We start from the raw sequence: 56,492 nt of genomic DNA, 5'->3' as shown, positions 1-56,492 counted from the left end.
AGTTTCTTTACACATTCGAGAACATCGCTCGGGTGATTGAGCGCTTTACGGAGATAGTCGAATTCGATCGCTTCGCTCTTTATGTTTTCGATTACGGTGCGCCGACCGGCTTTCGAATGGCCGTCCGTCATCCGGAGCGGATCACAGCGATCGTCTCACAGAACGGTAATGCTTACGAAGAGGGTCTCAGTGACGGGTGGACCCCGATCCGAGCGTACTGGGAGAATTCATCGCAAGCGAACCGGAGAGCGCTTCGCGCATTTCTCACACCCGAAACGACGGCCTGGCAGTACGCGCAGGGCGTACCCGATCCCACGATCGCATCGCCGGACGGCCGAAACCTTGACAACTACTACTTGGCTCGTCCCGGAGCAGATGAAATTCAGCTCGACCTTCTGGGCGACTATAAAAGCAATGTCGCGCTGTATCCCTCATTCTAACGATATTTCCGGACACATAAGCCGCCGTTTTTGGCGGTGTGGGGCAAGAACGATCCGTTCTTCCTCCCGTCTGGCGCCGAAGCGTTCAAGCGAGACATTCCGGACGCAAAGGTTCGCTTCTTCGACACCGGCCACTTCGCGCTGGAGACGCACTGCACTGAAATCGCGAAAGTCATCAACGATTTCTTGGGTGACCAAGCGGGACAACATAAAATGTCTCAGGGCCTCGAGCATTAGGAGAAACTCATGGGATTGTCCTGGCAACAAGGCCCGCTGTCACCGGGCGCGGTCGGCCGGTTCCTCCTGCCCGAACCATTGCCGAAGCGATTGCTTTATGTCGAGCGGCTGCGCCGGCGGATGCGGGTGCGTTTCGGCGGCGCCTGGGTCGGCGACAGCGAAAACGTGCTGCTCCTGTTCGAGCCGGCCCGTTACCCGGTCGCCTACTTCCCCGAGGCCGATATCGCGCCCGGCGTCCTCGAGCGCGCCGAGCAAGTCACCCAACACGCCGATCTCGGAGCAACCGCCTGGTACAACGTCCGCGCCGACGCGCAGCACGTTGCGGCGCGCGGGGCATGGCAGCACACCGGCCTGCCGGCCCACGCCAGCGATCTGCAGGGGCGCATCGCCTTCGCCTGGCGGGCGATGGATGCGTTCTACGAGGAAGACGAGCGGATCGTCGGTCACGCCGCCGATCCCTACCACCGCATCGACATTCGCCAGGCCTCGCGCAATCTCGTGGTCCGCCACGGCGACCGCCTCGTCGCTGACACCAAGCGGCCGCTGGTGCTCTACGAGTCCGGCTTTGCGCCGCGCTGGTACGTTCCGCGCGAGGACATCGACGAAGCGGCGCTCGCGCCGGTGAAGCTGCAGACCTTCTGCCCCTACAAGGGGCTGTGCAGCTACTTCTCCATCGGCGACACGCGTCAGGCGGCCTGGTCATATCCCGACCCCTATCCCGAGGTGCGCCGCATCGCCAACCTGGTCTCGTTCGAGCCTGACGTGGTCACGGTCCATCTCGACGGCGTTCAGCTGCGTCTCGAGCCGGGCCAGTCTGTGGTGCCGCACGGCCCCGACCGCAACCTCGATGTCGAAGAGTTCGCCCGCGCGTGAGCAGCCACGCGCAACCCGTGCCGCAAGGCAGACCCATCTCAAGCGGAGCAGAACATGGCGCGACTGCTGTCGGTGAATGTCGGACTGCCGCGCGACATCGCGTGGAAGGGCCGTACGGTGCACACCGGGATCTGGAAGGATCCGGTGCAGGGCCGCTGCAAGGTCGGCCGGCTCAATGTCGCCGGTGACGGCCAGGGCGACCTCGCCGGTCATGGCGGCGAGATGCGCGCCGTGTTCGTCTACCAGATCGAATCCTATCGCCACTGGCAGGATCAGTTACAGCGGACCGACTTCGTCCACGGCCAGTTCGGCGAGAACTTCACGATCGAAGGCCTGCCGGACGACGCCGTATGCATCGGCGACCGCTACCGCATCGGCAGCGCGCAGTTCGAGGTCACGCAGCCACGCGTGACCTGTTATCGCGTAGGCATCCGGGTCGGCGAGCCGCGGATGCCGGCCCTGCTGACCTCGAGTGGACGGCCGGGCTTCTACTTCCGCGTCCTCGCCGAGGGCGAGGTCGGTGCCGGCGACGCGATCGTCAAGGTCGGCGAGGCGGAGGAGCGCATGACCGTCGCCGAGATCAACGCCCTGCTCTATTCGTCGGAGCATCCGCGCGACCGCCTCGAGCGCGCCTTGCGGATCGGAGCGCTTTCGCCGGGATGGCGCTGGTCGTTCGAGGCCTTGCTCAAGGGCCAGGCGACCGGCAGCGCAGGCGGTAATGCGGGGCTCGCGCCTGCGTCGGCCGCACATCCGGTCGCGCCAGGATTTCGCCGGCTCGCAATCGCCGCGATCGATCAGGAGTCCGCCGACGTGCTCTCGTTGTCGTTGCGCGATCCGGACGGCCGGCTGCTGCCGCCAGCACAGCCCGGTCAGTATGTCGTGCTGCGCCTGCGAGCGGCCGGCGATGGCCCGCCCCTGCTCCGCAGCTACTCGCTATCGGGTCCGCCTTCGACGGAGCGGCATCGGATCAGCGTGAAGATCGAGCCGAACGGAGCTGCGGGCGCCTATCTGCGCGACCATGTCCGAACAGGCGATATCATCGACGTTTCGACGCCACGCGGCAGCTTCCTGCTGCAACCCGGCGAGCGGCCCGTGGTGCTGCTCAGCGCGGGGATCGGCGCAACGCCGGTGCTGGCGATGCTGTCCGCGCTGGCGGAGGCGCGCTCGACACGGCGGATCCTGTGGCTGCATGCGGCGCGCGACAAGCAGCACCATCCCTTTGCCGCTGAAGTCCGCCGCCTGATTCGCGCGCTCCCGCAAGGCCGCCTCTATGTCTGCTACAGCCGGCCCGGCCCGCGTGACAGGATGGGCGAGGATTTTGACGCGGCCGGTCACCTGTCGCGATCGGCGTTCGATGCGGTAAGCATGCCGCGAGAGGCCGATGTCTACATCTGCGGGCCCAATCGCTTCATGACGGACATGAAAGTGGAGCTGACCGCCTATGGCGTGGCGCCGGAGCGCCAACGCATCGAAATCTTCAGTGGCGGCGAGTCGCTCAATCCAGGCATCGTCAGCGGAGCGTCCTCCGCGCCGCATCCGCCTGCCGACGATGCCGATACCGGCCCCATGGTCTCGTTCGCGCGCAGCGGCATCGCCGCGCACTGGAACGCTTCGGCCTATCAAAATATTCTGGATCTCGCCGAGGCTTGCGACGTACCGGTGCGCTGGTCGTGCCGGACCGGCGTCTGCCACAACTCGAAAGCGGACTGATATCAGGCACGGTCGCCTATGAACTGCAGCCGCTCGACATGCCGCCGGAAGGCAACCTGCTCATCTGCTGCTCGCGGCCGACGGGCGACATCGTTATCGATCTATGATTTGGAAAGGTCAGGCGATGAGTACAAAAAATACTGAGGTCGTAAAGTACTCAGTTGAGGTCATCACATTACCTGTAAGCGATATTGATCGTGCGCTGCGATTCTACGTCGATCAGGTTGGCTTTGCGCTTGATGTCGATTATGCGCCGAGCGATTCTTTCCGCGTGGTGCAGCTCACACCGCCGGGCTCCGGCTGCTCGATCCAAATCGGTCAGGGACTGACCGATGCACTCCCCGGATCTCTACGCAATATCTACCTCGTGGTGACCGACCTCGAGACAGCGCGGAGGCGCCTGCTAGAACGCGGTGTCGCGGTCAGTGCAATTCGGCACAAGTCTCCCATTGACGCCTGGAACGGAGGTTTTGCGGCGGGGCTCGACCCTGCGCGCAGGGATTACGCAAGTTTCGCTGACTTCTCGGACGCAGATGGCAATCGCTGGGTGCTGCAGGAACGGGGCTACCGAAATTCGTAGGGAATTGTCGAGCCCCGAGCCAATCGCTGATAGCCCCATCAGGACGCGCTGCCGAATGCCGACACGCCCTCATGGCCCTTCTGAGACATCCGGGACCGGCCGAACGACCGGCTTGCGCCGAGAGCTGCCTCCCTTCAACTGAGCCTTGGGCCCCAAGCTCCGACCTTTCTGCACGTTGCAATGCGCCACAGTACGCACCTGGCGAAAGCAAGATGAAAGTCTGACCGCGATCAGGTTAAATGAAAGTCACAACTTTGGAGAGTGCCCGGCTATGAAAGGAAGTGGAGGACTGCCCTCAACAAAACGTACGCCAAACCACGCGGTAGCAGCCGTTACCACTACTCCCACTCAATCGTTTAGCACGCCGGCTCGTCATTGATTTCTAAGAAGAAATTCTCAACTCCGACGGACCAATGCCGCCGGTATACCCGCTGCAAATTTTTGCTCTTGAATTCACAGGAAAAATTCATCGACCCGAAGCGCTGGCAATTCCGCTACCTATTGGGGTCTATCGACAGGATCGCCCCTCGCTTGCGTATCCAAGACTGATACAGGCTCACAGGCACGGAGATTTCAGATACCGTCAAAGACAGAAAGGTGCCCGTCCCGTTGCCGTCCGGCAGCAGTGGAGGAAAGCTCCGCGCCAGAAAACGCCCTCTTCTTGGTTCGGTGCGGGCTCAAGGCTGAATCTGGGGTCGCGGCGAACGCGAGTGTTCATTCAAGGTCTCTGAGCGCGCCCATCATCCGAGTTCACGCCAGGAACCGCGCAACACCTTCGCGGATACAAGCTATGATTTCGTCCTGCCGCTCCTCAAGACGGGAGACCGGCCCGCCGACACCGAGGACCAGATTGCGTCCAAAGTCGCGCTTTGGCAGCAGGACTGCAATCACACCCGCATCCTGGACGATGATGTGCTTTGAAAACATGTAGCCGTCGCGCCGGATGCCGTTAATTATCTTCATCAACGCTTTCAGTTCGAAGTGCTCTTCCGGCGGGCAAACGGCATTGATGCGGCGCAGGAGCCGTTCAATCTCGACGTCGGTATGACCACTGAGCAGCGTGCGTCCGATTCCGCTGATCGCAAGCGGCCGGACATCACCGGGTTTAACTTCGAAGCGCAGGCGCTTGCTGGTTTGCAGGGCGTGAATGTACTGAGCATGCAGATCAGATTGTGTGCTGATGCTTACAAGCTCGTCGAGCTTCCCATGAACGAAATCAACCAAGGCAAGGATGGCGCTGTCGCCGAAGAGCCCGGTGTCCAGCCATCGGCCCATCTGCGCAATGCGCATCGTCGGCATATAGGTGCGATTGTAGCTGTCGTAGAACAGGTATCCGAGCATCGCCATGCTTTTCAGCAAGGCCGCGGCACTGGACGTCGGATAGTCGCACTTCGTCGCGACTTCCTTGAGTGAGATCGGGCGCTTCACATCCTCGAAGTACTCGAGGACTTCGAAGATCCGCTTGGCCGACTTGATGCTGGAATCCATCACTTTCACGTATGTGGAAAACTTTCCCCGCTCTGGGACGGCTCCTCGATAAAGCGGTCCCCGAGCGTTGCGCAGCACTACCAATTCTCCGGCCTCATTCGCAACCACTTTTTCCATATATATGGAAGTAGAACTACATATATGTAATGGATGGACTCTGAGCCGCGCCGCTCCTAGTGTTCGTCCCGGTCGACAAGGCCTCGGCGTCATAGCCGCTCAAAAAACACAACGTCCCACCCACCGGTGGGCGCAGGGAGAACGTCATGGAGTCGGGAATCGAATGCTGCGATCGACTGATGTCGATCGGCCGCTGCGCGGGCGTCCCGTCGCCAAGTTGAACCTCCTCGCGACCATTCTCCTCGATGCCGACCGTTGCATTCACGTCGGTGACGCTGACCGGGCCACGCCGGCAACATTAGGACCGAACAGGGATTTGCTTGCATGGACTACAGATTGCCTGAAGGCAGCTGCGATTGTCATTTTCACATCTACGGCCCCTTCGATCGCTTTCCGCAGGGAGACGAGGGACGATTTACCGCCGCGAAGCCGTTCACCATCGAAGACGCCTTTGCCATTTGGGACAAGCTCGGCATTACGCGTGGTGTCATTGTCCATGCGGTCGGCTCGGGAGACGACAACGCCGTCACTTACGACGCGCTGCGTCGCTACCCCGACAGGCTTCGCGCCGTCGCGATCCTGCGGCCTGACGTCTCGGATCGGCGGCTCGATGAACTCACCGACGCCGGCTTCAAGGCGGTGCGCGTGACCATGATCCGGCAGGACGGCAAGCCAGTCTCGACGCTCGGCACCAGCTACGACGATCTGGTCAAGCTCGCCCCTCGCATCGCGGAGCGCGGCTGGCACGCCCAGCTCTGGATCGAGAGCTCGGATCTGGCCGCCGCCGCGGCCGAACTCGAGAAGCTGCCACTCGACTACGTGATCGACCACATGTCACGGACGATGGCTGACAAGGGCCACGAGCACCCGGATTTCCGGGCCTTCACCGACCGGCTGAAGACCGGGCGTTACTGGACCAAGATATCCGGTGCCGACCGCAACACGCGCATCGGCCGTCCCTATGCGGACACGGCGCCCTACATGCGCGCCATCGTTCAGGCTGGGCCCGACCAGGTCGTGTGGGGCAGCGATTGGCCCCACGTCGGCCACAGCGCCGAGACGATGCCCGACCTCCAGGACCTGCTTCGTCTGTTGCACGGATGCGTACCTGATGAGGCCACCCGCCGAAAGATCCTGATCGCCAATCCGGCGCGGCTCTACAATTTCTGACAGGACCGGGACAAATTGGACAATAACAAAACATTGCCGCTCGACGGCGTGATCGTCATCGACCTCGGCCAGGTGTATCAGGGTCCGTATGCCGGCTTCCTGATGGCGCAGGCCGGGGCGACCGTCATCAAGGTCGAGCCGCCAAACGGCGAGCCGGTGCGTCATCGCGCCCGCATCAGCAAGGGCAACGCCGTCCCCTTCGCGATGCTGAACGCCAACAAGCGCAACATCAGCCTGAACCTGAAGTCGCCTGATGGAGTCAGGATCCTGAAGGAGCTCGCCGCGAAGGCCGATGTGCTGATTGAGAACTACGCGCCCGGCGTGCTCGATCGACTGGGCGTCGGCTACGCCGCGCTCAGCGCCATCAACCCGCGGCTGATCTACGGATCGGCCACCGGCTACGGCCTGTCGGGTCCGAGCCGCGACAATCTGGCGATGGACCTGACGGTGCAGGCCGTGTCGGGAATCATGAGCGTGACGGGCTTTTCCGATGGTCCGCCGGTCAAGGCCGGCCCGGCTATCACCGACTTCATCAGCGGCGTGCATCTTTACGCGGGCATCCTCACCGCGCTCTACGACCGCGAGAAGAGCGGCCGCGGCGGGCTGGTCGAGATCGCGATGGTCGAGACCGTCTACCCGGCAATGGCCTCGAATCTGGCCGATGTCTTCAATCGCAAGGCGGCGGCTCCCCGCACGGGCAACCGTCACGGCGGACTGGCCGAGGCGCCTTATAATGTCTACCCCGCATCCGACGGCTACGTCGCCATCATCAGCGTCAACGAATCCCATTGGACTGGACTGACGCGCGCGATGGGGCGGCCGGAACTGGCCGATGACGTGCGCTTCAAGACGGTGCTTGACCGTTTGAAGCACATCGACCTGACCGACCAGATGGTGTCCGACTGGTCCTCGCAGCTCACGCGCGACGAGATCACCGAGCTCTGCCGCGCCAACCGGGTTCCTTGCGCCGCGGTTCGCGACCTGCGCGAGGTGACCGAAGACAAGCATCTCCACGCCCGCGGCATGCTGCGCGAGATCGCCCATCCCGAATACGGCGACATCCTCGTTCATCGCAGTCCGCTGGTGCTGCATGATACAGCGGCGCCGGACTACATCCCGTCCGCGCGTCTCGGTCAGCACAATGGCGAAGTGCTGTCGCAATATCTCGGCCTGTCCGACGGCGAGATCGATGCGCTCCGCCGCGCCGGCGCCATCGCACAAGCATGACGAACATCGAGGGGCGAATGTCTCGGTCCGCGAATTCAGGGGGAGATCACAATGGTCAAGCTGTTTGAAAGCATCGCATTCCGTGGCGTCGAGCTGAGCAACCGCATCGTCGTCTCGCCGATGGGGATGTATTCGGCCGTGAACGGTTACGTCACGCCGTTCCATCTGGTTCACTACGGCAAGTTCGCCCAAGGCGGCGCCGGTCTCGTCTTCGTAGAGCAGACATCGGTCAGCCGGAAGGGGCGCATCACCAACGGCGATCCCGGATTATGGGAAGACGGCCAGATCGACGGCATGCGCCAGATCGTTCATGTCATCAAATCCGGAGGCTCAAAAGCCGCGATCCAGATCAATCACGGCGGACGCAAATCCAGCCAGCAGCGCGCGTTCCGGGGCAACAGCCATCTGACCGACCGCGATATCGAGATGGGCGAGGAAACCTGGGTGCCCACGGGCCCGTCGGATGTCGCGTTCTCCGATGGTTTTCAGACCCCTATTCCTCTCAGCAAGCAAGGTCTCGAGGGCGTGCGCGATGCCTTCGTCGCGACCGCGCGGCGCGCCGTGCTCGCGGGTTTCGACGTCATCGAACTTCATATGGCGCACGGCTACCTGCTGCAATCGTTCCTGTCGCCGCTCGCCAATTTCCGCAACGATGAATATGGTGGCAAGCTCGAAAATCGGATGCGTTTTCCGCTCGAAGTGACGCGCGCCGTAAGGGCTGCGCTTCCTTCATCCACGCCGTTGTTCGTGCGCATATCCGCGACAGACTGGATCGACGGCGGTTGGGAGATCGAGGACAGCGTTGTCTTCTCCCGCGAATTGAAAAAGCTGGGCGTCGATCTGGTCGACTGTTCGACGGGCGGCAATCTGCGCGCCGGATCGACCAATGCCAATCTCGGCCGCGGTCCCGGCTACCAGGTACCCTTTGCCGAACGCATTCGCCGTGACGCCGACATTGCGACCGGCGCCGTCGGCATGATCCGGACCCCTGACTTCGCCGAGAAAGTCCTGCAGGACGGGCGGGCCGATCTCATCTTCCTCGCCCGCCAGATGCTCTACGATCCGTTCTGGGCTCTCCACGCCGCAGAGCATTTCGGGTTGACCGGCAATTTCGAAAAATGGCCCGAGCAATATGGCTGGTGGCTGGCGAAATGGGGCGGCGCCCTTCGAGCAAATGGCGAAAGCCTGGACGCGGTGGAGCGATACCGCGAGGCGGCCGAATAAGACCTCGCTCGCGCGGATCTCGTCGCGAAATCAATCGAAGTTCAAGAAACAGACATTTCCAAAGGGAGTGAAGAAATGAAAAGTGCGCTGGCAGCATCGATGGTTTTCCTGAGCCTTGCTTCGGCTCACGCGCAGGCGCCTGCATCGAAGCCGGTCAAGCTCGGCGTGCTCAACGATCAATCGGGGCAATATGCGGATGCCGCCGGGCCTGCGGCGGTCGAAGTCGCCAAAATGGCGATCGCCGATTTTGGCGGCAAGCTGCTTGGTCAGCCGATCGAGCTCACCTTCGCCGATCACCAGAACAAGACCGATATCGCCTCGGGAATCGCGCGGCGTTGGATCGATACGGAAAACGTCGACGTAATTCTCGACATCGGCAACTCCGCGGTCGCGCTGGCCCTGGCGGACCTCGTCCGCGACAAGAACAAGATGATGATTGTGTCGTCGGCGGGCGCTTCGACGATCACCAACGAAAAGTGCTCTCCCAACACTTTCCAGTGGACATACAATACCAACACGCTGGCGCGCAGCACAGCGAAGGCTTTGATGAACCAAGGCGGTAACGAATGGTTCTTCCTGACGGCCGATTATGCCTTCGGTCATGCGTTCGAAACGGATGCTTCGGCTGTGGTCAAAGCGAACGGCGGCAAGGTCGTCGGCTCGGTGCGCCACCCCTTCAACACCAGCGACTTCTCCTCCTTCCTGCTGCAGGCCCAGAGCTCCGGCGCCAATGTGCTGGCGCTCGCCAATGCCAGCGGTGATACCTCCAACTCGCTGATGCAGGCTCACGAATTCGGCTTGCTCGGTCTCAAGAGCAAGATGAAAGTTGCGGCGCTGCTGTTTCAGATCACCGACGCCAAGTCGGTCGGCCTGAAGAACATGCAGGGCCTGTACACGTCGGAAGCCTTCTACTGGGATCGCAACGATACCTCGCGCGCGTTCGGGAAGCGGTTCTTCGACAAGGTCGGCCGCATGCCGACCATGGTTCAGGCCGGCATGTACTCGGCGACCATGCACTACCTGAAGGCCGTCCAGGCGGCCGGCACGCTCGACACCGCTGCGGTACTAGCAAAATTCCGCTCAATGCCCGTGAACGACTTCTTCTCGGAGAAGGGCTATGTGCGCGAAGACGGCATGCACATCCACGACTACTATCTGCTGCGGGCAAAGACGGTGGAGCAGTCCAAGACGCCGTGGGATTTCTATGACGTCGTCGCAACCGTCCCGGCCGAAGACGCCAACATTCCGCGCGAACAAAGCAAGTGTTCGCTGATGAAGAAGTCGTGATCGCCAGGTATTGTGAGAAAGCCGGGCGGCGGACGCAGTGCTGCCGCCTGGCGCTGCCGCGGATGTCGTCAACGTGCGTCCCTTTTCACATCCATGGAAATGCTGCGCCGTCAGTGACACGCATTGGCACGCGAACACCGGCCCCCTAATCTTCCCCGCAACAAACAAGGGAGTCCGGGATGAACGAAACGCTGCTGTTCTCGCCGCTACGCATTCGGGACGTCGCATTCAAGAACCGGATCGTGGTCCCGCCGATGCTGCAATACGTTGCGGAGCGCGGCTTTCCGACCGCCTGGCATATCGCCAACGCGGGCAAGTTCGCCGCAGGCGGCGCCGGCATGGTGATCGTGGAGTCGACCAAGGTCGAGCGCCGCGGCTGCGGAACGGTCGGAGACCTCGGCATCTGGGATGACAAGTTCATCGCTCCGCTCCGTGACATCGCGAGCTTCATCAAGTCGAACGGCGCCACAGCCGGCATCCAGCTCGGTCATACCGGCCGGAAAGGAAAGGCCCGGCGGCCCTGGGAGGGAGATGGCACCCTCTCCGCCCGGGACCTTGCTGACGTCGATGACGTTGACGGCTGGGACCTGATCGGTCCGAGCGCGCTTGCGTTCGGCAACGGCTATTTCACGCCCCGCGCGCTGGAGCGCAGCGAAATTCCCGATGCGATCGACGCCTGGGGCAAGGCGGCCGCGCGCGCCGATCGGGCCGGCTTCGACGTCGTCGAGCTGCACGCCGCCCATGGTTATCTGATCCATTCGTTCCTCTCGCCGGAAGCGAACCAGCGCACGGACGATTATGGCGGCAGCGAAGCCAACCGCATGAGGTTTGCCATCGAGGTCGCCGAGTCCGTGCGCGCCAACTGGCCGGCGTCGAAGCCGTTGTTCGTCCGCCTGTCGATAGAGGACGAGGCCGGCTGGGGTCCGGCGGAGAACGCCAGGCTAGTGCGCATCCTCAAGACGAAGGGCGTCGATGTCATCGACTGCAGCACCGGCGGGCTCAACAGCAAGGTCCCCAACTTCTTCCGCCTCAACGAGTACGGCTATCAGGTCCAGTTCGCGGACTATATCCGCCGCGAAGCCGATATCATGACCATGGCAGTCGGTCTCATCATTCACGGCGACCAGGCCGAAGCGATCCTTCAGGACAAGAAGGCCGACCTCGTCGCCGTCGGCCGCGAGTTCATCCACAACCCGAACTGGGCGATGGATGCGGCGCAGAAACTCGGCGTCGACCCGACTTTCAGCGCGGTCCCGCCGCAAATGGGTTACTGGCTCGAAAAGCGGGCCCGCCGCGGCTTTGGCGGAAATCCCTCCACATGGCAGAAAGGCATCGCGGCGGATAGCTGATAACCGCCGGGGGTGGTTGCGCAGCGACATTGCCTGTGCTGATTGTTTGCGGAGCGTGCTGCGGCTCGCCTCGTGAACATCCAGCAATGCGAGCCATCACCAGACATGTCGTACCAAGATTTGATCAAGCAGACCGAGGCCCGACGGCCAGCGGCTTGGGAGTTGCTCGGCGTCGGCGCTGTCGCCTACGATCAGACACGCGATCGCGTCGTGATCGAATGGCATGCCGAGCCGCGGCATTGTCATTCCACTGAAGGCCATCCCAAGGGTGGCATCGTGCAAGGTGGAATCGTCACGGGCTGGCTCGATGCGGCCATGGCGACCGCCAGCTTGCTGCGCGGTGAATACCTGATCACGGTCGCGAGCCTGGAGATCAAGGTCGCATTCCTGCTTCCGGCGCATCCCGGCCTGTACCGCACCCATGGCAAGGTCGTTCGGCAGGGCCGCAGCATCGGCTTCATGGAGGCCGAGCTGCGGGACGCCAACGACGTGCTTATCGCAACTGCGAGTTCGACGGCGGCTCTACGGCCCAGGAATTCCGCCGGGCCCAGCCCGGCGTGATCTTTTTGCAGCTCTCGGCGATCAGAAGCCGTAGAGCCGGGTCGGATTGTCGATCAGGATCTTTTTGCGGACGGCTTCGTCAGGCACGCAACGCCTGAACAGATCCATCAGCACGCACTCCTTCGGGACGGCGTCTTCTGCGTGCCCGACATGCGGCCAGTCGCTGCCCCAGACCAGCCGGTCCGGGTTGGCGGCAACCAGCGCCTTCATGAAGTCCTCGGTGTCCTTGTACGGGCTGCCAATGCGCGTGTTGCGGTCCGCGCCAGACAGCTTGCACCAATAGCGACCGCTCTTGAGGCCGCGGTCGCAGAACCACTGGTAGCCGCTGTAACTGACAGTTTTGTCTGCCATGGTGCGGCCCTGGTGGTCGATGACGAAGTCGAGCGGGAGCTTTTCGATCTCCGGCGCAAGCTGCTGCAGATCGCCGGTCTCGATCCAGAGCTGCGCGTGCCAGCCACGCTCGGCGATGCGCGGCGCCAAGGCCTTCAGGTCGTCCAGATTCATGCCGCCGCCCGACAACACAGGCTTGCCGTCCTGATACAGGAGATTGATGCGCACGCCCTTGAAGCCGGCATCGGTCAACTCGTCCAACCGCTTGTCGGTCACGTCCTGATTGAGGATAGCGACTGCACGCAGCTTGTCCGGAAAACGCTTCAACGCCTCGAACGTCACCTCATTATCCGAGCCGGCATTGCCTGCATGGACGATCACGCCGCGCGAAATGCCGATCGACTTCCAGACTTCGAATAGCATCTCGACCGGGAATTCCTGCTTCGGAGCAAATTTGCCGGAATAGTCGACCGGGAAACGATCGAACGGCCCATAGATGTGGACGTGGCAATCAGCGCTGCCATCCGGAAATTTTTCGAGCAACTCCGTCATTGTGCCCCCTCACTTGCCGGCGAAATTGGCGGTCCGGCGCTCCGCCGTGGATTTGACGCCTTCGCGGAAATCGTCCGTTACGCGCAGACGGTTCTGCTCGGCGAGTTCATGGTCCGTCGCCTTCTTGACGCGGTCCGCCAGTCCGGCACGCATCGTCGCACGGGTGGACAGCAGGCCGAGCGGCGAGCATTCGGCAATCTCCTGCGCGAGCGACATCGCGGCCGCGCGAACCTGGTCCTGAGCGACCAGCACGCTGGCCAATCCCATCGCCAGCGCCTGCTCACCGGTGACGCGCCGGCTGGTGTAGAACATCAGCTCGGCGTTCGACTTGCCGATGGCTTCCGGCAGGGTGACGGTCAGTCCGAAGCCGGGATGGAAGCCGAGGCGCGTGAAGTTCGCGGCAAACCGGGCCTCGGGGCAGGTCACGCGGAAATCCGCCGACATCGCGAGGCCAAAGCCGCCGCCGATCGCAGCGCCCTGCACCGCTGCGACGATCGGCTTCTTATTCCGGAAGATGCGCACGGCCTCGATATAGAGGTGACCGCCGTCTCGCTGGTCGCCACTGGCCGACGCGTCCCGGGCCGGCGTATTGAAATCCGCGCCGGCACAGAACGCCTTGCCCTGCGCGGCAAGAACGACGGACCGGATCTCGCTGTTTGCATCGATTTTGTCGAGCGCATCGGCGATGTCGCGGATGAGCTGAAGATCGAAATAGTTCAGCGGCGGCCGCTGGATCTCGATCATTGCGACGTGGCCTTGCGTGGTGACCGCGATATCAGTGCTCATGTGATGTCAGATTCCCTTTGTCCTGATCAGCGAAGTCCAAGTCCGCGCGCGATGATGCCGCGCAGGACTTCCGTGGTGCCGCCCTGGATCGTCAGCTTCGGTGCGATCTTGAGCTCGAAATCGAGCTTGTTGCGGAAGGTGTCCTCCTCGTCGTCCTCGAGGTCGAGCAACGAGGCGAGCTCGCGGACCCGATGCGGCAGGCCCTGCTCCCAAACCGTGCCGAGGTCCTTGACGATCGCGGCCTCCACAACCGGTTCACGGCCCGCCTCGAGCATCCCAGCCACCGAGACCGACATGCGGCGCAGCGTGTGCAACTGCGCGACCAACCGACCGATGCCGACGGTCACGCGCACGTCCGGTTTCGCGCCCGCGGCGTGAGTGAGAGCAAGCAGCGCGTCGTAGGTTTCGAGAAACCGTTCAGGGCCGGAGCGCTCATAGGCCAGCTCGCTCGTTGCCTGCTTCCAGGCGCCGTCGACCTCGCCGATGACGTGATCGTCCGGGATGAAAGCGTCCTGGAACACGACCTCGTTGAAGTCGCGCTGGCCGCTCATCTGCCCGATCGGCCGGCAGGTGATGCCCGGCGTCTTCATATCGACCAGGAACGACGTCAGGCCGTGCCGCCGGTTCTCCTTGGTCGAACCCGAGGTCCGGAACAGGCCGATCATGTAGTCCGCAATGTGCGCGCTGCTCGTCCACACTTTCGTTCCGTTGATCAGCCAGCCGCCATCCGTCTTGGTCGCCTTCGTGCTTGCCGCGAACAGGTCCGAGCCGGAGTTGGGCTCGCTCATGCCGATACAGAAGAAAAGCTCACCGCGGATGATCCGAGGCAGCACGTTCTGCTTGATCTTTTCGTGGGCGTATCGAATGAGGGTCGGGCCGCTCTGCCGGTCCGCGACGAAGAAGCGCCGCACGGGCGCATTGGCGATGCGCATCTCCTCGGTGACGACATAGCGCTCGAGGAAGCTGCGCTCCTGACCGCCATATTTCTTCGGCCAGGTCATGCCGATCCAGCCATTCGCGCCTACGCGGCGGGAAAACTCATCCGCGTTCTTGTCGCCGACCTCCGGCCTGTCCGGATCGAACGTGCCGGCTGCGACCTCGCTCTCCAGAAACGCACGGACCTCCTTGCGCAGTTCCTGGCAGTGGGGCGGCAGGCGCATGGCATCGAAATGAATGAGGGACATCGCGGCTCCTTTCAGCGAGAGGCCAGCAGGGGCCAGAGTTCCCGGGGACCTCTGGCGGCGATGAACTCGCCGAGTTTGAGGCTCCAGAACGTTTCGTCCCCGAACTCATCGCGCCACGACAGCAGACGGAGCGTGAACCGGTGCAGGATATGCTCGTCAGTGAAGCCGATCGCGCCGTGCACCTGATGGGCAATGCCTGTCCCGACCTCCGCGGCCTCGCTGCAACGGATCTTGGCGGCTGTGATCTCCAGCAATGCGGCGTCGTCATCGAAGCTGGTATTGACAATGGTATCAGCCGCTGACGCCGCAGCGGACGCTGCCGCAGCAACTTCTCCACCGAGCCGCGCGAGGCTGTGCTGGATCGCCTGGAATTTCGCGATCGGCTTCTCGAACGCCACACGCTGCTGCGAGTAAAGAACCGAGAGTTCGAGTATCCTGTCCAGAGCGCCTGCAATCTGCTGCGCTCGGGCCGCTGCGCCCATCAGCAGGAGGACGTCCTTCTCACGTGCTCCCGCATCCCTCAAGCGCGCACTGTGAACCGGCAGAACGTTCGCGAACTCCACGGTGTCGCGCGCGTCCCCTGCGAGGCTCTTGCCATGCTTCAGCTTGCAATCGGCGGTTCGGACCAGAGCGACCAACGGCCCCTCGTCCCCAGTCGCTAGGACGACGAGATGCTCGACATCGCTGGCAAAGGGCACCATGCGGGCCCGGCCGTTGACGCGGCCGGCCTTGTCGAGCGTGAGATGATCCTTCGGCCGCACCGGCGCCACCGTCATCGGGCCGCCCGGCGCGGTCAGACCCGCACGATCCAGCAGCCACCCGGCGAGAAGCGCTTCCGCGAGTGGCACTCCCAATGCCGCGCGGCCGGCCTCGCGAATGATGCCGAAGCCATCGCCAAGCGACGCCCCTGCCCCGCCAGCGGTCTCCGAAGCCCAGGCGAGGTCCAGTCCGATTTCCTGAAGCGACGACCAGAGCGGCGCCTTCCAGGCATCATCGCGCTTCTGCACGATGGTCTGCGGATCGGCGAGATCCGCAAAGACACGCGCGGCTGTCTCGACAACCAGGGTTTCCGAAGCTGACATCGTCTCTTTCTCGTTAAGTGGATGAAGGGCGGGGGCCGATCACGCCCTCGGTTCGCAGCGCGGAGATCTCAGGCTCCGACATCTTGAGCATCGACGACAGTACCTCGTCGGTGTTCGCCCCCAATCTGGCAGAGACCGCAGCAGGCAACCTGTCGGCACCGTGGATGCGGATCGGGCTGTCTGGAATCACGATCCGTCCGAACTGCGGATGCTCGAGCCATTCCAGCATCCCGCGCGCATGCATATGCCGGTCATTGCAGACCTCTTCGAGGTCGCGAACCGGCGCGGAGGGCACTTTGAATTTCGCCAGCGCCGCGCAGGCCTCCTCGCGGGTGATCTTCGAGCTCCAGTCCGCGATCAGCTGGTCGGTTTCGTCCATGTTGCGGACTCGCGCAACCTTGTCCCGGAAACGCGGATCATCAGCGAGCTCGGTCCGCTCGATGGCTTGCAGCAGGGAGGACCAATGCTTGTCGTTGGTCGCGATGATCGCGATGTAGCCGTCGCTCGCCGGATAGACATTATAGGGCGCCGCCGAGAGCCCGCCGTGTCGATTGCCGGTGCGCGGCGGCGCCCGGCCGATGTCGTACATGTAGGCCAGGTTCGAGGCGAGCGCGGGAAACACGGCCTCCTGCATCGCCACTTCCACCAGCCGGCCGACGCCCGTGATCTGCCGCTCGTACAAGGCCGTCATCACGCCGGCATAGAGGTGAATGCCGCTCATGAAATCGACCAGCGCCGGGCCGGCCTTTACGGGCGGACTGTCCGGAAAGCCGGTGACGCTCATCAGCCCCGACACGGCCTGAACGGTCACGTCCATCGCCAGATTGTCCTTGTCCGGACCCGACAGCCCGTAGCCGGATCCCGAGGCGTAGACCAGCCGGGGATTGAGCTCGTGCAGCACCGACCAGCCGATGCCGAGACGATCCATCACGCCGGGCGCGTAGTTTTCGAGCAGAACGTCGGCGTCCTTAACAAGACGCTGGAGGATTTCCTTGCCCTTGGCGGATTTCAGATCGAGCGTGATGCACTGCTTGTGGCCGTTCAGCATCGCAAACGGCGCGCCCGAGCCGCGGCTGACGCTGTCGCGCTGTCGAACCGGCTCGCCGGCGAGCGGCTCGATCTTGATCACCTTAGCCCCGGCCTTGGCCATCAGATAAGTTGCGTACGGCCCTTGATAGACCTGACCAAGATCGATGACTGTAAGGCCATCGAGCGGAAGATTGCGTCGACCCAGCATGTGTCCTTCTCGAATTTCCTTGCAACGAGCTATCCCGGCTAAGCGCCAAGGTAGGCTTCCTGGATGTCGGGCGCGCCGGCGATCTCGCCGGCCGATCCCTCGCGCACGATCGAGCCCACCCTCAGCACATAGGCGCGATCGGCAATCTTAAGCGCCGCACGCATGTTCTGTTCGACCAGAAGCGCCGAGAGGCCCTTGGCCCGCAGCGCGCCAATCGCGCCGAGCACGAATTTTGAGAAGAACGGCGACAGGCCGAGTGACGGCTCGTCGAACAGGATCAGCTGCGGCCGCGCCATCAGGCCGCGACCAATCGCCAGCATCTGCTGCTCACCGCCGCTGAGATTGCCGGCGGCCTGCCCGAAGCGCTCGCGCAGGCGCGGGAACATGTTCAGGACGTCCTCGACCGAGAACACGGGGCCACTGCCGAACGCGTCGACGATCTTCAAGTTCGCCTCGACGGTCATCGACGGGAATATCTCGCGCCCTTCGGGCACGTGGCTGATGCCCGCGCGGCTGAGCGTCCAGGGCTTGCGTCCGTCGATGCGCTTCTCTGCGAATTCGATGCGGCCCGCCGCTATTGGCAGCACGCCGGAGACCGCGTTCAACAGCGTGGTCTTGCCCGCACCGTTGGCGCCGAGGATGGCGACGATCTCGCCGCGATTGACCGAGAGCGAGACGCCGCGTAGCGCGACGACCTTGCCGTAAACCGCCGAGACGTCCTTGACCGTCAGCAGCGTGCCATCACTCGTCATCGTCAGCCCCCAGATAAGCGGTCACGACTTCCGGATGACTGAGAACGTGATGCGGCGCGTCGACCACGACAGGCCTGCCGTCCACGACGACAAGCGCGCGGCCACAGAGTTGCCGGATCACGGCCATGTCGTGCTCCACGATCAGGATCGTCCGCCCAGGCGCGATCGCACGGATCAGCGCGATGAAGTCGGCAGTCTCCCGGCCGTTCATGCCGGCTGCCGGTTCGTCGAGAAACATGATCTTCGGATCGGACATCAACGCTATGCCGACAGCGAGCCGGCGCTGCACGCCATAGGCCAGCACGCCCGCCTTTCGATGCCGCTCTCCGTCAAGGCCGATAAGCGTGAGCACCTCCTCGACGCGCGTCTGGAAGGCCTGCTGATCCCTCGCAAAGGTTTTGCTGCCGAAGATTCGGCCCAAGACGCCGTGGTGAAAGCTTGCATGGCGCCCGAACAGGAGATTTTCGAGCACCGTGCTTTCGGCGAACACCGCTGTCCTTTGAAAGGTCCGGGCGACACCCGAGCGCGCGATGTGGTGCGGCGGCATCCCCGCGATCTCGCTGCCCATGATGCGGATCGATCCGCTAGTCGGGACCGTGATACCGCAGAGGATGTCGAACAACGTCGACTTGCCCGCGCCATTCGGACCGATGATGCCGAAAATCTCGCCGTCCTGAACGTCGAGGCTGACGCCGTTCAGGGCCGTCACGCCGCCATACCGCTTGACGATATCGCGGGCCGAGACGACTGGACGCTTAGCGACTGCGATCGTCATCTGTCTTCCTTCCCAACCGGTCGCGCAGGGCAACGCCCAGTTGATGCAGCCCCCCCGGGGCAAACATCATGATCAGAATGATGATCGACGAAAAGACCAGGATCCTTATGTTCGGATCGAGGTTCATCGCCTGCGGTATCAACGTGAACATTGCAGCACCGATGACGGGGCCGACCACGAGTTGCGCGCCGCCCAGCAGCACCATCAAGAGTCCGTCCACAGTGTTCGCGACGCTGAACACCTCGGGTGTCACGATCTGGGTGTAGGGAACAGCAAGCGCGCCGGCCAGCGCAGCGAACGGCGCGCTCAGCATGAAGGCCTTCAGCCGGACACGCGCGACATTGACGCCCACGGAACGGGCAAGATGAGGATTTTGGCGCACACTGTCCATCGCGGCGCCGAAGGGAGACCGGCGCAGAGCTACGAGGAACAGGATCGCGAGCAGGAGAACGGTGGCGGTGACCGCAAAGTAGGTCTGCGGATCTGATAGCTGAAGCGGCCCGATCTCGATTGGGGGGAAGCCGAACAGGCCGAGCGGACCTCCGGTGATCTCCTCGAGATTCGTCGCCGCGACCATGGCGACCCCGGTGAGGCCCCAGGAAACGATCGAGAAATAGGCGCCGGTCAGACGCAACGTGATGATTCCGATGATAGCGGCCAGTACCACGGACAAGACGAGTGCGATGAGCACCGACACTTCGAAAGGCAGCCCCAGTTTGCCCATTCCGATCGCCGCGCCATAAGCTCCGACACCGAAGAACAAGCATTGGCCGAGCGGGACTTCGCCGACACCGCCGAGGATGATGTTGATGCTCAAGGCAAAAAGGGCGAACGCGCAGGTATAGCCCGCCAGAGTTACCACAAACGGGTCGGTGAAGGTGTAAGCGAACACCGCGATAACGATGAGAGCGCAGGCGACGTAGGAGGCCTCCCGCGCGGTGCGTCCAGACCTGCTCTTGTCCGAGACAGCGACCAGCTTTGTGTCGATCATCGTGCCGAAGTCCTGGGTCGCCATTTTAGTGCCGATGCTGCTGGAGTTGACCGAGCAGTCCCTGTGGACGGAACAGCAGCGTGGCGATGACAAGCGCCCAGCCCAACGCGGGCGTCCAGGAGACGGAGACATAAGTTTCGAACAGCGCGTTGGCGACACCGATCAGAAGCGCTCCCAGCATTGCGCCAGGAATACTGCCCATGCCGCCGAGGATCACGACGGTAAATCCGACGATCAGGGCGCTGTATCCCATGGTCGGATAGATCGTCGAGATCGGCGCCAGCAGTGCACCGGCAAGACCCGCCGCGGCGACCCCGAGCACAAAGGCAAGCGCGCGTATCCAGGGCACGTCAATCCCGGAATAGAGCGCGCCGCGCGCGTTCTGGGCAACCGCGACGACCTGCTGCCCCTTGATGCTCAGGCGAAGCCAGAGTCCGAGGGCACCGAGCACGAGCACTGAGCAGACGAAGATGAAAGCGCGCTGCGAAGTGACGAAGATCCCGAGAAATCGCATCGTGCTCTGCCCAAGAGGCGACGGCACAGGAAGCGGATCCGGCCCGAAGATCAGGATCAATCCGGCCACAGCGGCCTGACCGAGCGCGAAGGTCACGATCAACGAGCCGTGATGCGAATCACCGTAGAGGCTGCGCCGGATGACAATCCATTCGGTCAGCGCTCCAATGAGCACGACGATCAGGACGGATAGCGGAACAGCGGCCAAATAGTTCAGGCCTTGCGACGTCAGCAAATAGCAGGCGTAGCCGCCCATGGCGAAGAACGCGCCATGGGCAAAGTTTGCGATGCCTACGATTCCAAAGATCAGCGTCAGGCCGACGGCGATGACGGCATAGCCGGCGCCCAGCACCAATCCGTTGACGAGGGTTTGAGTCAGAAGTTCCAAAGCCGGCGCACCTTCTACTTAGATCAGCGGTCGATCTTCAGTTCGCGCTGACGCGCTCGAGTTGAACGACAGCCCCGTTCTCGACACGCTGAATGTAGAAGTACGGCGCGCGCGCCCTGCCCTTTTCATCGAACTTCAGCAGGCCACGCGGGCTCTGCCAGGCGCCTTCACGAATGACCTTCGAGATCTTGTCGTAGTCGCTATCGGTGCCGGCCTTGTCCATTGCGGACGCAATGAGGTTGATCGCTTCGAAAATCACCAGCTCGCCTTTGCCCGGGACGCTGTTGAACTTCTTCTGGTAGTTCTCGACGAATTCCTTGCCGTCCGGCCCCGGATCGGACGCCATGAAGATCTCACCCGTGATAACGCCATTCATGGCGCCTTCTGAGGGCTTGATCATGCCCGGCGTCACAACGCCCGGCGACATCACCTCGGTCTTGAAGCCACCGATTTGGCGCACCTGCTTCCAAAGCTGCGCTGCGCGCGCCGGATAGGCGTCGGCAACGTAAATCATGTCCGGATTGCTTGCCTTGATCTTGGTGAGAATCGACGTGAAGTCGTTGGTCTCGGCATCGTAGGTCGATGTGCTGACCAGCTCGATGCCGGCTGACTTGAGGCTTTCCTTGAGCTTCTCCAGAACGGTCTTGTTAAACTCGGAATTCTCGCCCATGTAGGCGACCGTCTTGGGCTTCAAGGTCTTCACGATGTAGGCGTTGAACGCTTCCGAATTCAGCGATACCGTGTTGTTGATCTGAAACAGCCAGGGGCTTCCCTGATCGGTGATGGCATCAGCCTGCGCGCCCGCATTCACCTGCAGTATCCGTTTCTTTGTGACAGAGGACTCCGCAAGCACGACCGAGCTATTCGTTCCGCCGGTGATCGCCTTCACCCGCCCGACGGACATCAGCTTCTGCACGGCTGCAACTCCGCCCTGAGGAGTGCCCTTTTCGTCTTCGAAGACCAGCTCGATCTTCCGGCCGCTGAGAATGCCGCCGCGCTGGTTAACGAGTTCCGCTGCATATTCCGCCCCGCGCTGCAGCTCTTGTCCGTAAGTCGCTGCCGCGCCGCTCAGCGGCAGCGCTAGACCGATCTTTACCGGGTCGGCAGCCATCGCGCTGGGCGTGAAAGCGAGCTGCAAAGTGGTGGCCATGACGGCCCCTACCGAAAACATGACCTTTATACGATCCGCAAGCTTCATCGTTCTTCCCTTATGATTTTCTGCCGGACGCGCTGCGACGCCCCGGCGGGTTCCTTGAATGCAGGTCGGCTCAGACGTTCGAACTCAATTCAGATTGCGCTGAAAGAGATCGAACAGGCGCTCCCAATGTCGCTCGGTGCTGGCCTTGTGGTAGAGGCGCCGGCTTGGAAACGCGAAACCGTGCTCGGCTTCTGGATAGTATTCCAGCCGTCCGTTAATACCGGCCGTTTTGATTGCCTGCGACACCTGCTCCAGCATCTCGGGCGGTGCGTAGTGATCGTGTTCGGCGAGGGCAAAGTAGATCTCGCCCTTGATCTTGTCCGTGACGAGATGTGCGGAATCTGGTTGGTCGGTGACGAGCCGGGCACCATAGACAGACGCGCCTGCGGCCATGCGATCCGGAAACACGCCCATCGCGCGATAGACGTAGCGGCCGCTCATGCAATAGCCAACGCATCCCGTCTTGCCCTGCCGCGCCGCCGGCTCATTGGCGAGGAACTCAAACATCACCTGGGTGTCTTCCATCACCATGGTATTCGTGAGGTGGCGGTTGAGCTTCCACATCAACTCCAGCTTGTCGGCGCAAGCAGGGTCCCACAGCCGATTGGCGTCGAGATCGACGCAGCGTACCATGCGGTAATACATATTCGGCATGATGACGTAGTAGCCGACCGTTGCGAGCCGCCGGCACATGTCTGACAGCTCCTCGCGGACACCGACCGAGTCCATATAGAAGATGACGACAGGGAATGGTCCTGGACGGTCCGGATGGAACACGTACGTGTTCATCATCCCATCCCTGGTTTTCAGATCGACGACCTTCTCCTGCACGACTCCACCCATTTAATTCATGTTGTATCCCGGCGCGTTCAAGGCGCGAGGTGGGCGGGACAATGTGCCGAGCCGAAGCCGAAAGCCAGAGCATTACAGATATGCGTGCGTATTTACAGATATGTGAAAATGCATCTGCTCAATTGCGGACTTTTGTCGCGGGCGCGCTATCCTCTCTCGAGACAAACTTGTCGATGCCTTCGCGAAGTGATCTCACGATTTGCGTTCGCTTGGACACGAGCCGATCGACCGGCCCGCCCACGCCGATGGCCAGGATGCGGCCGTGGCGTCGCTCGGGCAACAACATACCGATGACACCAGCCCCGGCCGTCACCGTATGAAGCGAGATGACGTAGCCATCCTTGCGGATCTTGCGGAGCTTCTGCATCAGTTCCTTGAGATCGACCTTCTTCCTCCGGTCTTCCTCCTCGAAATTGATGCGACGCACGAGCTTCTCGATTGTCTCGTCCGAACGCGCGCTCAGCAACATCCAACCGAGGCCAGAGCGAGCCAGTGGGCGAATAGTCCCGGGTCTGATCGAGAACTGGATCGTGCGCGGTGATGGCTGAACATGGATATATTGCATGTACAGGTCACTCTGCGTTGCGATGCTGACGGTCTCTTCCGTTTCCTTGTTGAGGTGGTTGACCAGCGCCGAAATTCCACGCTCGCCGAAAAGCGCGCCCTGCACCCAGTGTCCGAGCTGAACGATCCGCATCGTCGGCATGTAGGTCCGCGAATAGCGGTCGAAATCGACATAGCCGAGCACCACCATGCTCTTGAGGACCGCGGACGCGCTGGAGACGGGATAGCCGAAGCGCAACGCGACCTCCTTGAGACTCAACGGTCGCTGCACTTCATCGAAATATTCCAGTATTTCGAACAGCCGCTTGGCCGTCTTGATGACCTCTTTGGACATATTTCCTCGCTTTCTTTTTCACATAGATAGAAAAGTTTTCCCGTGGACGAAAGTTATTTCGCGGAATCCTCGTGTTTGCTACAAGGCGCTCGCCAACAGAGGTCGCCAATGGTTTCCGCCGAACACATGAAGTTCGAAGTGTCCGATCGTGTTGCGACGATCACGTTCGACCGGCCGGACAAGATGAACGCCTGGACGTCGGTCATGGAGAGCGAGCTGCGCCGCCTGATGAGGATCGCGTCCGAGGACGTCGGCGTGCGCGCGATCGTGATCACCGGCGCGGGCCGGGGCTTCTGCGCCGGCGCCGACATGGGACGCCTCTCCGACGCATCGTCGGGAAACACGAGCGCCGCCCCCCCGGTGGTCCCCGCGGAAAGTGACGATGATCTGGCGCAGCGATACAGCTACCTGCTCGCCGTCCCCAAGCCGATCATTGCGGGCATCAATGGCGCCATCGCAGGTGTTGGTCTTTGCATCGCGTTGTATTGCGATTTGCGCTTCATGGCCGCGGGTGCAAAGCTGACGACGTCTTTCGCCCGGCGCGGCCTCATCGCAGAACACGGCAGCGCCTGGATGTTACGTCAGCTCATCGGGCCGATGAATGCCGCGGACCTTCTTCTTTCGGGGCGCGTCGTCGAGGCGGCGGAAGCCGAGCGGCTTGGCCTCGTCCGAATGTTGCCCGCAGACACTTTTCGCGAGACGGTTCAGCAGACCGCGTCGGATTTCGCCAATCTCTGCTCGCCCCGATCCATGCGCATCATCAAGCAGCAACTCGCGGCAGCCCCTCGGCAAACGCTCGCCGAAGCAACGCAGCTAGCGAACAGGGAAGTCGCGATCTGCCGGGGAACCGAAGACTTCAAGGAAGGCGTTGCCCATTTCGTCGAAAAGCGCGCGCCGCGCTTCACCGGCAAGTAAACGCGAGCTCGTGGTCATCTTAAATTGGTGTGAGGTCCGTGCTGAGCGCCTGCCCCCGATCATCGAGGCGGCCGGGCTCGGCTCGGCGGGGGCAATATTGTGATCAGCCGTGACCGGCAAGGAGCGCAAGAAAGCTGCTGCCTTACGTGGTGATGCTCCGCTCAACATCGGCCTCGACACCATTCGATGCTAACGCCAATCTCGTGGGCGGGAGTGGAAGTAGCAGCAGGCCCCAAGTCGCATTTCCCGAATGGTCTCGCGAATTACTAGGAAAGCGTCATGGCCTACCTTCCCGTCGGGCCGCAGTTAATAGGTCGGATCAGGTAGCGAGGGTCGGTATCCGCCTGCCAACGAACTCATCTCGATGGCCCGCGTGGATTCCAGCGCGATCTCGTCGAGTTCCTCCTTGGTTACCTCAATGAATTGGTCCTTCTCGAACTGGTATCGCTTTACGATTTCCTCGTTACGATATCCTCGTTGGGCACCCTCATCGCGGTATCACGTCAACTTTCAGGTACTTGATGCGGTGCCCAGTGGCCCGTTGAGCTGGTTCAACGCGAAGTTCTCGCTCTCCGATGTCGCCAAGTATACGTGTAACTCCGCTTCACTTTGCTCCCTGAGATGCTCGCATCGGTTCTGAGGCAACGAAGCGCAGCGGGCTGGTTGGTCAATCACGTGTTTTGCTAGTGCGATGCTAGTATGGACACTGCTGTGTCGTCATACTCGGACAGCAGTCGGCAAGTCTCCGAGTCATTCGCAATGGGCCAACCATCGTCAGGCAGGACACGACGGAAACCCAAGACCAGCGGACACGCTTGAGCCGATCTGGATGGCTATGCGACAGTGACGGCCTTGCCGTCGATGGCCGCCTGGATTTCAGCTTCGCTCAGGCCCGCTTCGCGCAACACCTCGCGCGAATGCTCGCCGAGGCGCGGCGCCATGCGATGGATGCCGGCCGGACTTTCCGAGAACTTCGTGGCCGGGCGCGCCTGCCGGATACGTCCTTCGGTGGGGTGGTCGATATCGGCGAACAGTCCGACGGCCGCGAGATGCGGCTGCTCGCCGATCTCGGTGATGCGGGCAAAGGCGGTGTGCGGCACGTCAAGCCCGATTAGCAATTCCTCCCACTCCGCGGTGGTGCGGGTATAGCCGATCTCGCTCATGCGGTCGTAGATCTTGTCGATGTTCTGGGAGCGCAGCACGGGATCGCGCACGCCGAGCTCGTCACTCAATTCAGGCCGGCCGACGGCTTCGAAGAATGCGCACCAATTGTCCCCGGAGTAGGGCAGCATCGTCAGCCAGCCGTCCTTCGTCCGCACCGGGCGCCGGTTCTTCATCCGCTTGTAGCCGGTCGGCCCGATCGGCGGATCGAAGGCGTGGCCACCCAGCATCTCGATGCTGTTGAAGCCGGCGATGGTCTCCAGCATCGGCACCTCGACCATCTGCCCCTGCCCGCTGCGCTCGCGCCGGAACAAGGCGGCAGAGACGGCGCCAGCCATCGCCATCGCACAGATCTTGTCCCCGATCAGGCTCGGTACGAATTCCGGCTCCTCGTCCGATCCGATCGAGGATGCGAGGCCGGAGGCGGCCTGAATGATCTCGTCGAAGGCGGGACGCGCAGCCCACGGGCCGTCCTGGCCGAAGCCCGTGGCCGCGGCGTAGATCAGCCGTGGATTAAGTTTTGCGCAATCACCATAGCCGAACCCGAGCCGCGCCATCGCGGCTGGCCGCACATTGGTAACGAGCGCATCCACGGTCGGGATCAGCTTCGCCATCGCGGCCTTGCCTTCGGGATGCTTTAGATCGAGCGCGAGGCTACGCTTGTTGCGGTTGACCGCCATGAACTGGCCGCTCATGCCGCGGTTTCGAAACACCCCGGTGTAGCGCCAGGTGTCGCCTCCAGGCGGTTCGACCTTGATGACATCGGCGCCCCAGTCGCCGAGCATCTGCGCAGCATAGGGACCGAACAGCACGCTCGTCAGATCGAGAACGCGGATACCGCTGAGAGGGCCGGTTGGTGCCATCGTCTCTTCACTGTCGTTGGAGGAACGGTTGCGGGGGCAAGTTCGAGCAGGCTAGGCTGCCGCCCTGCCCGCCCATTGCATTGCGTCGATGCTATTCGCCGATTACGTCGCCGAAGAGTTCCCAGGACTTGCCATTGAAGCGCGCCATCTGCAACTGACGGATCGGCGTCACCTGCTCGGCCGAGGTGTTGAGCTTGATGCCGGGCAACAGCATCGGCAGTTCGACGTCCTTGAACGACTGCGTCTGCTTCATCAGATTGGCGCGCGTCAGATCGTTGCCGGCGCGCTGCAGCACCAGCTCCATGATCTGTGCCATGGTGTAGCCGGTGACGTTGAAGATGTCGGCAGGATCCGCTCCGGAATTGTAGGTCTTCATCCATTCGCGCCAGGCCTTCATACCGGCGTCATTCTCCCAGCGCGGATCGCCGGGATCCTTCTGGAAGGCGCCGGTGACGATGCCGACGGAATTTTCGAGCCCGGCCGGCACCAGCACGGACCCGACCGAATTGGACACGGCGGGAAGGATGATCTGCGGCTTCCAGCCGAGTTCGGCGATCTTCTTGATCGCCTGCGCCGCGAATTTCGGCGTGCATTCGTTGAAAACAACGTCGGCGCCGGCGGCCTTGAACTTGACGATCTGGGAATCGACGGTCGGGTCCGTCGTCTCGTACACCGCTTCCGAGACGATCTGGTTGACGTGCTCGCCGAGGCCTTCCTTGAAGCCGGCGAGGTAGTCGCGGCCGGGATCCTCGTTCGGCGTGATGACTGCGATCCTGGCATCGGGCTTGTTGGCCAGAATCCACTTGGCGTAGATTCGGCCCTCGGTCCGGTAGGTCGGCTGCGAGCCGGTGGTCCAGGGGAAATGCTGCGGATCGTTCCAGCGGCTGGCGCCGCTCGATGGGAACAGCTGCGGGATCTTCTTGGCGTTGAGATATTTCTGCGCCGCGATGTTCGGGCCGGTGCCGAGCATCGAGAACATCGCCAGCACCTCGTCGCTCTCGGTAAGGCGCCGAACCTGCTCGACAGTCTTCGACGGCGAATAGCCGTCATCCATGCTGAGCAGCTCGACCTTTCGGCCGTTGATGCCGCCCTTGTCGTTGAGCATCTTGAAATAAGCGATCTCGGCACGACCGATCGCGGAATAGGCCGAGGCCGGGCCTGAATAGGGCATGGTCTGCCCGAGCTTGATTGTCGTGTCCGTCGCACCCGTGTCGTAGTTTCCGGCAATTGCAGCTGAAGCGGCACAGAAACTTGTGAATAGAGCGACGGCGCCAAGCCCGAATTGTCTTCTCTGCATTTCTAGATTTCCTCCTGCCAAGACCATGGCTGCGAGTTCTTGCGCCGCTCGGCCTTGGGTCGTTTGTTCTTGATTGTCCTAAGCCGCAGTAACTCGACATCGGCCAAGGAGCTTATACTCGCGTTTTGCACTTTGAGATGTACCGGAGATGTCAGACGCTTATGCGCAACTTGCAACCACTCCGCTTGTGACGCGCATCGTGACATTTCCCCTTGTGAAGCGTCGCCATTTGTTTCGGACCGTCGCAATGGACAGGTCGCCCGCTAATGACTGGACCGAACCTTCAGGAGGGCATTAATTAAGCCCTGGTATAGCGCCGCGACCGGATTTCGATGGGTTAGACATGCCTAGGACAAGAAAGAAAGCGTTGGCGGATAGCCACATCACGGAAGCTACGAGCTACGGGCCTCCGGCGGCCGGATCGGTCAAGTCGGCGGGACGTGTGCTGCGAATTCTCGAATTTTTCGACGAGATCCAGCGCGACGCGCGCGTTGCAGAAGTAGCCGAGCGGCTGGAATTTCCGCAATCGTCGACCTCGATCCTGCTCAACTGCCTCGTCGAGCTCGGCTACATGGACTATCTGCAGGAAAGCCGCAGCTTCCTGCCCTCGCCGCGCGTCACCTTGCTCGGAACCTGGCTCGACAAGGGGCCTGTCAGAAACGGCAGCCTGATACGGATGCTCGAAGAGCTGTCCCAAAAGACTGGCGATACCGTCATCATCGCCGCCCGGAGCGGGATCTATGCGCAATATATCCACGTTTTGCAGGCGCGAGCGACCATGCGCTTTCACGTTCCGCCCGGGTCCAGGCGCCTCGTGGTCTGGTCGGCCACCGGGTTTGCGCTGCTGAGCGCCAGCAGCGACAAGGAGATCCGCAGCCTCTGCACGCGCACCAACGCGGAGGCTGCGCTCGACATACCGCGTATCGACATCAACCGGGTGCTCGAGAACGTCGAGCGCACGCGCCATGAAGGCTTCTTCTTCTCGGCGGGTCTCGTCACCCCTGGCGCCGGATCGATTGCCGTGCCGCTTCCCGCGAGTATCGATGGCTGGAACCGGGCGCTTGCTGTCGCGGTGTCGGGTCCTCTTCAGGATATCACGCGGCGGCAGACGGAGATCGTGGCGCTGCTCAACGATGTCGTGCAGCGCTATCTCCGCCCTATATCCTCGAGCTAGAGCGCACCGGCAGCTGCCGGCCCGTCGACGAGCAGCGGCCACAGGCCCTCGCCGCCCTGCGCGCAGATCATCCGGCCGATTTTTTCCTGCCACCAGGGTTCAGCCCCCCATTCGTCGCGCCACGACCAGAGACGGCGGGTGGCGTAATGCAGCGGATGCTCCCGGGTGAACCCCATCGCGCCATGGACCTGATGGCAGAGGGCCGCGACCTGCCCGGCGGATTCGCCGCAGCGGGATTTTGCAATCGCCACGGCGAGCGCATTATCGCCCAGCCGTGGCGATTCCGTCAGCGCATCGCCTGCCGCCGAAGCCGCAGCAAAGTGGCCTGCCGCAATCGCCAGCATATGCTGGATCGCCTGGAACTTCGCGATCGGGCGGCCGAACTGCACGCGCTCATTGGCGTAGGACAGCGCGTAGTCCATGCACCGCTCCATCCCGCCAATCATCTGCTGGATGCGGATCGCGGCGCCAAACGGCATCAGGCCACTCGCGCCGAGACAGGAGGGCGCCGGCAGGACATCGCTCGTGGCGAGTTGCACACCGCTGAAGTCGACATCTTCGCGTGGCTCATAGGCGACGTTCCGCCGTATCTTGTTCGAACGCGCTTTATCGGTCAGTACGCGACAGAGGAAGGCCTTGCCATTCGCGTCGCATGCGAGGACGAGCGCAGTCGCTGCCTGTCTGCCCCAGGCGACATGCCGGGCCGTTCCCTGCAATGTTGCGCCCGTTCCGTTCGATGCGAGCGTGATACGATCCTGCGGATTGACCGGCGCAAGTGTCACCGCGCCCGCAATGACCTCGCCGCCGGCGTCGGTCCAGAGCGCGTTGGCTATCATGGTCTCCGCCAGCGGTAGCGGGACGGAATGAAATGCCGATCTGCGGATCAGGTTTGCCGCAACGTCCGCGGCCAGCCCCGCCCCGCCTTTCATTTCGATCACCAGTGCCAGCGGCAGGCCGGCATCTTCCACCGCACGCCATAGCGCATCTGGCCATTCACCGGAGTCGGCCGCCGACAGGACCTTCTTGTCGATGTGTTGTGCGAACAGGCGGTCGGCCTGCTCGAGCACAATTGCGGACATGTCTTCCATGGCGTCCTCCTTGTCAGCGCAGGCCAAGACCGCGGGCAATCATCCCACGCAGGATTTCCGGCGTGCCGCCGCGAATGGTGAACGACGGCGCGTGCAGCAACACATGCGCCATCGCCTGCGAATACTCGTCGTCGTCATCGAGACTTGCCTCGATCGGCAGCAGCTTCCGCACCATTTCCGGAACCTCCCGTTCGAACGCCGTGCCGACGTCCTTGACGAGGGCGGCCTCGGTCACCGGGCTCTCGCCACGCTCCAGGAGCCCGGCGATCGACGACGACATCCGACGCAGCGTGGCGAAGTGCGACGCGAGCCGGCCGATCTCGACCGCCTGCCGCTCATTCGGCTCCCGCCCGACCTTGTCGACGAGTTCGATCAGTAGCCTGATGTCGGACATGAAGCGATCGGGGCCGGCGCGCTCGAACGCCAGTTCGCCCGTCACGCGGGTCCAGCCTTCCCCCGGCTTTCCGATCATCATGTCATCGGGAACGAAGCAGCTCTTGAAGAACACCTCGTTGAACTCATGGCCGCCCGACAGGTTCATGATCGGCCTGATCTCAATGCCTTCCGAGCCCGTATCCACGATGAACTGCGACAGGCCGGCATGACGGTTCTCGCTGGGCGGCTCGGTGCGGGCGAGCACGATCAGGTAATGCACGCGATGCGCGTTGGAGGTCCAGATCTTGGTGCCGTTGATCACCCAGCCGCCTTCGACCTTGTCCGCCTTGGTGCGGGCCGCCGCAAGGTCGGAGCCGGAGTCGGGCTCGCTCATGCCGATGCCGAAATAGCACTCGCCCGCGGCAATCTTCGGCAGGATCAGCTGCCGCGCCCGTTCGCTGCCGTGCTTCAGGATCTGCGGGCCGGACTGCCGATCCGCGATCCAATGCGCGCCGCCCGGTGCGCCGGCCGCCAGCATCTCCTCGGTCACGACGAAGCGCTGCAGATTGGAGTACTCGCCGCCACCATACCGCGTCGGCCAAGTCATGCCGATGAAACCAGCCTTGGCGGCGCGTTTGCTGAATTCCGGATCGAATGTCGACCAGGACGTCCGGTGGGCGGCGTAGCGACCCTTGTCACGCTCCTCCTGCAGGAAGGCGCGGACTTTCCGCCTCATCTCGTCGGCCTCGGGCGGCAACGTCAGGGATTCGAACCGCAATGCGCGCAATCAAGCCTCCATCAATCGAATATTGTCGTTCAGCTGAACTCTAGCCATCAAGCGCCCCGAAACACCGGCTTGCGCTTTTCCAGGAACGCCGTCACCGCCTCGTGCTGGTCCGCCGTATGCTGCACCAGGGCCTGCATGCTCGCCGCCATCTCAAGATGGGTGCCGAGATTGATCGCGCCGGAATCGCGTACAAGCTTCTTGCACATGCGGATCGAGTGTGGCGGGTTCGCCGCGATCTGGCGGGCCATCTTGCGGGCGGCCTCCATCAGCTCTCCCTTAGGCACGACATGCGACGCCAGCCCCCAGGAGAGCGCCTGCTCCGCTTTGACGAAGTTGCCGGTAAAGGTCATCTCATAGGCGCGGGAGAGGCCGACCACGCGCGGCAGGAACCAGGCGCCCCCGTCGCCAGACACCAGACCGACGCGCATGAAGCTCTCGGCAAACTGTGCATCGTCCGCCGCGATGCGGATGTCGCACATCAGCGACAGGTCGCAGCCGGCGCCGATGGCAAAGCCGTTAACGGCAGCTATCGCGGGGACCTCGAGGTCATACATCGCCATCGGGATCTTCTGGATTCCGTGGTGATATCCGCGCCGGATTTCGGCGGGAATGCCGCCGAACAGACCTGTACGATCACGCATTTCCTTGACGTTGCCACCCGACGAGAAGCTTTCCCCCGCCCCCGTGACGATCACGCAGCTGACCGACATGTCCTGATTGATGCGCTGGCAATGGCCGACCAGCGCATCGACGATGGACGGCGACAGCGCGTTGCGCGTCTCCGGCTCGTTGAGCGTGAGTGTGACGACCCCGCCATCCTGCTCGTAAGTTACACTGTCCGACATGTCTTGCCTCACTTGCTCTGGCTGCTGACGAATACCGTGTTCGCGGCGTCCATGCCGAGCTCCGCAAGAATCTCGGCCGTATGCTCGCCCAACCGCGGCGCGTGGCGGCGCAGCCGGAACGGCGCCGAGCTGAACCACACCGGCGCCCGGATGGACTTGTAGGCCCCCTCCGACGGGTGCTCGGCCCGGCTGAACATCCCGACCGCCTTCATGTGCTCGTCTTCAGGCAGATCGGCGAGGCCAAGCACGGGCATGCAGGGAATGCTGACGTGGTCGCAAAACGACACCCATGCGGCCGTGGAATGCCTTGGGGCTTCCTCCTCAATGATCTCGTAGAGTGTCTCGAGATGGGCTGCCCGCTCGACCAGAGGAAAGAAGCGGGCGTCGGATTTCAGTTCAGGGCGACCCACGAAATCGAAGAAGTCGCGCCAGTTGCGGTCCGAGTAAGGCAGGATGCACATGTATCCGTCGCCGGTACGGAACGGCTTCCGGCGTGGACTGACGACGCGGCTATAGCCGGGATTGCCGAGAGACGGCTCGAAGGCGAAGCCCAGCAGATGCTCGATATAGGCGAACTCCGCCGTGGTCTCGAACATCGGTACCTCGATCGCCTGACCGCCGCCACCGCGCTCGCGCTGGAACAGCGCCGCCATCACCGAATAAGCGATCGCCTGCCCGGACAGCTTGTCGCACAGCACCGTCGGCATAAAGGCCGGCTCACCGCGCGCCGCCAAATGCAATGCCGCGAGCCCCGAGCCGGCCTGGATAATATCGTCGTAGGCTGCCTTGTCGCGGTAGGGCCCCTTCTCACTGAATCCATAGGCGCCGCAATAGATGATATCAGGCTGGATGGCGCGGACCGCCTTGTAGCCAAGCCCAAGCTTGTCGATGGCCTTGGGCCGCAGCGAGTGGACGAACACGTCGGCTGTCGCGATCAGCTTGCGCAGGGTATCCATCCCCGACGGCTGCTTCAGGTCGAGCACGACGCTGCGCTTATTGCGGTTGAGATGGAGAAAGCCGCCGGCCATGCCCTCATGGCGATTGGGCCGATAAGTCCGGAAGGAATCACCCTCTTCGCTCTCGATCTTGATCACGTCAGCCCCGAGATCGGCCATGATGTGGGTCGCAAACGGTCCCATGATCACGTTGGTCAGGTCGATGACGCGGATTCCGCCCAACGGGCCGTCTGCAGGGGTCGTGTCCATCCCGAAGCTCTCTTGTTCACTGGCCGCGGCTGGCGCGTGCCGCGCGGGACGTCCAACTTCTACGTGATTGCAATTCGATCAATACGGTTCGGCACGATCGCGCCAATTATCACATATGCGATTGAATACGCTGCATCGCTCTCTTGCTGGGGGGAACGCGATCCAACATAGTTCGCCCAACGACAAAAAGATCGGGAGAGAACGATGACTTCGACGAGCCGTCGCCAGCTTGTAGGCGTGATCTCGGGGGCAATTGCGTTGGCCTGCTTTGCAGCGCCAGCTGCGGCCGCCGAGAAATGGGATCTCTACATCTACAATCCCGTGGCGACGGTGGCGGCGGCCAAGGGCATGACTGCAATCACCGAGCAGATCGAGAAGGACACCGGCGGCGAGCTGTCGGTCCGGCTGCACCTTGGGGGCTCGCTTCCGATCAACACCACCACCATCACTCAGGCTGTTAGCGACGACGTCGTGCAGATGGGCGACGACGGATATTTTCTCGGCAACGTGCCGATCGGCGGCGTCCTGCGGCTGCCGATGCTGATCCGCTCGCTCGATGAATACAAGAAGGCGGCGGCCATCATGGCGCCGTACCTGGAGAAGGCCTTCGAGAAAAAAGGCGTCCTGGTGCTGGGGCAATATCTCTACCCCTACCAGGTTGCCTTCTCGAGCAAGAAGCTGACCTCGCTGGCCGACATCAAGGGCCAGAAGATCCGCGTGACCTCGCCCGAGCAGGGAGAGTTCATCAAGCGGCTCGGCGGTGTGCCGGTCACGCTCGGCGCCCCCGAAGTTCCCTCCGCGCTCGACCGAAACATCGTCGACGGCGTGCTCACCGCGAACACCGGCGGCGGAAACACCTGGAAGGACCTGCTGAAGTTCAACTACCGACTCGGCATCAACTATTTCAATTCCGTCGTCATCGTGAACAAGGAGCGCTTCAACAAGTTGACGCCGGAGATCCAGGCCAAGGTCCGCAAGGCCGTCACCGACAACATGCCGCTGATCACCAAGGCCATGGCGGATGAGGAAGACAGCCTGAGCAAGAAGTTCGCGGAAGGCGGCATGACGGTGACGGAGCAGCAGCCCGGCGATCTCGATGTCGGCACGAAGACGATCTCGGCCTATTGGGATGAATGGGCGAAATCGAAGGGACCGGATGCTGCGGCCGCGCTCAAGCAGGTCCGTGCGGCGCTCGGCCGGTGATCGATCATGGCCAGCGGCATCGAAATCAAGGAGGTGGCGCCTGACGGCGCCGTCCATCTCATCGACAACGTCTCATCGGGCACCGGTCCGATCGAAAACGCCTCGGAAGCCCTCTGCGCGCTCTTCCTGATCGCCATGATCATCCTGATTGGGGCCGAGGCGATCGCGCGCAATGTGTTCGCGACATCGCTCCAGATCACCGACGAAATCGGCGGCTATCTGCTGGTGGCGACGACCTTTCTGAGCATGTCGGTTGCCGAGGCCCACGGCGCGTTTCACCGGGTCGAACTGGTTCAGGCCCGGCTCGGACCATCCGCCCGGCTGGTCTCGCAGATCGTCTTCGACCTGATGTCGCTGGTCGCCTCCGCGCTCATCACCTGGCAGCTCGCGCGCCTGGTCATGAATTCATGGCGTTCGGAGGACGTCGCGGCCACGCCGCTCCAGACGCCACTGTGGATGCCGCAGACCACCATGGCGATCGGCATGTTCCTGCTCTGCCTCGCCCTCGTCCGCACCACCCTGACCAAGGTTCGCCGCCTGCGCGGGAGTGCGCAGCCATGACCCCAGGGGTCGAACTGATCTTTGTCCTGGCGATCTTCGTCGGCCTGCTCTGCGTGGGCATGACGATCCCGTTTGCGATCACGGTGCCATCTATCCTCTATCTGCTGCTGCACGCGGGCCCGCCTGGATTGAAGGGCATCGGACTCGTCAGCTGGGGCAGCATGAACAGCTTTACATTGAGTGCGATCCCGCTGTTCATTCTGATGGCGGAAATCCTGCAGGAGAGTCGGCTGAGCCTACGGGTCTATCATGGCCTATCCAAGCTGGTGTCCTGGATCCCCGGTGGCCTGCTGCAAACCAACATCGCGGGATGCGCGATCTTCGCCGCCATCAGCGGTTCGAGCGTAGTCACGGCCGCCTCGATTGGACGCGTCGCGCTCCCTGAACTGCAGAAACGCAAGTACAGCCCTCGTCTGTCCGCGGGCTCGCTCGCGGCGGGCGGCACGCTCGGCATCCTGATCCCGCCGAGCATCGCGATGATCGTCTATGGCACCTTCACCGAGACCTCCGTCGCAAAGCTGTTCATGGCGGGCGTGATGCCAGGCCTGCTGCTGACCGCGATGTTCATGGCCTATATCGCCATGCACGCCTGGTTCAGCCCGAAATCGCTCCGGCTGAAGTCGGCGACCGGTCAGTCCGAGAACTCCTTGCGGCCCTGCTCGACGTCATCCCGTTCATGGTTCTGATCGGCGGCACCATCGGCAGCATCTATTCTGGGCTGGTCACGCCGACCGAGGCAGCGGCCGTCGGCTGCGTGCTGGCGATCGTCATTGCGGTGTTCTGGGGCGAGTTCAGCGTCGCAATTCTCTGGCGCGCCTTGCAGACCACCGTGCGCGTCTGCGGCAACATCCTGTTCATCGTCTATGCCGCTTTTCTGTTCTCTTATGCGATCAGCTACGCCGGAGTCGGCGAGCAGATCACACAGTTCCTCGTCAATCTGAAGCTTTCGAAGCTGGAATTCTTCATTGCCCTTTTCGTTCTCTACACCGTGCTGGGCTGCCTGGTCGAAAGCCTCGGTATGATCGTCGTGACGGTTCCGCTGCTCTATCCGGTGCTGGTTCGGTACGGCATTGATCCGATCTGGTTCGGCGTCATCCTGGTCCTCTTCATCGAGATGGGCCAGATCTCGCCTCCGATCGGCATCAACCTGTTCGTGATCCAGAGCATCTGGACCGGCAAGCTGAGCGACGTTGTCGCGGGCACGATCCCGTTTCACCTGATCATGTTCGTGCTGCTCGGCCTACTGGTGATCTTCCCTGAAATCGCAATGTGGCTGCCTTCACAAGTCACTGCCGTTCCCTAAACGAGTTGTCGCAATGTACGCACCACCCGAAGAGATCAAGACCGAGGTCTTCGCCCGCCTGCCTGACAAGTTCCGCCGCAAGGACCCCGACAACGCCTGGTCGCTGGTCAACCGCCGCGGGCTTGCGGCGGATTCCTTCCTTGAAGGTCCGTCGTTCGACCGTGGCGGAAATCTCTACGTGGTCGACATTCCCTATGGCCGGATCTTCCGCATCTCGCCGGCCGGAGAGTTCGCGCTGGTCACCGAATATGATGGCGAGCCGAACGGATTGAAGATCGCGCGCGACGGGCGGATCGTTATCACGGATTATCGCCATGGTCTCATGACGCTCGATCCTGCGAGCGGCAAGGTCAGCGCCATGCTGGAGCGACGCTGGTCGGAGCGTTTCAAGGGCGTCAACGACTTGGTCTTTGCCGGCAACGGCGACATCTATTTCACCGACCAGGGCCAGACCGGCATGCACGACCCGACCGGCCGCGTCTATCGCCTCCGCCTGGATGGAACGCTCGACCAGATCGTCAACAACGTTCCTAGCCCGAATGGCCTCGTGCTCAACGGCAGCGAGCACATCCTCTACGTTGCCGCCACGCGCGGCAATTCGATCTGGCGTATCCCCTTAATGCCTGACGGCACCGCATCGAAGGTCGGGATCTTTATCCAGTTGTCCGGGAGCTTGGGCGGACCCGACGGCCTCGCGATGGACGAGCAGGACAACATTGCCATCGCTCACGCCGGCCTCGGCGCTGTCTGGATCTTCAGCCGCCTCGGCGAGCCGCTTTATCGAATCCGCTCCTGCCAAGGCCTTGCCACGACCAATGTCGCCTATGGCGGCCCCGACAACAAGAACCTCTATATCACGGAATCCGAGACCGGCTGCGTGCTGGTCGCGCGTGTTCCCGTTGCTGGTCGCGCCATGACGTCGCATCGATAGTGCGGGACAACCTGAATCTATTCATAGGAAGAATGAAAGGACAGCCTTCATGTTGAGGAAGGTTCAATCAGTCATACTGATGCTTGGCTTGACCGCTTCGGGAGCAGCGATGGCCGCGTGGCCCGACGACAAGCCGGTCGAGGTCGTCGTTGGCTTCGCCGCAGGTGGCGGGACCGACGTCATGGCCCGCAAGCTGCTTCCCTTCGTCGAAAAGAGGCTCGGCGGAAATGCGAGATTTGTCGTCCTCAACAAGCCCGGCGCCGGCGGCGAGATCGCGTTCGCCGCAATCGCGCGCGCAGCTCCCGACGCCTATTCGATGGGCGTGGTCAACGTGCCCGGCTACAACTTCCTGCCGATGACGCGGAAGACCCAGTACACCATGGACGAGATCCGTCTGGTGGCACGCGTGGTCGACGATCCCAGCGTGATCGTCGTTCGCAACGACAGCCCCTTCACGACCCTCGCTAGCGTTCTCGACGCGCTGCGCAAGAAGCCCGGTTCGGTCACGTTCGGACATAACGGCGCCGGCACCAACGGCCATCTGGCCATCCGCATGCTCGCGAAGGCCGCAGGCGTCGAGCCGAACGAGGTCTCCTACCGCGGAACAGCGGCACAGAGGACCGACGTCCTTGGCAGCCATCTCGATATTGGAATGGTCAGCCTGAGCGAAGTGCCCGAACTGCACGGCACCAACAAGGGAGAGCTCCGGGCCATCGCGATTCTGTCGAAGGCTCGTTCCCCCTCCTTGTCGGGCGTACCGACCGGCGAGGAAGCCGGCGTTCCCGTCATCATGACCGCGGAGCGCGGCTTTGCGCTGCCAAAGGGTGCACCCGACGACGTTGCGAAGAAGCTGGAATCTGCAATCGCTGAAAGTCTCAGCGATCCCGACTACGTCAAGAGTTCACCTGGTGATGCTCCGGTGCTCGCCTTCATGCCCGGAGTCGAATGGCAGAAGCGCCTTGACGAGATGACGAAGGCGTTGCAGCCGCTTGCCGTCGAGTTGACCGACCCGAAATAGCCTCGGTCCTCGGAGCGAGCCAGCCACACCGGTCCGTGACGGACTAGAAGGCACGCGCGTGGCTCCCGAGCAATCCTCCGAGAGATACGGGCGATCCACTTACACGCTGAACAGCAGGCTATTGACCAGCCCGTCCGTTTTGCACGCTCAACTGCGCTGACGCACTCTATTGTCGAGCTCGCCATTGCGACCGTTCTCAGAAGGGCTAAACCACTTCGGTCACAGCATCCTCATTACAAAAAGGACTCCCAACACTGCGCAAACTACGCGATAGCAGCCCGCGATCATTCGAACGACGTTTCGTCCTTGATTTTGAAGAACAAATCTCCAGGTCTGACCGACAAGTCCCGCCGGCATGCCCGCCGCATTTTTCGGTCATGAATTCACAGGAAATTTTCAGCGGCCGGCAATGTTGGCGATTCCGCCAACTATTGGAATCCAATGGACTGATAACCGTTGCCTGCGTAGACAAGGCTGCTAAAGCCGCTCCGATGCGATGTCCCTTCAATACCGTCATAGATCAGCAACACGCTGGTACTTCCCCTTCGCTCGCCTGTGCGCGGCTCGGAATGGTCTGCCTCTACGCTACGTCGCATTTTGACCCGGAGCGGACTGACTACCGCATCGCATACTTCGCCTGGATCGTGCTGTGCCAAGACACTCAGCACGATCCCGAAGGGGAACGATAGTCGTTGGAGAGAGCTGAACCCTCCTCCTACTCAGCTCTTACGACCGGACCTGAATGATCGTCTTGCCCTGGCGTCGCTCGGTCGAGTTGAAGGTGCCGACAGCATCGTCGAGGGACGAGACCTTTCCGATGTTCGTCCGCAGCCTGCCGTCCCGCACCCTCTGGACGATCTCGTTCAATTGACCGCGATCTGCCTCCACGACGAAGTCGATAGCCAAACCGTCGAGCGGTCGAGCCTCCACCGGGCCGACGACACTCACCAGCGTCCCCCCGGCCCTCACGAGCGCTGCAGACTGCTTCTGGATGTCGCCGCCGATGACGTCGAATGCGAGATCGACGCCACCTACATCCTTGAGCGCATCGTTCTCCAGGTTGACGAATTCGTTAGCGCCGAAGCCGAGCGCTTTCTGCCGGTCGGCCGCGCGTCCTGTTCCGATGACATAGGCGCCAGCCTCTCGTGCGAGTTGAACGACCATAGAGCCGACGGCGCCGGCCGCACCATGCGCAAGCACGCTCTGGCCCGCCTGAAGTCGGCCGTGCTGGAAAAGCCCTTGCCACGCGGTCAAGCCGGAGATCGGCAGGCTCGCGCCTACCTTGAAATCGACGTCACCCGGCAGGGGCGCGAGATTCCGCGCCTCGATAGCGATGTACTCGGCAAGGGTGCCGTCCCGATACCAGTCGGCAAGGCCGAACACGCGCTGTCCCGCCGACAGTCCTGTAGCGCCATACCCAACAGCCCTGACAATGCCGGCAAATTCGTGCCCGGGGACCGAGGGAGTTCGGTCCTGCTCGCGACGATCGGTCCACGTCGATGGCCACTCCAGTTCCGTCGGAACGAAGCCCGATGCGTGAACCTCCACGACGACGTCGTTTATCGCCGGGCGAGGTTCGGGCCGTTCCACCGGCTTCATGCCGGCAAGTCCGGCAGCCTGGTCCGTCACAATGATCGCTTTCATCTTGAATTCTCCTTCATGTGCTTAGTTTTTCTGAATCAGGAACGTCTGTCTGCTCAGATCGAGCCGGCGGGTGCCACCGCGGGGAAGTCCTGGTCGGGATGGAAGACGTTGTTGAAGAAGTTCGTCAGCGAGTACATGGCCACGAGCGCGACGATCTCCATGATGTTCGCGTCCGTGTAGCCCGCATCGCGGACGGCTTGCAGATCGGCGTCTGTGACATGGCCGCGGCTTTCGATAATCTTGCGTGCAAACTGGACGGCGGCATCCCGCTTCGGGTCGGTTGCGTGACCCTTTCGGGCGAGGATGATGTCCTCGGCCGGCAGCTTGGCCATGCGTTCCGCCGTGAAGCTGTGCACCGTCAGGCAGTAGTTGCAGCCGTTCACCTCGGAGACCGCAAGGCCAATGCTGTCGCGCGTCTTGACGTCGAGCGCCTTGCTCAACGAGCCGAGCAGAGCGGCCCATGCGTTGAACGCGATCGGGCTTTGCGCGAAGGTCGCCATCATGTTAGGCGTGAACCCGATGTTCTTGGTGAACGCATCGAGGGTCGGTTTCGAAGTAGCCGGCACGTGTTCCGGCTTCAGAGCGGCAGCTCTGGCCATGGTTTTTCTCCTCGGATAATTGGTTTCAGGGTTGGTTATGCGAAGTGCAGCACGTCGGCCACGGGTAGGCGCGGCTTCTGCGGCCAGTTGCCAGACCGCTCCGGCCCGACGGTCAGCAGCATGACCGGGATTTCGTCTTCGGCCAGGCCAAATTCTCTGTGCACCGCCTCTGCATCGAAACCGATCATCGGTGTCGACCCCAGGCCTAGCGAGCGGGCCGCATAGACGATAGCCGCGGCGCCGAAGGTAGCGGAGCGTACGGCCTCGTCCCGCTGGCGCTGCGGATGATTGTCGTACAGGCCGCGAGCAGGCCCCTCCCATTCCGGCACCAGATGTGCCGGCATGATGCCAGCTTCCACGACCGATGCCAGGCGCTCAGGGACGGTGCTGGCATCGGCCAACCGGCCGACGATGATGAAGGTGACGGCCGCTTCCGTGATTGCCGGCTGATTCCAGGCGATCGGACGCAGCCGCGCCTTTGCGTCAGGTGAACGCACGGCGATGAAGCGCCAGTTTTGCAGATGGAAGGACGTCGGCGCTGACGTGCCGATCCGCACGAGGTCACGGATCTGATCGTCGCTGAGGACGGCGGTCGGGTCGTAGTACTTCGCAGCACTGCGGGCCAGAATGGTTTCGATCACGGCGTTTGCCGGCAGCGGCCGCGCAAGCGAACGGGAGGTTTCGGGATTGGCAGCGATAGCCTTCGTAGCGGTGGTGTTCATTGGGTGGCTCCTTCATCAGGTAATGACGGAACCCAAACCTACTGATGGAATTGATTACTTCGAGCCTCCATTGGCTCAAAATGATGCTCAAAAAGATCATTCTGACGTCAGGCGGTCGCTCCCCGATGGCTCGACGTTGTGCGCCTGCCGGCGCCATTCCCCCGGTGTCATCCCCATCTTCACCGCAAATACGCGCCGGAATGCCGCAACGGATTGATACCCGACCGTCTCAGCCACAGCTTCCGTGCTGATCCTTGGGTTCTTGAGTTCGTTGGCGGCCATGCTCGTGCGAAGATCGGTCAACAGGTCGAGAGCGGAGCGACCCAGCTTGTCCTGAAAGTGGCGCATGAATGTCGCACGTGACATGCCACATAAGTCGGCTAGATCGGGAAGCTTCCAAGGTCGCGCCGGATCAGCGAACATTGCCGCAATAGCAGGTGCCAATCTCGGATGGCCGGCAAGGGCCAGCAAGCCTTCAGTTGATTTTTCGGCTTCAGCCGCGGCACGCAGAACCAGAGTGAATAAGACCGCAGACAGCGCGTTGAGAATGGCGCGTCCTCCCGCTCTGTCGCCTGCGGACTCCATTCGCATCAGGCCGACCAGTCCAGAAAGTTGACGAGATGCGGACGAAATGTCCTCTTCTCCATGTTTTTCCCTGGCGCGCACCACCAGATTTGGCGGCAGGTAGTTGCGAACGAGCCGATCATGGGGTGGCACGACGAAAAACCGTCCACACAGCAGATCGAGTTGCTCACCCCCTCCATCGTTTTCGCTCAACATCCACCCGGCGGAGCCCGTGCTTTCGTGCGTGCTGATAGGCGTTTCGCCGCTGCCGTCGTGCAGCATATGGGCTGAACCGTGCGGGAGCAGCACGATATCCCCGCCTCCAAGCTCGTGCACCGTTCTCGAATCTGGGTCCTCGAAAATTGCCCGGCCCTTGACGATGACATGGTAGGGAATCTCGTTCGCCGCTGCCCTGGGCCAGATAATACGCCATGGTGCGCCGTACGCGCAGCGGACCTCGAGTTGGCCGGTAACGATTATAATTTGCAGGAGATGACTCAACCAGTCGGCCTGAGACATGGGACCTCGAGAGCGTGAATCGCCAGCGCAGGATATCAATGTAGCCACGAATTCGGCGAAAGGCTTGGCGTTCCGTCCTCAATGATCGCGGCGACGTGGACCAGGACGTTCGCTTGCTCATTGTCTCCATATCGGCGGTGAGCTCCGTCAGCATCAATACCAACTTTCAGTGTGGATCCTCAGGACCACGCAGGAGGCCCGACGGCGGGCTGTGACGACCGGGTTCCTTCCCAAGGGCAGCAACTTCCCCTGCCGATGTTCAAGCTATTTGAACTGCCTCGAGACCGTTCGGGGCTGTTGATGTATGGTAAGCTGGCACGGCCTTTTGTGGGCCTGTCGCTACCCTGCCAGACACCGTCATAGCCAATCGACCTGAGTATCGATGCTCCGGCATGGGGGCAAGAGCTGCCTCGACTCCTGCGCCCGGCACGTTGGAAAGACACTCAACCCGAATACCGGCCACGGGAGGGGTCGCCGTCTTGGATCGAGCCCCCCTTCTCGGCTTCTCCCCCGCGCGAAGCTGTGCCGGGCAGCGGTCAGCCGGGCGGCGGTTGCCGTCGATTCTGTCGGCGCCCGAGCCGGGAGCTGCGATCTGCAACCTTGCTGCGCTCCAGCAACGACCTTCAGTTCGGCCATGCCGAGGCGAGGATGATCGAGCAGAAGTTTCCGCGCACATAGTTCATGTCCTTCAGCGCCAGTACATCGGCCTTGACGTTTCCGAATGTCGTAAGAGGCTTCTTGATGATGCCGTTGGCGAAGTGATCGATGATGTTCTCCTTGAAGTTGGCCTCCCGCGGATGATGGGCACAGACATGGTCCCGCTGCTCGTGCGTGAAGTCGTGGTAGGCGATACCGAGCACGTCCATTTCCACGCCGGCGGTCACCAGCGCGATCGTGGGACGCATGTGCTCGGGGATGCCGGGCGTCGTGTGCAGCGCGATGGCGGTCCAGACATCCTCGACGTCACGCTCCGGCACGCCGTATCTCTTCATGAAGTCGCGTGCGGCATTGGCTCCGTCCACCTCGAAGCGCAGGTCGGGGCTCGAATACTTGTCGGTCAACCCCATGTCGTGGAACATCGCGCCGAGGTAGAGCAGTTCCGGATCGTATTTCAGGCCGCGGCGCTCACCTGTGAGCGCTCCCCAGAAGAACACGCGGCGGCTGTGGTTGTAGAGCAGGTCGTCTTCGGTGTCGCGCACGAGCTGCGTCGCCGCGCGGGCGATGGCGCTGTCCGGCACACGGATACCGGCAATAATCTCGGACATAAATAGTCTCCTTGGTGGGATCAGAATCGGGCGGCGTAAATCGCCGGGCGATGGGTACGGATCGTGGACGGGCTGTCGCTATTCGGCGGCTACCTCTATCAGTGCGAGACCCAGCGCTTGCGCCACGCCGGCCCCATAGGCTGGGTCCGCCTTCATGCAATTTGCAATGTGGCGCTGCTTGACCTCGAGCCGTGCATCGCCCATCGCTCGCGCCGTGTTCTCGAACAACGCCTGGCGCTGCACCGATGTCATTTTGCGGAAAAGATTGCCGGGCTGCTCGTAGTGATCCTCGTCGACGCGATGGTCCCAGCGCGCGGCCGCGCCGGACCATTCGAGCGGCGGTTCAGCGAGGCTCGGGTCGTGATCAATCCATGCGCCTTTGCTGTTCGGCCAATAGGTCGGTGTCGCGCCCAGGTTGCCGTCGGTACGCATCGCGCCGTCGCGGTGATAGCTATGGAACGGGCACTTCGGCGCGTTCACCGGGATATGATTAAAGTTGACGCCCAACCGGTAGCGCTGGGTATCACCGTAGGAGAACAGGCGCGCTTGCAGCATCTTGTCGGGCGAGAAGCCAATGCCCGGCACGATATTGGCCGGCGAGAAGGCGGCCTGCTCAACCTCTGCAAAATAATTGTCGGGCCAGCGATTGAGCTCGATCACGCCGACTTCGATCAGCGGATAGTCTGGCTTCGACCAAACCTTGGTGAGATCGAAGGGATTATGCTTATGCACCTTCGCCTGCTGGTCGGTCATGACCTGGATGAACATCGTCCAGCGCGGGAAGTCGCCGCGTTCGATCGCGTTGAGCAGATCGCGGCCGTCGCTCTCGCGATCGTTGGCGACGAGTGCGGCTGCCTCGGAATCGGTGAGGTTTTGGATGCCCTGCTGGGTGCGGAAATGGAACTTGACCCAAACGCGTTCGTTGGCGGCGTTGATCATCGAAAAGGTGTGACTGCCGAAACCGTGCATATGCCGGAAGCTCTTCGGGATGCCCCGGTCGGACATGACGATCGTCACCTGGTGCAGCGCTTCGGGCAGCAGCGACCAGAAATCCCAGTTGTTGTCGGCCGAGCGCAAGCCGGTGCGCGGATCGCGCTTGATGGCGTGGTTGAGATCCGGAAAACGCAGCGGGTCGCGGAAGAAGAAGACGGGCGTGTTGTTGCCGACGATGTCCCAGTTGCCTTCCTCCGTGTAGAACTTCAGCGCAAAGCCGCGGATGTCGCGTTCCGCGTCGGCCGCGCCCCGCTCGCCGGCAACCGTCGAGAAGCGTGCGAACATCGGCGTCGTCTTGCCGACCTGCGCGAATATCTTCGCCTTGGTATAGCGGCTGATGTCGTGCGTGACCGTGAAGGTGCCGTAGGCGCCCCACCCTTTCGCGTGCATCCGCCGCTCCGGGATGACCTCGCGGTCGAAATGCGCCATCTTCTCGATAAGCCAGACGTCCTGGAGCAGCGCGGGGCCGCGCGGCCCTGCAGTCATGATGTTGAGATTGTCGGCCACCGGCGCCCCGGTAGCGTGTGTCATGGGTGGACGGTAATCTGTCATGATCTGCCTCCTGTTTTCTCGACGGGATGAAACTGCTCCCGGCCTCGACACCGGGTGCTCATCCTGTGCGCATATTTGCGAAGGAGGCGCGCAACCGACAACAGACACCATCCTGCGGATCAGGACAGCCGCACGTTGTTTCCTGCCAACAAGTCTTGGACCGTTTCGCAGCGGCAGCGCGCTGCGTCGGAGAGGTCACGCCTATTCCGTCTCTGTCCGGCGGAAGCTGGCGCGATATTGCATAGGGGTGATGCCAAGACGGGAGCTGAACACGATCCTCATCCGATCCGCCGACCCGAAGCCGCAATCGAAGGCGACCGCTTTCAGCGGCCGGTCGCTTCCTTCCAGCATCATGCGAGCCGCATCGACGCGAGCGCGCTCGATGAAATCGTGCGGTGTAATACCGGTCGTCTGCACGAAATGCCGGGACAGATTCCGAGGACTCATGCCGACCACCGCGGCGAGCGACTCCAGCGTATGACGATCTCCGATCCTGGCCATAACATGGTCCTGGATGCGTGCGATCGGCGATTCCGGATCGGCAGGCGCCGTGAGATAGGGGCTGAACTGCGACTGTCCGCCCTGGCGCTGGGCAACCACGACAAGCCGTTTAGCGACCTTGAGCGCCGTCTCCGCGCCGTGCCGCTGCAAGACGAGCGCCAAGCCCAGATCTATCCCGGCAGTCACACCGGCCGCGGTAATCAACCGTCCGTCCCGCACATAGATCAAGTCAGGCTCGACCCTTGCCTTCGGGAATCTCGCCGCCAGCGCCTGCGCATCCTGCCAGTGGGTTGTGACACGCCGATCATCGAGCAGGCCGGCATAGCCAAGCACGAATGCGCCGGTGCAGATCGAGCCATACACGCTCGAGCGCCACGGCAACTGCTTGACCCACTCGATTAGGGAGGGCTCTGGTTCCGCTTCCGGCGGGATCGGCGCACCCGCCACGAGTATAATGTCGAAACCGCCTGTCGCTTCTTCAAAGGTCAGGTCCGCCATTAAACGCAGACCGTTCGAGGCCCGTAACGGCTTGCGGTGAGCCGCGATCAACACTGATTCATAGCGATCAGCATTGTCGATAAACGTGTTCGCCTCGCTGAACACATCAAGAGGGCCGGCCACATCCAAAGCCTGGACCCCCTCGTAGACGACGATCGCAACAGCTTGTACCGGCACTCCTTACTGCCTCTCCAGTCTGGCCGCCTCATTTATGCATGTCGTCCGGACCTTGCAAAGGGTCTGGCGCGATCCGGGGCAAGCCCGCTTGAGGCGCTTTTTTGCGGTCCTGGCGGATAACTCACAAGGACCCAAACCAATCTCTTTCCTTCGAGATTTGGCAGTGCGCGCTCGAAGACAACCTTCACTTGCTCTTGGTCCTGAGCGATCGCGGGAGAGACTGCCAGAGCGATCGCTGATGCAAGCAACGGAGCGGCGGCCACTAGCAGTGCGGGCCAGCCGCCTGGTGATCTTGAAACCCTTTGTGTCGATAGAAAACGCGCTCAGAGTTAGCCAGCGAAGACAGGCGAGTCCCTCGCCGCTGGCAATTCGCCCATACGCGGATATGAATCTGGAAGCATGGCACTTTCTCTTAATGATGTTGAAAGTCGTCATGGAGAATCCGGCAAGGGAGATGCAGCAATCAGATCGCAAGCGTTCGGGCTCTTGAACCCCGGGATGAAACGCTCGCAGACGGCGGCATTGACCGTGCCGTACGTGGTCGCCGGCTTATGCGCAAAACCCGCGAAATACTCCTGAATAAAGCCGTTTTTGAAGTTCGTTCGCGGGTACCTGGCGATGATTTCTTGTAGGGCATCCGCGGGAAACTGATCGAATCCCACCCCGATCACATCGAGAAGAACACCTGAGTTGAGGAGCGCGACTTCCGGGCGCATATACTTCGGGATGCCGGGCGTGGTGTGCAGCGCGATTGCCTCCCAGACGGTCTGCACCTGATCTTCAGGGATATTGTGGGTGCTAAGGAACTGACGGGCGGCATTTGCGCCATCAATTTCGAAGCGCTCGTCCGGGCTTGAGAATTTCTTGATGAGGCCGAGATCGTGAAATGCTGCGGCGACGTAAAGGAGCTCAGGGTCAAAGCGGAGCTTTCTTTGATGCCCCTGCTCAGCCGCGAACAGGTAGACGCGGATAGAGTGATTGAACAGCAGATCGGTTGAATTCTCGCGTAGGACGTCTGTCGCCTCTTTCGCGAGAAAGGAATCGGGAATGAGGGGAGCACCGGTGAGATTTCGCGTGGTCATTTGATGTTTCCTTTCAAGAGCGGCCGAAGCGCAGGTGACACACAATGGCTCGCGAGCCCAACGCCTGTGATCAACTCGAAGTAGCCGCGAGCACGATTTTTCCTTTCGGCTGAGACCGCCTGATCTCCCACGCGCAGATCGGAAGCGCCTGGGCCAACGCCTCGAATTCACCTGAAAGGTCGGAGCCCAACGTGAGAGGGAGCGGTTGCGGCAAAGCGCTCTTTCCGGCCCTGATCCAGCCGTCCCACGGTCCGACCCCAGCGGCTTCAAACTTGACCAGGACCTCGCCAGGGCCGGATTCCGGCCGCGGGACGCGCTCGAACGTCATGACCTCAGGTGGGCCAAACTCATGGGCACGCCAGGCCATTATTGCGGAGCGAGGTCGTTCGCGACTAGCTTCAGGAATGACGCTGCTGGAGAGCATCTCACCTGCTTCTTTTGGCTCGCCATAGCTGCCGCTTACGATCGTCGCCTTGGTGATATGCTCGTAGTGGCGGAGTATGGGTGCTTTCACCAACAGAATTGTTGGATGGCTCTGTCCCATATTTCGCAATCGAGCCTGCCTTGGACAACAAACACCATCCTTTGGATCAGGACAGGCGTACGTCGTTTCCTGCCAGGACGATCGATCGCTTCGGCTCCGACCGATGAGCCCCGGCCGCTTTCGGGCACCGGCCGGCTAGAATTGGCTCGAGCGGCGTCGGACGCCGCTCCCAGAGATGAACGTGGCATCCATAGACATCCCCTGGCAGATCTCGGGAACGTATTCGGCACCCCGTCTGTCCTTTGTCGAACAGATGGCAGCGCACGATGGCTCCGCGGTCAGGCCGGAGCCTTGAAATCGTACGAGATGCGTCCGGCTGGCAGATAGAACAGAGCGATGACAGCGCCACCCCTCACCTCCGGATAGTGCCGGCTGCCAGGATCGGGCGCCGTCCAGCCCGGTCCTTGCCAACCCTGCAGTCCCTTCAACTCTGCGCCTTTGTTCAGGGGCACCACGAGATTGAGCTCGCCATAGGGGTGGCCGTGATACTGGCCGCGTAGAACGTCGCCATCATCCTCGTCCTTGAAGCGACGCGGATCGGCGCTATTCATGTACACGGCGGTGATGCTGAACTGGAACGTCTCGGGGGTTGGCTCCAGGATACGGCTTCGCCGGTAGTTCGGACCGTCGACCTCCTGGTTCGCCGCCCAACCCTCCTCAACTCCGATTTTAATGAGGCGGCTCAGATCCTGGTAGAGCGAGCTTTGCTCGCCATATTTCTCGTTGAGCCAGCGCTCCATCTCGGCGCCGGGCGTCATATCCTTGACTTCCCGCAAGAACGGAATACTGCGTTGAATTAGCTCTTCCCGGCTTCCCATGGTCCTGTCCTCCTTCTCGATTGGATCTCACGTTTCAAAGCCCGCGAACGTGGCAAACTCGTCGACGTCCGCTCGCGGCATCAATCTTTCCGCCGCTCCAACCCTGGCACGGCCGATCGAAACGCCACACACCACCATTTGCTCTGCCGGGATCGACAGCAGCGGACGGAGGATCCGGTGATATTTCGCGAACGTCTCCTGGGGACAGGACTGAAGTCCGCGCCCTGCCGCTGCCAGCATCACGTTCTGCACGAACATTCCGAGGTCCAGCCAGCTCCCGACTTCCAGACGGCGGTCGATGGTTACGATCAGTCCGACCGGCGCGCCAAAGAACGTATAGTTTTTCGCAGTCTGCTGTGCCCGGCCCTCGGAATCAGTCTGCGCGATCCCGAGCGCGCGATAGAACAATTGACCGAACTGCTGTCGCCGCCTGAGGTACGGCTCAGGCAAGTCGCTGGCGTAATATTTGTATTCCGACACGTGCTTGTCGCGCGACGTCTGGTGCGCCTCCAGAAGAGCCGCCGACACCCTATCCTTGACCGCGCCCGCGAGCACATAGACGTACCAGGGCTGGATGTTCGCTCCACTTGGTGCGAACCGCGCTGCCCTGAGAATCTGCTCGACGGTCCGTCGCGGAACCGGATCGCCGCAGAATTCGCGGCACGCGGTTCGGCCCATCATGATCTCGTCGATGCCTCTATGTGCAAGCGGCACTACGCTTTCGCCGGTCACGGCTTCTTCAGGAGCGGACATCCTCCTTCCTCCATCGGCCTGAACGCTTCCTCCCCAGGAATGGTCGCGAGTAACTCGTAGTAGTCGAATCTGTATTTCGACTCTTCCGGCGACTTGACGCGGAAAAGATACATGTCGCGGATCAGCCGTCCGTCCTCCCGAATGCGGCCGTTCCTCGTCATGAAATCGTCCACCGGCATTTCGCGCATCTTGGCGGCCACCGTCGGTCCATGCAGCGTGTCTGCCGCTTCGACTGCCCGCAGATAGTGCATCACCGCACCATAGGTCCCGGCGTGGATCATGGTCGGGACCTTCTGCGTCTTCTCCATGAAACGCTTCGACCACGCCCGCGTCCCATCGTTGAGATCCCAATAGAATGCCGAACTGAGCATCAGGCCCTTGGCAGTCTGCAATCCAAGGCTATGGATGTCGGCAATGAAGACGATCAGGCCGGCAAGCTTTTGTTGACGCGTGATTCCAAACTCTCCGGCCTGCTTGACCGCGTTGATGAAATCACCCCCAGCATCGGCGAGTGCGATCACGTCCGCTTTTGAAGACTGCGCCTGCAGCAGGAAGGAAGAGAAATCAGGCGTGTTGACCGGATGCTTGACTGCGCCGACGACCTTGCCGCCGGTCGCCTCGATAACCTTGCGGCTGTCGGCCTCGAGCTGCGCGCCGAGCGAATAGTCTGCCGAGAGAAAGAACCAGCTCTTTGCGCCAAGACGTGTGATCGCCTTGGCCGTGCCCTGAGAGAGGGCAAAGGTGTCGTAGGTCCAGTGAATACCCGTCAGCGAGCATTCGTCACCAGTCAGGCGCGATGTTGCAGCGCCTGTGGCGAGAAACAGCTTTTTCTTGTCACGCGCAATGCCTTGGACCGCGAGCGCAACAGCGGAATTCGGCACGTCAAGGACCGCCTCGACGCCCTCGTTGTCAAACCAGCGCCGTGCGATTGCCGCACCGACGTCCGCCTTGTTCTGGTGGTCGCTGGCGACAATCTCGATAGATCGCCCGAGCACCTTGGCCCCAAAATCGTCAACAGCCATCTGCGCCGCGAACACCGAGCCCTGCCCGCCGTTGTCGGCGTAAAGGGAGGACATATCGGTCAGGACGCCGAGCTTGAGAGGAGCATCCTGCGCAACCGCCGATGATGTCCCAACTAGCGCCGACGCCACCATAGCAACGACCATCTTGCGTTTGACACCCGGCATCTCGCTGGATCGCATTGCGAACCCTCCTTCAGACAGGCAAGCGGAATAATGACGGGATCGAACGGCGACGGAAGTGAAACCTTCGCAGATCTGTCCTGAACCTCCTTCAGATTGGTCGCGCCGGCGGCAGCATGTCTCCGCTAGCTCCGCGGTTGCGTCCAGCGCGCGCCTGGCTTTAACTGGATTCCACCGCGGCATGTGCGCAGCGGCTGGCTGCAAACAGGATCCTCGCCGTGTCCGTTTCCTTCAAGACATTGGACTTGAACCTGCTCAAGGTGTTCGACGCCGTGATGGAGGAACGCAGCGTGCTGCGCGCCAGCCAGAAAGTTGCGCTGAGCCAGTCCGCCGTCAGTCATTCACTTGCCCGGCTTCGCGAGATGCTGGAGGACGATCTGTTCGTGCGCACGGCCACGGGCATGCAACCCACGACGCGCGCGCTGACGATGGCGCCCCAGGTTCGAGAGGCGCTGCGAACCCTCGAGGCGGCGGTCGAGCTGCCGAATTTCGTTCCGGCGACGTCAACCAAGCAGTTCACGCTCGCCGCAAACGACTTCACGACGATGGTCCTGGCGTCCCCGCTCCTGAAACTACTAAGCCGGGAGGCTCCATCCATCGACCTGACGATCAAGCCGGTGACCCGGATCGACCTTGCCGAGCAGATCGATCTCGGTCGCATCGACGTCGCTATCGGGGTCTTCTCGGCTCCGCCGAGCCGCTTCCGCACGTCGCTGTTATTCGAATATGACGACGTGCTGATCGTCGGCGGAAAGCGTAAACTCGGCCAGCTGGACAAAGCAAAGCTTGCGCGCCTGTCGCTGGTCGTCGTCTCCTTTGGTGGCGAGCAGGAGGGCGCGATCGACGGCTTCATTTCGGAGAGAGGTCTCGCCCGGCGCTCTGAGATGTATGACCGAACGGCGCTCGAGCGGGCGCTCTCCGAAAGCGACCGGCCGCCGCGGATCGCGGTTTCATTGCCGCATTTTCTTGCCCTGCCCGCGCTGCTCCAGGATTCCGAATTGGCGGCCATCGTCCCGCGTCCGCTAGCAAGGGCGCTCGCGCAACATCATGCGATTGCGACCTACGAGCTGCCCTATACCACTACGGCGGTCGAAGTCCGCCTGTTATGGCATGAACGTGTCGAGGGCGAACCATCGCATCACTGGCTTCATGAGATCCTCCGACGCGCGGCCGAGGACCTCAGACGCGGGCGCTAGGGGGATTGGGATTTCTCCTATCGAGCGGCCATCGTACCTGACATCGGAACCCAGCGCTCACCGTGGAAACGTTGCGGGCTGCAGCGCCTTGATCAGGCGATAGTCGTCGGGGCTTTGAGCTGACGGTGATGCCGGGAAGCAGGCCCGGAAGCATCACATGAAGTTGAGCTGGTCCGACAGCGACCAGCAGCAGGGCCAACCTGAAATCCCCTTACCGCCACACGACCTTTGATACGGGTTTCAGCAAGTCTGAAAGACCCACACGATGCAGCATCTCTGCCCGAAGACGATCGAGCACGGCGAATCCGACATCGGCCCCGTCCTGCGTTGGATCGTAGTGGACCCGGAAGGGGCGCTTGCCGGATGGCGCGTTGACCACCTCCACGATCTTGTCGGCGACGGGCTCCGGATCGGCGTCATCGGGCACGATCTCTGCGAAGGCCTTCTTCACCTGCTTGCCGAACCCGGCGCAGGGGCCGGCTTCATACTCGGCCATGCGTGCCTCGTCGGCAGGACGTCCCGAATGGGCGAAATGGTTGGTGCCCCGGGTGAAGGCACCTGGCACGATGATCGAGGTTTCGATACCCCAGCGCGCCAGCTCGCGGGAGTACTGCACGGCAAGTGAATCCATTGCCGCCTTGGCCGCGAAATAGGGCGAGAGATAAGGTGGCGTGCCACCGGCCGAGCTCGAACTCGATATCCAGATTAGCAGTCCTTCGCGCGGCGCGCGCATATGCGGCAACACCCCGCGATTGACGCGCTGAGCGCCGAGCACGTTGACGTCATATTGCTGGGTGAACCGCTCGGGCGTGAACGCCTTGGCCGGGCCGAACATCATGTGTCCGGCATTGTGGACGATGACGTCGATCCGACCGCTCTCGGCGATGATCTTATCGACGGCGGCATCGACTGACGGTTCCGACTGCACATCGAGCTCGATCGGCCGCAGGTCGCTCCCGGCGATCGCCGACAGCCCGGCGGCATTTTCAGCCGTCGCGACCCGCAACGTCGCGCATCGAGGCGTAGACGGTGTGTCCGGCGCGGCCCAACGCTTCAGCGGTCATCCGGCCGAAGCCACTGGAGGAGCCGGTGACGAGGACGATCTTCTTGCTCATGACGAGGTCCCTTTCTGTGTCCACATCAGGGCGGACGCAATGAGTTGGTGGGCTGATTAGATGATGCCGCCATTGGCGCGGATGACCTGGCCGTTGATCCAGCTGCCGTCCGGCCCGGCAAGGAAGGCGACGGCATTGGCCACGTCATCCGGTCGACCGAGGCGCTCCAACGGGGCGAGCTTGGTGAGGCTATTGATCACGCCCTGCGGCTTGCCGTCCAGGAACAAAGCGGTGGCGGTCGGTCCCGGCGCAATAGCGTTGACCGTGATGTTGCGGCCGCGCAGTTCCTTCGCGAGCACATGGGTCATGGCCTCAACGCCGGCCTTGGTGGCGGCGTAGACGCCGTAGGTCGGCTGGTAGAGTCCGACGACGCTGGACGAGAGGTTGATGATGCGACCGCCTTCTCGCAGTCGCGTGGCGGCCAGCTTCATGGTGTTGCGCGGTCCCTTGAGGTTGACTGCGATGTGGGTGTCGAACAACGCGTCGTCCCCATCGGCGGTTGTCGCGAGCTTCATGACGCCAGCATTGTTCACCAGTACGTCGATTCCGCCGAAGGCAGCCTCGGCGGCGTCCCACATGCGGGCAACGGCGGCTGGGTCCGAAACATCCGCCTGCGCGGTCAGGGCTTGGCCGCCCGATTTCTCGATGTCTGCAGCCAGCTTCTCGGCCTCTACCACATTGCCCACGTAGTTGATGACAACGGTGAACCCGTCCTTTGCGAGGCGCGTGGCGATGGCCGCGCCGATGCCACGCGATGCGCCCGTTACGAGCGCGACCTTCGGGTTATTCTGATTGTTCATTGCCTATCTCCTTCTCTGCCCATCAGGGCGACGACAGGCATATGCATCCTGGCCATGCAAAGATAATCAGGGTAAATTCGCCATGACTGTTCAGATTATGATAACAATGGATCGCGATGGATCGGCTCGACGCAATGCGCTTATTCACTCGGATCGTGGAGCGGCGCAGCTTCACCGAAGGGGCGAATGACCTGAACATTCCGCGCTCTACGGCCACGACAGTGATCAGGGCCATGGAGGATCGATTGGGCGTCCGGCTTCTCCAGCGCACAACCCGGACGGTTCGGCCAACGCTCGACGGTGAGGCCTGGTATCGCCGCTGCCTGGCGATCCTCGAAGATCTGGAGGATGCCGAAGGCGCATTCGCCGGTGCGGAGCCCAAGGGCATGCTCCGCGTCGAGGTGCAGGGCACGCTGGCGCGCCATTTCCTGATGCCGGGCCTGCCGGATTTCTTCGCCCGTTTTCCCGGTATCCAGCTGTCGATGAGCGAGCGCGATCGCTGGGTCGATCTGGTGCAGGAAGGGGTCGATTGCGCACTGCGCTATGGCTCGCTGCCCGACAGCGATCTGGCCGTGCGGCAGGTGGCGTTGCTGGATCGTGTGACCTGCGCCAGCCCTGCCTATATCGCTCGCTTTGGCGCACCCGAACGGCTGGAGGATCTGGCCCATCATCGCTTGGTCGGAATCCGGCGCTTGAGCACAGGAGCGCTGACGCCGGTCGTGTTTCAGACGAGAGACGGCCCGCAGACCGTGGAGATGGCCGCGCCCTTTTCGGTCACCGGACCGGAAAGCTATCTGCTCGGGGTGCAGCTTGGACTGGGCCTGGCTCAGCTTCCTCGTTTCCACGTCGAGAACGATCTCGCCAGTGGTGGATTGGTGGAGCTGTTGAAGGATACACCGCCACGGCCGGAGCCCGTGTCACTGCTTTATCCACGCAGCCGCCAGTTGTCGCCGCGTGTGCGCGTCTTCCTCGATTGGGCGGCGCGGCGGTTCAGCGACAGGGATCGGGCTTCCCAGCCTAGCGGCTGACTAGAGCGGGATGGATCTAGTCTGAATTGAGGTGGGATTCCCAAAGCCTCTCTCTTCCTGACTAAATACTCGCCGGACCTGAACCCGATCGAACAGGTCATAGCCAAGCTCAGGCACCTGCTTCGCAAAGTTGCCGCGCGAGCCGTCGACGCGGTCTGTGCCGCAATCGACTTACGCCTGAGGCGTGCGCCAACTACCTCAAAAATCCGGCTATCGAACTTAATACCGTCACGCTTTTAATTCGCGGAAACGCAGCCTGCGTTCTGCGGCCAGAGGGCGGTTCGTTCCCTGAAGCAGCGCCGGATGGCATTCGCGGTCGCTCGGAACGAAGGCGCAGCGCGCCATTTGGTCGGAAGCGTTTGCGAGGTCGGCCAAATGTGCACGGTTCAGAGGCACCGACAGCGAGCACGCGGTCGTCGAAATATCGGCGGCAACGTTTCTGATCGCAGTCGCCCTCGGTTCTCGTGTTGGTGTGCGCCACGTCCCGCGGAGCGGCACCTGGATGATGGCATGACCGGGCGTCGGCGTCTTCGATCACCATCGCATGCTCGTCGATGAGAATGACGTCCTTGCTATAGTGCTCGTCGACATAGCGAGCGATACCGTCCCGAACCCAGCCGCCGCCGGTCTTGATACCCAACTGTTTGGCCGCCTCGATCAGCGCGTTGCGGTCGTTGGGGGCGCCCGTGTCAATGAGAAGCTGACGGGTGGAAATTGGTGTGCGAGCTGAACCTTGCAGGGAGGCGATCGGCCAAAGATGATTTCCCGACGCCTTGGAACCTAGTGCCTTCCCAGGGCAAGAGAGCGCGGCCTACCCGGAGAGCGAACATCTCCAATTTAGAAACGATGAGTTTGCATTGTTTCTATTTAAGCCTCGCAAGAACTTGAGCATGTTGTGTGTTGAAGACACCAGGAGGCTCTAATGAAACGGGTGCACTCTTTGACACGTATCGCCGCAGTAGGCTTCCTTGCAATTCTGTTGTCGGTCGGCTTCTCTAGTGCGATGCGATATGAGGCTGTGAAGAAGCTCGAGCCTCAAACCCACAGCCTGATCGAAGGCGCCAACACAGATGACGGCGAGAGCAATCAGCTCGCTCTTATCGTTGACGATTCGAACTATCCGGACGCGGAGGCTCCGCTAGACCAAACAGCGCATGACGCGACGGGTTTGGCAGCCGCCCTCAACGCGAAGGGCTTCTCGGTCGACTTGCTCGCAAACGGCACGCGCGCGCAGACGTTCGCCGCCACCGAGCGGCTGAAAGCGAAGGTGCGCCCTGGTTCAACCGTCCTGGTCTGTCAATCGGCGTTCGACTGGGACCCCCTATCGGCATCCAAAAGGGACCCCTTTGATCGGCGTGCTCTGCTGGGAGCGCTCGGGTCGTCGGAGCTGGTC

At 62.0% G+C, this 56,492-nt stretch carries 51 protein-coding genes and 6 pseudogenes (1 of these 57 running past the window's edge); 22 read left to right on the top strand and 35 right to left on the bottom strand.

What is annotated here, in order from left to right:
- From IVA87_RS27125 to IVA87_RS27110, 4 genes and pseudogenes are all read left to right on the top strand, one after another.
- Positions 1-677: pseudogene (locus IVA87_RS27125) on the top strand (alpha/beta hydrolase); it begins 217 nt to the left of the window's first position.
- 9 nt (positions 678-686) lie between these two features.
- Positions 687-1,550 carry a DUF427 domain-containing protein gene (locus IVA87_RS27120; RefSeq protein ID WP_247335931.1) on the top strand — a complete coding sequence of 288 codons (864 nt, stop codon included), beginning with the start codon at positions 687-689 and terminating at the stop codon, positions 1,548-1,550.
- Between the two features lie 54 nt (positions 1,551-1,604).
- A pseudogene (locus tag IVA87_RS27115) lies at positions 1,605-3,367 on the top strand (MOSC and FAD-binding oxidoreductase domain-containing protein).
- Positions 3,368-3,384: 17 nt separating this feature from the next.
- A complete protein-coding gene (locus tag IVA87_RS27110) occupies positions 3,385-3,840 on the top strand; it encodes a VOC family protein (protein WP_247335928.1) in 456 nt (151 codons plus the stop codon).
- A gap of 750 nt (positions 3,841-4,590) precedes the next feature.
- Here the strand turns inward: IVA87_RS27110 and IVA87_RS27105 are convergent.
- Positions 4,591-5,328, bottom strand: coding sequence for a helix-turn-helix domain-containing protein (locus tag IVA87_RS27105; protein WP_247335925.1), 738 nt, complete (start codon positions 5,326-5,328; stop codon positions 4,591-4,593).
- Positions 5,329-5,769: 441 nt separating this feature from the next.
- On the opposite strand from IVA87_RS27105, the gene IVA87_RS27100 reads away from it, so the two are divergent.
- The 6 genes from IVA87_RS27100 to IVA87_RS27075 all read left to right on the top strand — a co-directional run bounded on the left by IVA87_RS27100 (position 5,770) and on the right by IVA87_RS27075 (position 12,263).
- Entirely contained in the window at positions 5,770-6,615 is an 846-nt protein-coding gene (locus tag IVA87_RS27100; protein ID WP_247335921.1) for an amidohydrolase family protein, read from the top strand.
- A gap of 15 nt (positions 6,616-6,630) precedes the next feature.
- The gene (locus tag IVA87_RS27095) at positions 6,631-7,842 is read left to right on the top strand and encodes a CoA transferase (RefSeq protein ID WP_247335918.1); all 1,212 of its coding nucleotides are present in this window, start codon (positions 6,631-6,633) and stop codon (positions 7,840-7,842) included.
- A 51-nt stretch (positions 7,843-7,893) separates the two neighbouring features.
- Positions 7,894-9,066, top strand: coding sequence for an NADH:flavin oxidoreductase/NADH oxidase (locus tag IVA87_RS27090; RefSeq protein WP_247335916.1), 1,173 nt, complete (start codon positions 7,894-7,896; stop codon positions 9,064-9,066).
- A gap of 75 nt (positions 9,067-9,141) precedes the next feature.
- Positions 9,142-10,353, top strand: a complete 1,212-nt coding sequence (locus IVA87_RS27085) for an ABC transporter substrate-binding protein (protein WP_247335913.1) — start codon at positions 9,142-9,144, stop codon at positions 10,351-10,353.
- Between the two features lie 179 nt (positions 10,354-10,532).
- A complete protein-coding gene (locus IVA87_RS27080) occupies positions 10,533-11,702 on the top strand; it encodes an NADH:flavin oxidoreductase/NADH oxidase (RefSeq protein ID WP_247335910.1) in 1,170 nt (389 codons plus the stop codon).
- 105 nt (positions 11,703-11,807) lie between these two features.
- Positions 11,808-12,263 (top strand): PaaI family thioesterase, encoded by a 456-nt coding sequence (locus IVA87_RS27075; protein WP_247335907.1) that lies wholly within the window; start codon positions 11,808-11,810, stop codon positions 12,261-12,263.
- Positions 12,264-12,284: 21 nt separating this feature from the next.
- Here IVA87_RS27075 and IVA87_RS27070 read toward each other — a convergent pair whose 3' ends face one another.
- From IVA87_RS27070 to IVA87_RS27015, 12 genes are all read right to left on the bottom strand, one after another.
- The gene (locus IVA87_RS27070) at positions 12,285-13,145 is read right to left on the bottom strand and encodes an amidohydrolase family protein (RefSeq protein WP_247335904.1); all 861 of its coding nucleotides are present in this window, start codon (positions 13,143-13,145) and stop codon (positions 12,285-12,287) included.
- 9 nt (positions 13,146-13,154) lie between these two features.
- Entirely contained in the window at positions 13,155-13,931 is a 777-nt protein-coding gene (locus tag IVA87_RS27065; protein WP_247335901.1) for an enoyl-CoA hydratase/isomerase family protein, read from the bottom strand.
- A 26-nt stretch (positions 13,932-13,957) separates the two neighbouring features.
- Positions 13,958-15,115, bottom strand: a complete 1,158-nt coding sequence (locus tag IVA87_RS27060; RefSeq protein ID WP_247335899.1) for an acyl-CoA dehydrogenase family protein — start codon at positions 15,113-15,115, stop codon at positions 13,958-13,960.
- 11 nt (positions 15,116-15,126) lie between these two features.
- Positions 15,127-16,197 carry an acyl-CoA dehydrogenase family protein gene (locus IVA87_RS27055; RefSeq protein WP_247335897.1) on the bottom strand — a complete coding sequence of 357 codons (1,071 nt, stop codon included), beginning with the start codon at positions 16,195-16,197 and terminating at the stop codon, positions 15,127-15,129.
- Between the two features lie 13 nt (positions 16,198-16,210).
- On the bottom strand, positions 16,211-17,434 hold the full coding sequence (locus tag IVA87_RS27050) for a CoA transferase (RefSeq protein WP_247335894.1): 1,224 nt from the start codon (positions 17,432-17,434) through the stop codon (positions 16,211-16,213).
- Positions 17,435-17,472: 38 nt separating this feature from the next.
- Positions 17,473-18,186 carry an ABC transporter ATP-binding protein gene (locus IVA87_RS27045; RefSeq protein ID WP_247335892.1) on the bottom strand — a complete coding sequence of 238 codons (714 nt, stop codon included), beginning with the start codon at positions 18,184-18,186 and terminating at the stop codon, positions 17,473-17,475.
- Complete coding sequence (locus IVA87_RS27040) at positions 18,176-18,961, bottom strand: ABC transporter ATP-binding protein (protein ID WP_247335890.1); 786 nt, start codon at positions 18,959-18,961, stop codon at positions 18,176-18,178. The genes IVA87_RS27045 and IVA87_RS27040 overlap by 11 nt, the downstream gene beginning before the upstream one ends.
- The gene (locus IVA87_RS27035; RefSeq protein ID WP_247335888.1) at positions 18,942-19,976 is read right to left on the bottom strand and encodes a branched-chain amino acid ABC transporter permease; all 1,035 of its coding nucleotides are present in this window, start codon (positions 19,974-19,976) and stop codon (positions 18,942-18,944) included. Before IVA87_RS27035 ends, IVA87_RS27040 begins: the two co-directional genes overlap by 20 nt.
- 1 nt (position 19,977) lies before the next feature.
- Positions 19,978-20,853, bottom strand: a complete 876-nt coding sequence (locus IVA87_RS27030; protein ID WP_247335886.1) for a branched-chain amino acid ABC transporter permease — start codon at positions 20,851-20,853, stop codon at positions 19,978-19,980.
- Positions 20,854-20,890: 37 nt separating this feature from the next.
- A complete protein-coding gene (locus IVA87_RS27025) occupies positions 20,891-22,051 on the bottom strand; it encodes an ABC transporter substrate-binding protein (protein WP_247335884.1) in 1,161 nt (386 codons plus the stop codon).
- Positions 22,052-22,135: 84 nt separating this feature from the next.
- The gene (locus tag IVA87_RS27020; RefSeq protein WP_247335882.1) at positions 22,136-22,882 is read right to left on the bottom strand and encodes a dienelactone hydrolase family protein; all 747 of its coding nucleotides are present in this window, start codon (positions 22,880-22,882) and stop codon (positions 22,136-22,138) included.
- Between the two features lie 139 nt (positions 22,883-23,021).
- A complete protein-coding gene (locus tag IVA87_RS27015; RefSeq protein ID WP_247335880.1) occupies positions 23,022-23,801 on the bottom strand; it encodes an IclR family transcriptional regulator in 780 nt (259 codons plus the stop codon).
- 108 nt (positions 23,802-23,909) lie between these two features.
- On the opposite strand from IVA87_RS27015, the gene IVA87_RS27010 reads away from it, so the two are divergent.
- Positions 23,910-24,716: an enoyl-CoA hydratase-related protein gene (locus IVA87_RS27010; protein ID WP_247335878.1), complete on the top strand. Its 807-nt coding sequence runs from the start codon at positions 23,910-23,912 to the stop codon at positions 24,714-24,716.
- A gap of 240 nt (positions 24,717-24,956) precedes the next feature.
- Here the strand turns inward: IVA87_RS27010 and IVA87_RS27005 are convergent.
- From IVA87_RS27005 to IVA87_RS26995, 3 genes and pseudogenes are all read right to left on the bottom strand, one after another.
- Positions 24,957-25,361 (bottom strand): annotated as a pseudogene (locus IVA87_RS27005) (Ku protein); the annotation flags it as partial.
- Between the two features lie 188 nt (positions 25,362-25,549).
- Positions 25,550-26,740 carry a CoA transferase gene (locus IVA87_RS27000; RefSeq protein WP_247335875.1) on the bottom strand — a complete coding sequence of 397 codons (1,191 nt, stop codon included), beginning with the start codon at positions 26,738-26,740 and terminating at the stop codon, positions 25,550-25,552.
- A 91-nt stretch (positions 26,741-26,831) separates the two neighbouring features.
- Positions 26,832-28,037 carry an ABC transporter substrate-binding protein gene (locus IVA87_RS26995; protein WP_247335872.1) on the bottom strand — a complete coding sequence of 402 codons (1,206 nt, stop codon included), beginning with the start codon at positions 28,035-28,037 and terminating at the stop codon, positions 26,832-26,834.
- A 343-nt stretch (positions 28,038-28,380) separates the two neighbouring features.
- Between IVA87_RS26995 and IVA87_RS26990 the strand changes: the two genes are divergently transcribed.
- Complete coding sequence (locus IVA87_RS26990; RefSeq protein ID WP_247335869.1) at positions 28,381-29,211, top strand: helix-turn-helix domain-containing protein; 831 nt, start codon at positions 28,381-28,383, stop codon at positions 29,209-29,211.
- Here IVA87_RS26990 and IVA87_RS26985 read toward each other — a convergent pair.
- From IVA87_RS26985 to IVA87_RS26970, 4 genes are read right to left on the bottom strand one after another with little or no spacing between them, the layout of a single operon-like run.
- On the bottom strand, positions 29,208-30,299 hold the full coding sequence (locus IVA87_RS26985; RefSeq protein ID WP_247335867.1) for an acyl-CoA dehydrogenase family protein: 1,092 nt from the start codon (positions 30,297-30,299) through the stop codon (positions 29,208-29,210). The genes IVA87_RS26990 and IVA87_RS26985 overlap by 4 nt on opposite strands.
- Before the next feature lie 13 nt (positions 30,300-30,312).
- The gene (locus IVA87_RS26980) at positions 30,313-31,461 is read right to left on the bottom strand and encodes an acyl-CoA dehydrogenase family protein (RefSeq protein WP_247335864.1); all 1,149 of its coding nucleotides are present in this window, start codon (positions 31,459-31,461) and stop codon (positions 30,313-30,315) included.
- A 47-nt stretch (positions 31,462-31,508) separates the two neighbouring features.
- Entirely contained in the window at positions 31,509-32,306 is a 798-nt protein-coding gene (locus tag IVA87_RS26975; protein WP_247335862.1) for a crotonase/enoyl-CoA hydratase family protein, read from the bottom strand.
- An 8-nt stretch (positions 32,307-32,314) separates the two neighbouring features.
- On the bottom strand, positions 32,315-33,511 hold the full coding sequence (locus IVA87_RS26970) for a CoA transferase (protein ID WP_247335860.1): 1,197 nt from the start codon (positions 33,509-33,511) through the stop codon (positions 32,315-32,317).
- A gap of 204 nt (positions 33,512-33,715) precedes the next feature.
- Between IVA87_RS26970 and dctP the strand changes: the two genes are divergently transcribed.
- The 6 genes from dctP to IVA87_RS26945 all read left to right on the top strand — a co-directional run bounded on the left by dctP (position 33,716) and on the right by IVA87_RS26945 (position 38,527).
- A complete protein-coding gene (gene dctP, locus IVA87_RS26965; RefSeq protein ID WP_247335858.1) occupies positions 33,716-34,714 on the top strand; it encodes a TRAP transporter substrate-binding protein DctP in 999 nt (332 codons plus the stop codon).
- Between the two features lie 6 nt (positions 34,715-34,720).
- Entirely contained in the window at positions 34,721-35,275 is a 555-nt protein-coding gene (locus IVA87_RS26960) for a TRAP transporter small permease (protein ID WP_247335856.1), read from the top strand.
- Positions 35,272-35,961 carry a TRAP transporter large permease subunit gene (locus IVA87_RS35055; RefSeq protein WP_253075117.1) on the top strand — a complete coding sequence of 230 codons (690 nt, stop codon included), beginning with the start codon at positions 35,272-35,274 and terminating at the stop codon, positions 35,959-35,961. Before IVA87_RS26960 ends, IVA87_RS35055 begins: the two co-directional genes overlap by 4 nt.
- Positions 35,952-36,578: a TRAP transporter large permease subunit gene (locus tag IVA87_RS35050; RefSeq protein ID WP_253075116.1), complete on the top strand. Its 627-nt coding sequence runs from the start codon at positions 35,952-35,954 to the stop codon at positions 36,576-36,578. The genes IVA87_RS35055 and IVA87_RS35050 overlap by 10 nt, the downstream gene beginning before the upstream one ends.
- A gap of 13 nt (positions 36,579-36,591) precedes the next feature.
- Positions 36,592-37,509: an SMP-30/gluconolactonase/LRE family protein gene (locus tag IVA87_RS26950; protein ID WP_247335854.1), complete on the top strand. Its 918-nt coding sequence runs from the start codon at positions 36,592-36,594 to the stop codon at positions 37,507-37,509.
- A 109-nt stretch (positions 37,510-37,618) separates the two neighbouring features.
- The gene (locus IVA87_RS26945) at positions 37,619-38,527 is read left to right on the top strand and encodes a tripartite tricarboxylate transporter substrate binding protein (protein ID WP_247335852.1); all 909 of its coding nucleotides are present in this window, start codon (positions 37,619-37,621) and stop codon (positions 38,525-38,527) included.
- Between the two features lie 726 nt (positions 38,528-39,253).
- On the opposite strand, the gene IVA87_RS26940 is transcribed toward IVA87_RS26945, so the two are convergent.
- The 12 genes and pseudogenes from IVA87_RS26940 to IVA87_RS26885 all read right to left on the bottom strand — a co-directional run bounded on the left by IVA87_RS26940 (position 39,254) and on the right by IVA87_RS26885 (position 50,924).
- Entirely contained in the window at positions 39,254-40,171 is a 918-nt protein-coding gene (locus IVA87_RS26940) for an NADP-dependent oxidoreductase (RefSeq protein WP_247335850.1), read from the bottom strand.
- 53 nt (positions 40,172-40,224) lie between these two features.
- Positions 40,225-40,770, bottom strand: coding sequence for a carboxymuconolactone decarboxylase family protein (locus IVA87_RS26935; protein WP_247335847.1), 546 nt, complete (start codon positions 40,768-40,770; stop codon positions 40,225-40,227).
- Positions 40,771-40,805: 35 nt separating this feature from the next.
- Positions 40,806-41,492 (bottom strand): nitroreductase family protein, encoded by a 687-nt coding sequence (locus tag IVA87_RS26930; protein WP_247335845.1) that lies wholly within the window; start codon positions 41,490-41,492, stop codon positions 40,806-40,808.
- A gap of 96 nt (positions 41,493-41,588) precedes the next feature.
- Complete coding sequence (locus IVA87_RS26925; RefSeq protein WP_247335843.1) at positions 41,589-42,575, bottom strand: AraC family transcriptional regulator; 987 nt, start codon at positions 42,573-42,575, stop codon at positions 41,589-41,591.
- A 623-nt stretch (positions 42,576-43,198) separates the two neighbouring features.
- Positions 43,199-43,840 (bottom strand): HD domain-containing protein, encoded by a 642-nt coding sequence (locus tag IVA87_RS26920; RefSeq protein WP_247335840.1) that lies wholly within the window; start codon positions 43,838-43,840, stop codon positions 43,199-43,201.
- Between the two features lie 78 nt (positions 43,841-43,918).
- Positions 43,919-45,385, bottom strand: a complete 1,467-nt coding sequence (locus IVA87_RS26915) for a catalase (protein WP_247335838.1) — start codon at positions 45,383-45,385, stop codon at positions 43,919-43,921.
- 201 nt (positions 45,386-45,586) lie between these two features.
- On the bottom strand, positions 45,587-46,561 hold the full coding sequence (locus IVA87_RS26910; RefSeq protein ID WP_247335836.1) for a GlxA family transcriptional regulator: 975 nt from the start codon (positions 46,559-46,561) through the stop codon (positions 45,587-45,589).
- A gap of 431 nt (positions 46,562-46,992) precedes the next feature.
- Entirely contained in the window at positions 46,993-47,643 is a 651-nt protein-coding gene (locus tag IVA87_RS26905) for an HD domain-containing protein (RefSeq protein ID WP_247335834.1), read from the bottom strand.
- A 119-nt stretch (positions 47,644-47,762) separates the two neighbouring features.
- A pseudogene (locus tag IVA87_RS26900) lies at positions 47,763-48,067 on the bottom strand (alcohol dehydrogenase catalytic domain-containing protein); the annotation flags it as partial.
- 398 nt (positions 48,068-48,465) lie between these two features.
- Positions 48,466-49,005, bottom strand: a complete 540-nt coding sequence (locus IVA87_RS26895; RefSeq protein ID WP_247335832.1) for a DUF4863 family protein — start codon at positions 49,003-49,005, stop codon at positions 48,466-48,468.
- 27 nt (positions 49,006-49,032) lie between these two features.
- Entirely contained in the window at positions 49,033-49,737 is a 705-nt protein-coding gene (locus IVA87_RS26890; RefSeq protein ID WP_247335830.1) for a nitroreductase, read from the bottom strand.
- Positions 49,734-50,924, bottom strand: coding sequence for an ABC transporter substrate-binding protein (locus IVA87_RS26885; RefSeq protein ID WP_247335990.1), 1,191 nt, complete (start codon positions 50,922-50,924; stop codon positions 49,734-49,736). Before IVA87_RS26885 ends, IVA87_RS26890 begins: the two co-directional genes overlap by 4 nt.
- 281 nt (positions 50,925-51,205) lie before the next feature.
- Here IVA87_RS26885 and IVA87_RS26880 point away from each other — a divergent pair, with 281 nt between their 5' ends.
- A complete protein-coding gene (locus IVA87_RS26880) occupies positions 51,206-52,156 on the top strand; it encodes a LysR family transcriptional regulator (protein ID WP_247335827.1) in 951 nt (316 codons plus the stop codon).
- A gap of 211 nt (positions 52,157-52,367) precedes the next feature.
- Here IVA87_RS26880 and IVA87_RS26875 read toward each other — a convergent pair.
- Together IVA87_RS26875 and IVA87_RS26870 are read right to left on the bottom strand one after the other, a co-directional pair.
- A pseudogene (locus tag IVA87_RS26875) lies at positions 52,368-53,271 on the bottom strand (SDR family oxidoreductase).
- A gap of 56 nt (positions 53,272-53,327) precedes the next feature.
- Positions 53,328-54,071 carry an SDR family oxidoreductase gene (locus tag IVA87_RS26870; protein WP_247335825.1) on the bottom strand — a complete coding sequence of 248 codons (744 nt, stop codon included), beginning with the start codon at positions 54,069-54,071 and terminating at the stop codon, positions 53,328-53,330.
- Positions 54,072-54,187: 116 nt separating this feature from the next.
- Between IVA87_RS26870 and IVA87_RS26865 the strand changes: the two genes are divergently transcribed.
- Positions 54,188-55,099: a LysR family transcriptional regulator gene (locus IVA87_RS26865; protein WP_247335823.1), complete on the top strand. Its 912-nt coding sequence runs from the start codon at positions 54,188-54,190 to the stop codon at positions 55,097-55,099.
- A gap of 51 nt (positions 55,100-55,150) precedes the next feature.
- Positions 55,151-55,255 (top strand): annotated as a pseudogene (locus IVA87_RS26860) (IS630 family transposase); the annotation flags it as partial.
- A gap of 37 nt (positions 55,256-55,292) precedes the next feature.
- Here the strand turns inward: IVA87_RS26860 and IVA87_RS26855 are convergent.
- Positions 55,293-55,739 (bottom strand): hypothetical protein, encoded by a 447-nt coding sequence (locus IVA87_RS26855; RefSeq protein WP_247335821.1) that lies wholly within the window; start codon positions 55,737-55,739, stop codon positions 55,293-55,295.
- A 282-nt stretch (positions 55,740-56,021) separates the two neighbouring features.
- Between IVA87_RS26855 and IVA87_RS26850 the strand changes: the two genes are divergently transcribed.
- The coding region (locus IVA87_RS26850) for a caspase family protein (protein WP_247335819.1) at positions 56,022-56,492 on the top strand (471 nt) is incomplete at its 3' end.

It is taken from the genome of Bradyrhizobium sp. 147, from assembly GCF_023073935.1.
Lineage (GTDB): Bacteria > Pseudomonadota > Alphaproteobacteria > Rhizobiales > Xanthobacteraceae > Bradyrhizobium.
This window is presented reverse-complemented; position numbering and strand designations above follow the sequence as displayed.

What these genes read in the sequence shown, in the direction of transcription:
- IVA87_RS27120 (WP_247335931.1), top strand. Translation starts at nt 687, where the DNA reads ATGGGATTGTCCTGGCAACAAGGCCCGCTGTCACCGGGCGCGGTCGGC.
- IVA87_RS27110 (WP_247335928.1), top strand. Translation starts at nt 3,385, where the DNA reads ATGAGTACAAAAAATACTGAGGTCGTAAAGTACTCAGTTGAGGTCATC.
- IVA87_RS27105 (WP_247335925.1), bottom strand. Translation starts at nt 5,328, where the DNA reads ATGGATTCCAGCATCAAGTCGGCCAAGCGGATCTTCGAAGTCCTCGAG.
- IVA87_RS27100 (WP_247335921.1), top strand. Translation starts at nt 5,770, where the DNA reads ATGGACTACAGATTGCCTGAAGGCAGCTGCGATTGTCATTTTCACATC.
- IVA87_RS27090 (WP_247335916.1), top strand. Translation starts at nt 7,894, where the DNA reads ATGGTCAAGCTGTTTGAAAGCATCGCATTCCGTGGCGTCGAGCTGAGC.
- IVA87_RS27085 (WP_247335913.1), top strand. Translation starts at nt 9,142, where the DNA reads ATGAAAAGTGCGCTGGCAGCATCGATGGTTTTCCTGAGCCTTGCTTCG.
- IVA87_RS27080 (WP_247335910.1), top strand. Translation starts at nt 10,533, where the DNA reads ATGAACGAAACGCTGCTGTTCTCGCCGCTACGCATTCGGGACGTCGCA.
- IVA87_RS27075 (WP_247335907.1), top strand. Translation starts at nt 11,808, where the DNA reads ATGTCGTACCAAGATTTGATCAAGCAGACCGAGGCCCGACGGCCAGCG.
- IVA87_RS27070 (WP_247335904.1), bottom strand. Translation starts at nt 13,145, where the DNA reads ATGACGGAGTTGCTCGAAAAATTTCCGGATGGCAGCGCTGATTGCCAC.
- IVA87_RS27065 (WP_247335901.1), bottom strand. Translation starts at nt 13,931, where the DNA reads ATGAGCACTGATATCGCGGTCACCACGCAAGGCCACGTCGCAATGATC.
- IVA87_RS27060 (WP_247335899.1), bottom strand. Translation starts at nt 15,115, where the DNA reads ATGTCCCTCATTCATTTCGATGCCATGCGCCTGCCGCCCCACTGCCAG.
- IVA87_RS27055 (WP_247335897.1), bottom strand. Translation starts at nt 16,197, where the DNA reads ATGTCAGCTTCGGAAACCCTGGTTGTCGAGACAGCCGCGCGTGTCTTT.
- IVA87_RS27050 (WP_247335894.1), bottom strand. Translation starts at nt 17,434, where the DNA reads ATGCTGGGTCGACGCAATCTTCCGCTCGATGGCCTTACAGTCATCGAT.
- IVA87_RS27045 (WP_247335892.1), bottom strand. Translation starts at nt 18,186, where the DNA reads ATGACGAGTGATGGCACGCTGCTGACGGTCAAGGACGTCTCGGCGGTT.
- IVA87_RS27040 (WP_247335890.1), bottom strand. Translation starts at nt 18,961, where the DNA reads ATGACGATCGCAGTCGCTAAGCGTCCAGTCGTCTCGGCCCGCGATATC.
- IVA87_RS27035 (WP_247335888.1), bottom strand. Translation starts at nt 19,976, where the DNA reads ATGGCGACCCAGGACTTCGGCACGATGATCGACACAAAGCTGGTCGCT.
- IVA87_RS27025 (WP_247335884.1), bottom strand. Translation starts at nt 22,051, where the DNA reads ATGAAGCTTGCGGATCGTATAAAGGTCATGTTTTCGGTAGGGGCCGTC.
- IVA87_RS27015 (WP_247335880.1), bottom strand. Translation starts at nt 23,801, where the DNA reads ATGTCCAAAGAGGTCATCAAGACGGCCAAGCGGCTGTTCGAAATACTG.
- IVA87_RS27010 (WP_247335878.1), top strand. Translation starts at nt 23,910, where the DNA reads ATGGTTTCCGCCGAACACATGAAGTTCGAAGTGTCCGATCGTGTTGCG.
- IVA87_RS27000 (WP_247335875.1), bottom strand. Translation starts at nt 26,740, where the DNA reads ATGGCACCAACCGGCCCTCTCAGCGGTATCCGCGTTCTCGATCTGACG.
- IVA87_RS26995 (WP_247335872.1), bottom strand. Translation starts at nt 28,037, where the DNA reads ATGCAGAGAAGACAATTCGGGCTTGGCGCCGTCGCTCTATTCACAAGT.
- IVA87_RS26990 (WP_247335869.1), top strand. Translation starts at nt 28,381, where the DNA reads ATGCCTAGGACAAGAAAGAAAGCGTTGGCGGATAGCCACATCACGGAA.
- IVA87_RS26985 (WP_247335867.1), bottom strand. Translation starts at nt 30,299, where the DNA reads ATGGAAGACATGTCCGCAATTGTGCTCGAGCAGGCCGACCGCCTGTTC.
- IVA87_RS26975 (WP_247335862.1), bottom strand. Translation starts at nt 32,306, where the DNA reads ATGTCGGACAGTGTAACTTACGAGCAGGATGGCGGGGTCGTCACACTC.
- IVA87_RS26970 (WP_247335860.1), bottom strand. Translation starts at nt 33,511, where the DNA reads ATGGACACGACCCCTGCAGACGGCCCGTTGGGCGGAATCCGCGTCATC.
- dctP (WP_247335858.1), top strand. Translation starts at nt 33,716, where the DNA reads ATGACTTCGACGAGCCGTCGCCAGCTTGTAGGCGTGATCTCGGGGGCA.
- IVA87_RS26960 (WP_247335856.1), top strand. Translation starts at nt 34,721, where the DNA reads ATGGCCAGCGGCATCGAAATCAAGGAGGTGGCGCCTGACGGCGCCGTC.
- IVA87_RS35055 (WP_253075117.1), top strand. Translation starts at nt 35,272, where the DNA reads ATGACCCCAGGGGTCGAACTGATCTTTGTCCTGGCGATCTTCGTCGGC.
- IVA87_RS35050 (WP_253075116.1), top strand. Translation starts at nt 35,952, where the DNA reads ATGGTTCTGATCGGCGGCACCATCGGCAGCATCTATTCTGGGCTGGTC.
- IVA87_RS26950 (WP_247335854.1), top strand. Translation starts at nt 36,592, where the DNA reads ATGTACGCACCACCCGAAGAGATCAAGACCGAGGTCTTCGCCCGCCTG.
- IVA87_RS26945 (WP_247335852.1), top strand. Translation starts at nt 37,619, where the DNA reads ATGGCCGCGTGGCCCGACGACAAGCCGGTCGAGGTCGTCGTTGGCTTC.
- IVA87_RS26940 (WP_247335850.1), bottom strand. Translation starts at nt 40,171, where the DNA reads ATGAAAGCGATCATTGTGACGGACCAGGCTGCCGGACTTGCCGGCATG.
- IVA87_RS26935 (WP_247335847.1), bottom strand. Translation starts at nt 40,770, where the DNA reads ATGGCCAGAGCTGCCGCTCTGAAGCCGGAACACGTGCCGGCTACTTCG.
- IVA87_RS26930 (WP_247335845.1), bottom strand. Translation starts at nt 41,492, where the DNA reads ATGAACACCACCGCTACGAAGGCTATCGCTGCCAATCCCGAAACCTCC.
- IVA87_RS26925 (WP_247335843.1), bottom strand. Translation starts at nt 42,575, where the DNA reads ATGTCTCAGGCCGACTGGTTGAGTCATCTCCTGCAAATTATAATCGTT.
- IVA87_RS26920 (WP_247335840.1), bottom strand. Translation starts at nt 43,840, where the DNA reads ATGTCCGAGATTATTGCCGGTATCCGTGTGCCGGACAGCGCCATCGCC.
- IVA87_RS26915 (WP_247335838.1), bottom strand. Translation starts at nt 45,385, where the DNA reads ATGACAGATTACCGTCCACCCATGACACACGCTACCGGGGCGCCGGTG.
- IVA87_RS26905 (WP_247335834.1), bottom strand. Translation starts at nt 47,643, where the DNA reads ATGACCACGCGAAATCTCACCGGTGCTCCCCTCATTCCCGATTCCTTT.
- IVA87_RS26895 (WP_247335832.1), bottom strand. Translation starts at nt 49,005, where the DNA reads ATGGGAAGCCGGGAAGAGCTAATTCAACGCAGTATTCCGTTCTTGCGG.
- IVA87_RS26885 (WP_247335990.1), bottom strand. Translation starts at nt 50,924, where the DNA reads ATGGTCGTTGCTATGGTGGCGTCGGCGCTAGTTGGGACATCATCGGCG.
- IVA87_RS26870 (WP_247335825.1), bottom strand. Translation starts at nt 54,071, where the DNA reads ATGAACAATCAGAATAACCCGAAGGTCGCGCTCGTAACGGGCGCATCG.
- IVA87_RS26865 (WP_247335823.1), top strand. Translation starts at nt 54,188, where the DNA reads ATGGATCGGCTCGACGCAATGCGCTTATTCACTCGGATCGTGGAGCGG.